Annotated in this window: 73 protein-coding genes and 1 other RNA gene (2 of these 74 cut by a window edge); 62 read left to right on the top strand and 12 right to left on the bottom strand. The window is 25.2% G+C overall.

Annotation, left to right across the window (positions count from 1 at the left end; genetic code table 11):
• On the bottom strand, nt 1-90 hold the 5' end (the start) of the coding sequence (locus NBW53_RS06365) for an alpha/beta hydrolase (RefSeq protein ID WP_250277424.1). It extends 657 nt beyond the left edge of the window; 90 of the gene's 747 nt are visible here — the first part of the coding sequence; the start codon lies at nt 88-90; the stop codon falls past the left edge of the window.
• Between the two features lie 166 nt (nt 91-256).
• On the opposite strand from NBW53_RS06365, the gene NBW53_RS06360 reads away from it, so the two are divergent.
• A complete protein-coding gene (locus tag NBW53_RS06360; RefSeq protein WP_250277423.1) occupies nt 257-1,972 on the top strand; it encodes a peptidoglycan D,D-transpeptidase FtsI family protein in 1,716 nt (571 codons plus the stop codon).
• A gap of 758 nt (nt 1,973-2,730) precedes the next feature.
• Here the strand turns inward: NBW53_RS06360 and NBW53_RS06355 are convergent.
• The 5 genes from NBW53_RS06355 to NBW53_RS06335 all read right to left on the bottom strand — a co-directional run bounded on the left by NBW53_RS06355 (nt 2,731) and on the right by NBW53_RS06335 (nt 7,123).
• Entirely contained in the window at nt 2,731-3,009 is a 279-nt protein-coding gene (locus NBW53_RS06355; protein WP_250279014.1) for an AAA family ATPase, read from the bottom strand.
• Between the two features lie 222 nt (nt 3,010-3,231).
• Nucleotides 3,232-3,381: an ATP-binding cassette domain-containing protein gene (locus tag NBW53_RS06350; RefSeq protein WP_250277422.1), complete on the bottom strand. Its 150-nt coding sequence runs from the start codon at nt 3,379-3,381 to the stop codon at nt 3,232-3,234.
• An 11-nt stretch (nt 3,382-3,392) separates the two neighbouring features.
• Complete coding sequence (gene rlmD / locus NBW53_RS06345) at nt 3,393-4,754, bottom strand: 23S rRNA (uracil(1939)-C(5))-methyltransferase RlmD (protein WP_250277421.1); 1,362 nt, start codon at nt 4,752-4,754, stop codon at nt 3,393-3,395.
• Nucleotides 4,755-4,927: 173 nt separating this feature from the next.
• Entirely contained in the window at nt 4,928-6,448 is a 1,521-nt protein-coding gene (locus NBW53_RS06340) for a PEGA domain-containing protein (RefSeq protein ID WP_250277420.1), read from the bottom strand.
• A 9-nt stretch (nt 6,449-6,457) separates the two neighbouring features.
• The gene (locus NBW53_RS06335) at nt 6,458-7,123 is read right to left on the bottom strand and encodes a prepilin peptidase (RefSeq protein ID WP_250277419.1); all 666 of its coding nucleotides are present in this window, start codon (nt 7,121-7,123) and stop codon (nt 6,458-6,460) included.
• A 224-nt stretch (nt 7,124-7,347) separates the two neighbouring features.
• Here NBW53_RS06335 and NBW53_RS06330 point away from each other — a divergent pair, with 224 nt between their 5' ends.
• The 6 genes from NBW53_RS06330 to asnB all read left to right on the top strand — a co-directional run bounded on the left by NBW53_RS06330 (nt 7,348) and on the right by asnB (nt 16,521).
• A complete protein-coding gene (locus NBW53_RS06330; RefSeq protein ID WP_250277418.1) occupies nt 7,348-9,195 on the top strand; it encodes an ATP-dependent helicase in 1,848 nt (615 codons plus the stop codon).
• A gap of 133 nt (nt 9,196-9,328) precedes the next feature.
• On the top strand, nt 9,329-11,344 hold the full coding sequence (locus tag NBW53_RS06325) for a hypothetical protein (RefSeq protein WP_250277417.1): 2,016 nt from the start codon (nt 9,329-9,331) through the stop codon (nt 11,342-11,344).
• Nucleotides 11,345-11,410: 66 nt separating this feature from the next.
• Entirely contained in the window at nt 11,411-12,481 is a 1,071-nt protein-coding gene (locus NBW53_RS06320) for a DUF4097 family beta strand repeat-containing protein (RefSeq protein WP_250277415.1), read from the top strand.
• Between the two features lie 23 nt (nt 12,482-12,504).
• Nucleotides 12,505-14,091 (top strand): VanW family protein, encoded by a 1,587-nt coding sequence (locus NBW53_RS06315; RefSeq protein WP_250277414.1) that lies wholly within the window; start codon nt 12,505-12,507, stop codon nt 14,089-14,091.
• A gap of 199 nt (nt 14,092-14,290) precedes the next feature.
• On the top strand, nt 14,291-14,551 hold the full coding sequence (locus NBW53_RS06310; RefSeq protein ID WP_250277413.1) for a PASTA domain-containing protein: 261 nt from the start codon (nt 14,291-14,293) through the stop codon (nt 14,549-14,551).
• A 113-nt stretch (nt 14,552-14,664) separates the two neighbouring features.
• Nucleotides 14,665-16,521, top strand: coding sequence for an asparagine synthase (glutamine-hydrolyzing) (asnB, locus tag NBW53_RS06305; protein ID WP_250277412.1), 1,857 nt, complete (start codon nt 14,665-14,667; stop codon nt 16,519-16,521).
• A 1,092-nt stretch (nt 16,522-17,613) separates the two neighbouring features.
• Here asnB and NBW53_RS06300 read toward each other — a convergent pair.
• Complete coding sequence (locus NBW53_RS06300; protein ID WP_250277411.1) at nt 17,614-18,810, bottom strand: tyrosine-type recombinase/integrase; 1,197 nt, start codon at nt 18,808-18,810, stop codon at nt 17,614-17,616.
• Between the two features lie 517 nt (nt 18,811-19,327).
• Here NBW53_RS06300 and NBW53_RS06295 point away from each other — a divergent pair.
• A complete protein-coding gene (locus NBW53_RS06295; protein WP_250277410.1) occupies nt 19,328-19,720 on the top strand; it encodes a TM2 domain-containing protein in 393 nt (130 codons plus the stop codon).
• 25 nt (nt 19,721-19,745) lie between these two features.
• On the opposite strand, the gene NBW53_RS06290 is transcribed toward NBW53_RS06295, so the two are convergent.
• From NBW53_RS06290 to NBW53_RS06280, 3 genes are all read right to left on the bottom strand, one after another.
• Nucleotides 19,746-21,053, bottom strand: a complete 1,308-nt coding sequence (locus NBW53_RS06290; RefSeq protein ID WP_250277409.1) for a DUF4041 domain-containing protein — start codon at nt 21,051-21,053, stop codon at nt 19,746-19,748.
• Between the two features lie 216 nt (nt 21,054-21,269).
• A complete protein-coding gene (locus tag NBW53_RS06285; protein WP_250277408.1) occupies nt 21,270-21,707 on the bottom strand; it encodes an ImmA/IrrE family metallo-endopeptidase in 438 nt (145 codons plus the stop codon).
• A 4-nt stretch (nt 21,708-21,711) separates the two neighbouring features.
• Nucleotides 21,712-22,371, bottom strand: a complete 660-nt coding sequence (locus NBW53_RS06280; protein ID WP_250277407.1) for a helix-turn-helix domain-containing protein — start codon at nt 22,369-22,371, stop codon at nt 21,712-21,714.
• Nucleotides 22,372-22,513: 142 nt separating this feature from the next.
• Between NBW53_RS06280 and NBW53_RS06275 the strand changes: the two genes are divergently transcribed.
• Nucleotides 22,514-22,756, top strand: a complete 243-nt coding sequence (locus NBW53_RS06275) for a helix-turn-helix domain-containing protein (protein WP_250277405.1) — start codon at nt 22,514-22,516, stop codon at nt 22,754-22,756.
• Between the two features lie 34 nt (nt 22,757-22,790).
• Entirely contained in the window at nt 22,791-23,513 is a 723-nt protein-coding gene (locus NBW53_RS06270) for an ORF6C domain-containing protein (protein ID WP_250277404.1), read from the top strand.
• Between the two features lie 119 nt (nt 23,514-23,632).
• On the opposite strand, the gene NBW53_RS06265 is transcribed toward NBW53_RS06270, so the two are convergent.
• Nucleotides 23,633-24,046 carry a hypothetical protein gene (locus NBW53_RS06265; RefSeq protein ID WP_250277403.1) on the bottom strand — a complete coding sequence of 138 codons (414 nt, stop codon included), beginning with the start codon at nt 24,044-24,046 and terminating at the stop codon, nt 23,633-23,635.
• Nucleotides 24,047-24,193: 147 nt separating this feature from the next.
• Here NBW53_RS06265 and NBW53_RS06260 point away from each other — a divergent pair, with 147 nt between their 5' ends.
• The 48 genes from NBW53_RS06260 to NBW53_RS06030 all read left to right on the top strand — a co-directional run bounded on the left by NBW53_RS06260 (nt 24,194) and on the right by NBW53_RS06030 (nt 52,683).
• Nucleotides 24,194-24,472: a hypothetical protein gene (locus tag NBW53_RS06260; protein ID WP_250277402.1), complete on the top strand. Its 279-nt coding sequence runs from the start codon at nt 24,194-24,196 to the stop codon at nt 24,470-24,472.
• Nucleotides 24,463-24,768: a transfer-messenger RNA gene (gene ssrA, locus NBW53_RS06255) on the top strand. The genes NBW53_RS06260 and ssrA overlap by 10 nt, the downstream gene beginning before the upstream one ends.
• 193 nt (nt 24,769-24,961) lie before the next feature.
• The gene (locus tag NBW53_RS06250; protein ID WP_250277401.1) at nt 24,962-25,123 is read left to right on the top strand and encodes a hypothetical protein; all 162 of its coding nucleotides are present in this window, start codon (nt 24,962-24,964) and stop codon (nt 25,121-25,123) included.
• Between the two features lie 94 nt (nt 25,124-25,217).
• Nucleotides 25,218-25,361 (top strand): hypothetical protein, encoded by a 144-nt coding sequence (locus NBW53_RS06245; RefSeq protein WP_250277400.1) that lies wholly within the window; start codon nt 25,218-25,220, stop codon nt 25,359-25,361.
• 96 nt (nt 25,362-25,457) lie between these two features.
• The gene (locus NBW53_RS06240) at nt 25,458-25,622 is read left to right on the top strand and encodes a hypothetical protein (RefSeq protein WP_250277398.1); all 165 of its coding nucleotides are present in this window, start codon (nt 25,458-25,460) and stop codon (nt 25,620-25,622) included.
• Entirely contained in the window at nt 25,615-25,833 is a 219-nt protein-coding gene (locus tag NBW53_RS06235) for a hypothetical protein (protein WP_250277397.1), read from the top strand. Before NBW53_RS06240 ends, NBW53_RS06235 begins: the two co-directional genes overlap by 8 nt.
• Nucleotides 25,834-26,010, top strand: a complete 177-nt coding sequence (locus NBW53_RS06230) for a hypothetical protein (RefSeq protein ID WP_250277396.1) — start codon at nt 25,834-25,836, stop codon at nt 26,008-26,010.
• The gene (locus NBW53_RS06225; protein ID WP_250277395.1) at nt 25,997-26,167 is read left to right on the top strand and encodes a hypothetical protein; all 171 of its coding nucleotides are present in this window, start codon (nt 25,997-25,999) and stop codon (nt 26,165-26,167) included. Before NBW53_RS06230 ends, NBW53_RS06225 begins: the two co-directional genes overlap by 14 nt.
• 9 nt (nt 26,168-26,176) lie before the next feature.
• Nucleotides 26,177-26,995, top strand: coding sequence for a DUF1351 domain-containing protein (locus NBW53_RS06220; protein WP_250277394.1), 819 nt, complete (start codon nt 26,177-26,179; stop codon nt 26,993-26,995).
• A complete protein-coding gene (locus NBW53_RS06215) occupies nt 26,988-27,899 on the top strand; it encodes a recombinase RecT (protein ID WP_250277393.1) in 912 nt (303 codons plus the stop codon). Before NBW53_RS06220 ends, NBW53_RS06215 begins: the two co-directional genes overlap by 8 nt.
• The gene (locus NBW53_RS06210; RefSeq protein ID WP_250277392.1) at nt 27,886-28,533 is read left to right on the top strand and encodes an MBL fold metallo-hydrolase; all 648 of its coding nucleotides are present in this window, start codon (nt 27,886-27,888) and stop codon (nt 28,531-28,533) included. Before NBW53_RS06215 ends, NBW53_RS06210 begins: the two co-directional genes overlap by 14 nt.
• Nucleotides 28,526-28,933, top strand: a complete 408-nt coding sequence (locus NBW53_RS06205; protein WP_250277391.1) for a single-stranded DNA-binding protein — start codon at nt 28,526-28,528, stop codon at nt 28,931-28,933. The genes NBW53_RS06210 and NBW53_RS06205 overlap by 8 nt, the downstream gene beginning before the upstream one ends.
• A gap of 9 nt (nt 28,934-28,942) precedes the next feature.
• Nucleotides 28,943-29,122 carry a hypothetical protein gene (locus NBW53_RS06200; RefSeq protein WP_250277390.1) on the top strand — a complete coding sequence of 60 codons (180 nt, stop codon included), beginning with the start codon at nt 28,943-28,945 and terminating at the stop codon, nt 29,120-29,122.
• Nucleotides 29,119-29,472 carry a DUF1064 domain-containing protein gene (locus NBW53_RS06195; protein WP_250277388.1) on the top strand — a complete coding sequence of 118 codons (354 nt, stop codon included), beginning with the start codon at nt 29,119-29,121 and terminating at the stop codon, nt 29,470-29,472. The genes NBW53_RS06200 and NBW53_RS06195 overlap by 4 nt, the downstream gene beginning before the upstream one ends.
• A gap of 11 nt (nt 29,473-29,483) precedes the next feature.
• Nucleotides 29,484-29,699 (top strand): hypothetical protein, encoded by a 216-nt coding sequence (locus NBW53_RS06190; RefSeq protein WP_250277387.1) that lies wholly within the window; start codon nt 29,484-29,486, stop codon nt 29,697-29,699.
• An 11-nt stretch (nt 29,700-29,710) separates the two neighbouring features.
• Nucleotides 29,711-29,845 carry an LIM domain-containing protein gene (locus NBW53_RS10060; protein WP_284345807.1) on the top strand — a complete coding sequence of 45 codons (135 nt, stop codon included), beginning with the start codon at nt 29,711-29,713 and terminating at the stop codon, nt 29,843-29,845.
• Between the two features lie 10 nt (nt 29,846-29,855).
• Nucleotides 29,856-30,668, top strand: coding sequence for a DnaD domain-containing protein (locus NBW53_RS06185; RefSeq protein WP_250277386.1), 813 nt, complete (start codon nt 29,856-29,858; stop codon nt 30,666-30,668).
• Entirely contained in the window at nt 30,562-31,341 is a 780-nt protein-coding gene (locus NBW53_RS06180) for a DnaA ATPase domain-containing protein (protein WP_250277385.1), read from the top strand. The genes NBW53_RS06185 and NBW53_RS06180 overlap by 107 nt, the downstream gene beginning before the upstream one ends.
• A gap of 146 nt (nt 31,342-31,487) precedes the next feature.
• Nucleotides 31,488-31,754 (top strand): hypothetical protein, encoded by a 267-nt coding sequence (locus tag NBW53_RS06175; protein ID WP_250277384.1) that lies wholly within the window; start codon nt 31,488-31,490, stop codon nt 31,752-31,754.
• Nucleotides 31,751-32,167 (top strand): hypothetical protein, encoded by a 417-nt coding sequence (locus tag NBW53_RS06170; protein ID WP_250277382.1) that lies wholly within the window; start codon nt 31,751-31,753, stop codon nt 32,165-32,167. Before NBW53_RS06175 ends, NBW53_RS06170 begins: the two co-directional genes overlap by 4 nt.
• 287 nt (nt 32,168-32,454) lie before the next feature.
• A complete protein-coding gene (locus tag NBW53_RS06165) occupies nt 32,455-32,931 on the top strand; it encodes a transposase (RefSeq protein WP_330651598.1) in 477 nt (158 codons plus the stop codon).
• Nucleotides 32,921-34,147, top strand: coding sequence for a PBSX family phage terminase large subunit (locus NBW53_RS06160; RefSeq protein ID WP_250277381.1), 1,227 nt, complete (start codon nt 32,921-32,923; stop codon nt 34,145-34,147). Before NBW53_RS06165 ends, NBW53_RS06160 begins: the two co-directional genes overlap by 11 nt.
• 10 nt (nt 34,148-34,157) lie before the next feature.
• Entirely contained in the window at nt 34,158-34,355 is a 198-nt protein-coding gene (locus NBW53_RS06155) for a hypothetical protein (RefSeq protein ID WP_250277380.1), read from the top strand.
• Entirely contained in the window at nt 34,352-34,654 is a 303-nt protein-coding gene (locus tag NBW53_RS06150) for a hypothetical protein (RefSeq protein WP_250277379.1), read from the top strand. The genes NBW53_RS06155 and NBW53_RS06150 overlap by 4 nt, the downstream gene beginning before the upstream one ends.
• Nucleotides 34,655-34,699: 45 nt before the next feature.
• Nucleotides 34,700-36,007: a phage portal protein gene (locus NBW53_RS06145; RefSeq protein WP_250277378.1), complete on the top strand. Its 1,308-nt coding sequence runs from the start codon at nt 34,700-34,702 to the stop codon at nt 36,005-36,007.
• A gap of 8 nt (nt 36,008-36,015) precedes the next feature.
• The gene (locus NBW53_RS06140; RefSeq protein WP_250277377.1) at nt 36,016-37,155 is read left to right on the top strand and encodes a phage minor capsid protein; all 1,140 of its coding nucleotides are present in this window, start codon (nt 36,016-36,018) and stop codon (nt 37,153-37,155) included.
• A 21-nt stretch (nt 37,156-37,176) separates the two neighbouring features.
• Nucleotides 37,177-37,767, top strand: a complete 591-nt coding sequence (locus NBW53_RS06135; protein WP_250277376.1) for a phage scaffolding protein — start codon at nt 37,177-37,179, stop codon at nt 37,765-37,767.
• Nucleotides 37,767-38,621, top strand: coding sequence for a P22 phage major capsid protein family protein (locus NBW53_RS06130; RefSeq protein ID WP_250277375.1), 855 nt, complete (start codon nt 37,767-37,769; stop codon nt 38,619-38,621). Before NBW53_RS06135 ends, NBW53_RS06130 begins: the two co-directional genes overlap by 1 nt.
• A gap of 61 nt (nt 38,622-38,682) precedes the next feature.
• A complete protein-coding gene (locus NBW53_RS06125; RefSeq protein WP_250277374.1) occupies nt 38,683-39,051 on the top strand; it encodes a head-tail connector protein in 369 nt (122 codons plus the stop codon).
• Nucleotides 39,048-39,488 carry a hypothetical protein gene (locus tag NBW53_RS06120; protein ID WP_250277373.1) on the top strand — a complete coding sequence of 147 codons (441 nt, stop codon included), beginning with the start codon at nt 39,048-39,050 and terminating at the stop codon, nt 39,486-39,488. The genes NBW53_RS06125 and NBW53_RS06120 overlap by 4 nt, the downstream gene beginning before the upstream one ends.
• Before the next feature lies 1 nt (nt 39,489).
• Nucleotides 39,490-39,816: a minor capsid protein gene (locus NBW53_RS06115; protein WP_250277372.1), complete on the top strand. Its 327-nt coding sequence runs from the start codon at nt 39,490-39,492 to the stop codon at nt 39,814-39,816.
• A 2-nt stretch (nt 39,817-39,818) separates the two neighbouring features.
• The gene (locus NBW53_RS06110) at nt 39,819-40,238 is read left to right on the top strand and encodes a hypothetical protein (RefSeq protein WP_250277371.1); all 420 of its coding nucleotides are present in this window, start codon (nt 39,819-39,821) and stop codon (nt 40,236-40,238) included.
• A 13-nt stretch (nt 40,239-40,251) separates the two neighbouring features.
• Nucleotides 40,252-40,857, top strand: a complete 606-nt coding sequence (locus NBW53_RS06105) for a phage tail tube protein (RefSeq protein WP_250277370.1) — start codon at nt 40,252-40,254, stop codon at nt 40,855-40,857.
• Nucleotides 40,847-41,224, top strand: coding sequence for a hypothetical protein (locus tag NBW53_RS06100; protein ID WP_250277369.1), 378 nt, complete (start codon nt 40,847-40,849; stop codon nt 41,222-41,224). Before NBW53_RS06105 ends, NBW53_RS06100 begins: the two co-directional genes overlap by 11 nt.
• Nucleotides 41,224-41,826, top strand: coding sequence for a Gp15 family bacteriophage protein (locus tag NBW53_RS06095; RefSeq protein WP_250277368.1), 603 nt, complete (start codon nt 41,224-41,226; stop codon nt 41,824-41,826). The genes NBW53_RS06100 and NBW53_RS06095 overlap by 1 nt, the downstream gene beginning before the upstream one ends.
• Nucleotides 41,827-41,833: 7 nt before the next feature.
• Nucleotides 41,834-44,812, top strand: a complete 2,979-nt coding sequence (locus tag NBW53_RS06090; RefSeq protein WP_250277367.1) for a phage tail tape measure protein — start codon at nt 41,834-41,836, stop codon at nt 44,810-44,812.
• 1 nt (nt 44,813) lies between these two features.
• Nucleotides 44,814-45,518 carry a distal tail protein Dit gene (locus tag NBW53_RS06085; RefSeq protein ID WP_250277366.1) on the top strand — a complete coding sequence of 235 codons (705 nt, stop codon included), beginning with the start codon at nt 44,814-44,816 and terminating at the stop codon, nt 45,516-45,518.
• Entirely contained in the window at nt 45,519-46,268 is a 750-nt protein-coding gene (locus tag NBW53_RS06080; protein WP_250277365.1) for a BppU family phage baseplate upper protein, read from the top strand. It begins immediately after the preceding gene.
• Nucleotides 46,213-46,662 carry a hypothetical protein gene (locus NBW53_RS06075; RefSeq protein ID WP_250277364.1) on the top strand — a complete coding sequence of 150 codons (450 nt, stop codon included), beginning with the start codon at nt 46,213-46,215 and terminating at the stop codon, nt 46,660-46,662. The genes NBW53_RS06080 and NBW53_RS06075 overlap by 56 nt, the downstream gene beginning before the upstream one ends.
• Entirely contained in the window at nt 46,663-48,042 is a 1,380-nt protein-coding gene (locus NBW53_RS06070; RefSeq protein WP_250277363.1) for a hypothetical protein, read from the top strand. It begins immediately after the preceding gene.
• Nucleotides 48,043-48,055: 13 nt separating this feature from the next.
• The gene (locus NBW53_RS06065) at nt 48,056-48,244 is read left to right on the top strand and encodes a hypothetical protein (protein WP_250277362.1); all 189 of its coding nucleotides are present in this window, start codon (nt 48,056-48,058) and stop codon (nt 48,242-48,244) included.
• Nucleotides 48,245-48,294: 50 nt separating this feature from the next.
• Nucleotides 48,295-49,518, top strand: a complete 1,224-nt coding sequence (locus NBW53_RS06060; RefSeq protein ID WP_250277361.1) for a BppU family phage baseplate upper protein — start codon at nt 48,295-48,297, stop codon at nt 49,516-49,518.
• Between the two features lie 10 nt (nt 49,519-49,528).
• The gene (locus NBW53_RS06055; protein WP_250277360.1) at nt 49,529-49,771 is read left to right on the top strand and encodes a hypothetical protein; all 243 of its coding nucleotides are present in this window, start codon (nt 49,529-49,531) and stop codon (nt 49,769-49,771) included.
• A 2-nt stretch (nt 49,772-49,773) separates the two neighbouring features.
• Entirely contained in the window at nt 49,774-49,920 is a 147-nt protein-coding gene (locus tag NBW53_RS06050) for a hypothetical protein (RefSeq protein ID WP_250277359.1), read from the top strand.
• Nucleotides 49,917-51,128 (top strand): phage tail spike protein, encoded by a 1,212-nt coding sequence (locus tag NBW53_RS06045; protein WP_250277358.1) that lies wholly within the window; start codon nt 49,917-49,919, stop codon nt 51,126-51,128. The genes NBW53_RS06050 and NBW53_RS06045 overlap by 4 nt, the downstream gene beginning before the upstream one ends.
• Before the next feature lie 15 nt (nt 51,129-51,143).
• Nucleotides 51,144-51,374, top strand: coding sequence for a phage holin (locus NBW53_RS06040; protein ID WP_250277357.1), 231 nt, complete (start codon nt 51,144-51,146; stop codon nt 51,372-51,374).
• Nucleotides 51,375-51,385: 11 nt separating this feature from the next.
• A complete protein-coding gene (locus NBW53_RS06035; RefSeq protein ID WP_250277356.1) occupies nt 51,386-52,186 on the top strand; it encodes a M15 family metallopeptidase in 801 nt (266 codons plus the stop codon).
• A gap of 8 nt (nt 52,187-52,194) precedes the next feature.
• Nucleotides 52,195-52,683, top strand: a complete 489-nt coding sequence (locus tag NBW53_RS06030; RefSeq protein WP_250277355.1) for a phage holin family protein — start codon at nt 52,195-52,197, stop codon at nt 52,681-52,683.
• Between the two features lie 160 nt (nt 52,684-52,843).
• Here NBW53_RS06030 and fliK read toward each other — a convergent pair whose 3' ends face one another.
• Complete coding sequence (gene fliK / locus NBW53_RS06025; protein WP_250277354.1) at nt 52,844-54,373, bottom strand: flagellar hook-length control protein FliK; 1,530 nt, start codon at nt 54,371-54,373, stop codon at nt 52,844-52,846.
• Between the two features lie 259 nt (nt 54,374-54,632).
• Here fliK and mraZ point away from each other — a divergent pair, with 259 nt between their 5' ends.
• From mraZ to NBW53_RS06005, 4 genes are all read left to right on the top strand, one after another.
• A complete protein-coding gene (gene mraZ, locus NBW53_RS06020) occupies nt 54,633-55,064 on the top strand; it encodes a division/cell wall cluster transcriptional repressor MraZ (protein ID WP_250277353.1) in 432 nt (143 codons plus the stop codon).
• An 8-nt stretch (nt 55,065-55,072) separates the two neighbouring features.
• Nucleotides 55,073-56,011 (top strand): 16S rRNA (cytosine(1402)-N(4))-methyltransferase RsmH, encoded by a 939-nt coding sequence (rsmH, locus tag NBW53_RS06015; protein WP_250277352.1) that lies wholly within the window; start codon nt 55,073-55,075, stop codon nt 56,009-56,011.
• A 24-nt stretch (nt 56,012-56,035) separates the two neighbouring features.
• A complete protein-coding gene (locus tag NBW53_RS06010) occupies nt 56,036-56,557 on the top strand; it encodes a hypothetical protein (RefSeq protein ID WP_250277351.1) in 522 nt (173 codons plus the stop codon).
• Between the two features lie 114 nt (nt 56,558-56,671).
• Nucleotides 56,672-56,975: the 5' end (the start) of a penicillin-binding transpeptidase domain-containing protein gene (locus NBW53_RS06005; RefSeq protein ID WP_250277350.1), read on the top strand. Its footprint extends 1,982 nt past the window's final position; the window shows 304 of its 2,286 coding nt (coding positions 1-304); the start codon lies at nt 56,672-56,674; its stop codon lies off the right edge, out of view.

The raw sequence follows: 56,975 nt of genomic DNA, 5'->3' as shown, positions 1-56,975 counted from the left end.
ATACTTTGAAGAATAAATTAAAAATATTATAAAAACTAATAATATAAAAAAAATAAAACCTAATATAGATTTTTTTAAAAGTGATTTCATAATTACCTCCAAGCTATTTTTTTATATTATATATAAACTATTTTATTATTGTCAACTACAAAATATATTAATAATTATAATTTTATTATAATTTTATTTAGGATAGAATATAAGAAGATATTTAACTATATAATATAAAATATTAAAATTTATAAAGGAGGAAGCTATGGATAAATTAAATATAAGTAATAAGAAAAAAATTATATTTTATTTAATTGTTTTTCAAGCATTTTTTGCATTTCTTATATTTAGAGTATTTTTTATACAATTTATAAAAGATGAAGAATATCAAAAAATGGCTTATGAACAACAGACAAGGGACAGATTAATATCTCCTAAAAGAGGTGAGATAGTTGATAGAAATAATAATGTTATAGCTACTAATGAAAGTGTTTATTCTATTAGTGTTATAAATTCTCAAATAAAAGAACCAGAAAAGGTTGCAACACTTTTATCTGAAAAGTTAGAGTTAAAATATGAAGATGTTTTAAAAAAAGTAAATAAAAAAGTTGCTTTAGAAAGAATAAAAACTAAAGTTGATAAAGAAACAGCAGATGCAATAAGAAATTTAAATTTAGATGGTGTTATGATTGATGAAGATATAAAAAGAATATATCCTAATGAAAATATGGCATCTCAGGTAATAGGATTTGTAGGGAAAGACAATCAAGGCATAATAGGCTTGGAGGCAAAATATGATGAATACTTAAAAGGGAAGCAAGGTAAAATTTTAACAGAAACAGATTCTCGTGGTATAGAGATTAATAATGGAAATCAAGAAAGAGTTGCTCCAACAAATGGATATACTTTAGTAACCTCTATAGATATAAATATGCAAAAATATGCAGAACAAACATTAGAAAAAGTTGTGGAGGCAAAAGGAGCAAAAAGAGGAGCAATTGTATTAATGAATCCACAAAACGGTGAAATTTATGCTATGGCAAATAAACCAGATTTCAATTTAAATGAACCATTTACTATAAATGATGAAGATCTAAAAGCAAATTGGGATAATATGTCTGAAAAAGACAAAAATAATGCTTTAAATCAAATGTGGCGAAACTTTAGTATTAATGATACATATGAGCCTGGCTCAACTTTTAAAGTACTTACATCAGCGATGGGACTAGAGGAAGGAATTATAACACCAGAAACACATTTTAATTGTAGTGGTGGAAAAACAGTTGCTGGTAGATATATAAAATGTTGGCGTTCACCTAGAAGTCACGGAAGTCAAACTTTTGCACAAGGTGTACAAAATTCTTGTAACCCAGTATTTATGGAGATAGGGGAAAAATTAGGAGCAGATAAATTTTATGAATATATGCAAAAATTTGGATTTAATGAAAAAACTGGTGTAGATTTACCTGGAGAAGCCGTAGGTATAATGCATAAAAAAGAAAATGTAGGTCCAGTAGAGCTTGCTACTATGAGCTTTGGTCAATCTTTTCAAATTACACCTTTACAATTATTAAGAGCTATATCTTCTGTTATAAATGGTGGTGAGCTTATAACACCTCATTTTGGTACTAAAATTTTAGATGAGAATGGAGAAGTTATAGAAGAGTTAAAATATGATAATAATAGAATAACTGTATCTAAAGAAACATCTAAACAGATGAAATGGATACTTGAAAGTGTTGTATCAGAAGGTACTGGTAATAAAGCTTATATAGCAGGATTTAGGATAGGTGGTAAAACAGCAACAAGTGAAAAATTACCAAGAAGAACAGGTAAATATATTGCATCTTTTTGTGCTTTTGCACCAGCAGAAAATCCACAAGTGATTGCTTTAGTTTTAGTTGATGAACCACAAGGTGTTTATTATGGTGGGCAAAAGTGTGTTATATTAGGGCAAAATTATAATACACTTTTAAATTAAAATTTATTAAATAATTAAATAGCTAGTTTTATATGTATATTTTCATATAAAAAATATCGATTAAAATATTAAAATTTGTTTTTTATTTAATATCTTGATTTTTAAATATTTTTATTCCTATATTGTAACTAATGATAAAATATAGAAAAGTTATCGCAAATGCTAGAACAACTTCAAGTGTTGTAGCATCTTGGGAAAATACAATATTACTATAACAACTAATAGTATTGTTTAATATAATGCTTAAATAATATTTTTTATAACACCAGTAGAATAATCATTAACAATTTGGTTTGGAGCTAACATCATAAAAAGATATTGCTAAATTTTATTTTCAGAAAGATAAGAAGTAAAAATGTTTACACTACTTGTATACACTTTATATTGGCTAAAATAGTTAACGTAAATATCAATAATAATTAATAAAAAATATATAAATAGACATAATTTAAAAAAGGATTCCTCTTTTTAGTTTATAAAAATTAGCAATAAAAATATTATTCATATTATATGCCTCCGAATAATTGATTTACAAAAAAGCGTTCTACATCTTCTTGATTGATACCTAATTCATATACTGATAAGCCTTTTGAAACAAATAAATTATTTAATTCAGATAAATCAATAGGAGAATATATTCTTATAGTATTACCGGTACAAATACTATAAGGAATATTTGAATACTTATTTTCGAATAATTCTTTAGCAGTATTAATTTGATCTATACTTACAGTAATATAGCTACTACTTACACATTCTCATTCAAGTTTACCTTTAGAAAAGCGTGATTTTAGATGACCATTATCAATTATTGCATAATCAGTTGCTAATTTATATAATTCACTAAGTATATGACTTGCAATAATAATAGTAGTTCCATTGGTATGGTTTAATTCTTTTAATAATTTTCTTATTTCATAAACACCTTCGGGATCTAAACCATTGATTGGTTCATCTAATATTAATAATTCAGGATTTCCAACTAATGCAAGTACAAGTCCTAATCGTTGTTTCATTCTTAATGAAAATTGTTTTATAGTTTTATTTTCAGCTTTTTCTAACCCTACAAAGTGAAGTAAGTTTTTATTATGTGAAGAATCTTTATTATATACTCAACAAAAGTAATTTAAATTTTCTAATGCAGTCATATAAGGATAAAGACCAGGTTGTTCAATTAACATTCCAATTTGTCTTCTTATATTGTTTGAAGGGGCTTTACCATATATAGTATAATTTCCACTAGAGGGATAAGTTAATCCTCATATAATACGCATTAAAGTTGTTTTTCCAGCACCGTTTTTTCCTACTAAACCATAAATTGATCCTTTAGGTACTTCTAAATCAATTTCATGTAATATTGTTTTTTTGTATTTTTTACTAAGCTTTGTAGTTTGTAAAATATAATTCATCTAGTTACCTCCTATTTTAATTTATATAACAATACAATAGTTTCAATATGATATGTTCGAGGAAACATATCCATCATTTCTAATTTATCTATTTTATATCCATTTTCTATAAATATTTTTAAATCTTTTGCTAAGGAAGAAGCTTTACAAGATATATAAATAATTCTATTTGCATCAAATTCAACTATTTTTTCTATTGCTTTAGGATTTATTCCTTCTCGAGGTGGGTCTAAAATTATTAAATCTGGATTTATATTTAATTCTGAAACAACCTTATATACATCACCTGCTATAAATTCACAATTCTTTATACCGTTTAGAGAAGCATTTATTTTAGCAGCCTCTACGGCTTCTTCTACTAGTTCTACACCCATAACTTTATTAGCATCTTTAGCTACTATTTGAGCTATTGTACCTGTACCACAATATAAATCAAAAACAGTTTGATTATCTACTGCACCAACAAATTTTTTAACTATACTATATAACTTTTCAGCTCCAGCCGAGTTAGTTTGGAAAAATGAAAACAATGATATTTTAAAATCAAGCCCTAGTAGTTTTTCATAAAAATAATCATTTCCATATATAATATTTATATTATCTGCTTTTACAACATCTGCATTAGAATCATTTAATAAATGTAAAAAACCTTTTATTTCTCCATCTAAATTTAAATTTAATAAGTTTTCTTTTAACATTGTTAAGTCTATATTAAATTGGCTAGAGGTTACTAAACCAATAATTATTTCTTTTGTAAAAAAGGCTTGTCTAACTATCAAGTGTCTAAGAGTTCCTGTTTTTTTCATTCTATTATAAAAGGTTTCATTTGTATTTTTAAAGTAATCTAAAACACATTTTACAATTTTTCTAATGTCTTCAGATACAATTTTACAGTTAGAAGCATTTATAACTTCATAATAGCTATTTCTTTTTCTTACACCTAAGCATAGTTCACCATCTTTTCCAGTATCTCCAAAAGAAAATTCCATTTTATTTCTATAACAATCTATATTAGGACTTTTATTTATTCCTAAAAATTCAAAGTCTTCTATATTTTCATTTTTTAATATATTAAGTACATTAGTTTTTTTTATTTCAAGTTCTTTATCATATGTAATATTTTGGTAAGTACAACCTCCACATATTCCAGAATATTCACAGTCAGGAGATATTTCGTAGTCGGCTTTTTCTAATATTTCTAATAATCTTCCTTCATATTTTTGTTTTTTCTTTTTAATAAGAGTTTTTACTTTTTGCCCGGTAATAGTATTTTTTATATAAACTTTATTCCCTTCAAAATAACCTATACCATAATTAGGAAATTCTGTTTGCTCTATATTAACAACTTGTTCTATATATTTTTTTCTAGCCATAAAATTCTCCTTTTTAAGATTTAAATTAAAAAAATCATTTTAATAGCTCATTGTCAATAGTTGATAATTTATCAACTTTTGATAATGAGCTATTTTATTATTATTACATTATAAACACTAAATATTTTTATAAATTAGATAATAGCATAAATAATATATTTTTGTCAATATTTTTATATAGTAGGTTCAGTTATTACAGCTTCTGTAGAAGAAGTAGAGGTAGTAGTATCACTTGTTGTATTATTTGTAGTATTGCTAGATTCATTTTGTGATTTATGCATAGTTATATTAAATGAGCTTTCTTCTTCGCCAATAGTAACACTAGATAAAACAAAATCATTATAGCCTTGTTTTTTTAACGTAATAGTATGAACACCTTGAGGTAATTTATAAGTTAAAGGAGTATAACCAACTAGCATATTATTAACAAAAACTTCAGCATTGTCTGGTGTTGAAGAAATAATAATTTTACCTACTTTTTCTATTTTTTCAAGTGATACATTAAGGTTATATTGTGGACTGTTTATAGAAATTTGAGTTTGAAAAGGTGTATAACCTTCTTTTTCTATTTTTATATTATAAGTCCCATAAGGTAGAGTTAAAACACTTGAAGAAGATTCTATATTATCATTTACATACAGTGTATAGTCTGTAACATTACTTTTGATAAATAATTTACCAGATTTACTTTGTATTTGACTTAAATCTAATATAGTTTCTTTACCAGATAAAATTTCAATTTCTTTTACAAATGATAACGTGTCATTACTTCTTATAACTACTTTATGTTTTCCTTCTGGTAAATTTATAGAGTTTATTTCATCTAAAGATTTAAAAATATCACGGTCAATTTCTATAATAGATTTATTTAAATTAGGTTTATTTTCTAATTTTAATGTACCATTACCTTTTTTTAACTCTATAAAATAAACTGTATCATTATATCCTTTTATATCTATTACGTCTAGGGGAGAGATAGATGTAAGTTCGTAAGGCTCATTATTTTTTACCACAATAGCGTTATTATTTATTTTAAACATTTTATCGTTTACTTTTAAAGTTTTTAGTTCATTATCTATTTTTACATTAGATATATTTTCTAATAAGAAAGCATCAGAATTTTCATTAATATAGTTTATTTGATTTTTATCATCAAAAGAAAAGTCTACAATAGCTCCTTTTTTTATCTCTAACATAGTTAGCATATTTCCATATTTATCTTTAAATATAGTTGAAGATTTTGATTTTAATGTATAATTTTTATTAGTATTTATATCTGTAAGTGTAAATAAATTTGTTTCGTAGTTTATGTTTTTTATAACACCTAATATATTTTTATTTGTATTAGAATTTAATATAAGCTCATTATTATTATTAGAAATAATAGGTGAATTTTGGTTAGGGTCTGCTTTTGGTAAGCCCACATAAGAAGATATGGAAGAATATGTTAAAGAAGTTACAATAACAAATATAGCAATACCTATAGAAATAGTTAAACCTAAAAATAAATTAAAGTTAAAGCTAGGTGCTTTTTTAATTTTTGCTTTAGGTTTATCAGCATTTTCTTTAAATTTAATATTCTTCTTATTTTTTTTAAAATTTTTAGCCTCTTTACTAGGCTCATATATAACACCTTTATAATCTAAATCTGTTAAAGGCATATCATTAAAACTTTTTTTTGTTTTATTATTCATATATCCTCCTTAATAAAAAAATTTAGAAAAATACCAGTTTAGAATTTTATCACCATATAAAGCAGAAATAATAACTCCAATAGATATATAAGGAACTAAAGGGAGAGAATATTTGTTATTTTGCATATTAAGTTTGTTAAAATGTTTTAATATTAAGCCAATAATAGAGGCTAATAAACAACAAAAAAACATTGCTAAAAATATATGGAAAGCTCCTAAAAATAAACCGGTGACAGCAAATAGCTTAATGTCGCCACCGCCAATACCATCTGTTAAAATAGATATTATAAAAAATGGAACACTAACTAAAAAGAATCCTAAAGTATGATATATAATATTTTTTTTAGTTATAAGTATAAAAATAATACTTATTAAAAATATTGTAATATTTATACTATCAGGTACAATTTCTTTTTTTAAATCTATAATAGCTAAACATACTAATAAAGAAAAAATAATCCCATATATATAAGATAAGTTAGATTTACCAAACTTAAAATATAATAATAAATAAAGTAACATATTTATTATTATGATTAAACTAGTTAAAAATTTATTTTTTATTGCATTTAAAGAAAATAAATTTTTTAAAGAAAGTTTATTTTCACAAAAAATGTAAATAATAAAATTTGATAAAAATCCTATAATAATACTAATTAATAATAAAAATAACATAAAAACACCTATAATATTTATTTACTTATATATTATAACATAAAAATTAAATTGATGTAATAAAATATTATTAAATTTATATTAAAAATATTTTAAAATACAAAATAATGTAAAAAAAGATATCATTTTGGAAATTATTAAAAGTAATAAATTGTACTTGAAGATTAAATATTATTAAGTTATAATATATAATTGATAAGCAAAATTTACATAGGTGAATAATTATGGAATTAACATTAAATAAAAGCCAAACAGAAGCAACTTTACATAACAAAGGGCCAATGATGGTTTTATCTGGACCAGGCAGTGGTAAAACAACAGTTATAACATATAGGATAAAAAACTTAATAGAAAATTTAGGGGTGTTGCCTAAGGATATATTAGTTATTACTTTTACAAAAGCAGCATCAGAAGAGATGAAGGAAAGATTTAATAGTATATGTGATTATAGCTATAATGTTTCCTTTGGAACATTTCATTCGTATTTTTTTAGAATCATAAGAGAGTATTACAAATATGATTTAGCAAATGTTTTAGATGATAACGAAAAAATAGATATTATAAGAAAAATACTGTTGGAAAATGAAATTTCTTCTGATAATTATGAGGAATTAGTACAAGATATTATAAGCGAAATATCTTTAGTAAAAAATGAAATTATAAATCCTATATATTATAATTCAAAATGTATAAATAGTAGTAGTTTTACTGATATTTATAATGAATATGAACAGATAAAAACACAAAATAAAAAGATAGATTTTGATGATATGCTAGTAATATGTTACAATACTATAAAAAAAGATGCTCAATTACGACAATTTTGGAAAAATAAATATAAATATGTTCTTATAGACGAATTTCAAGATATAAATCGAGTTCAATACGAGTGTATAAAAATGTTAGTACCTAAAGATGATAACATATTTGTAGTTGGAGATGATGACCAAAGCATATATGGATTTAGAGGGTCAAGGCCAGAATTTTTACTATCTTTTCATAAAGATTTTTCTTATGCAAAAAAAGTTGTTTTAAATGTTAATTATCGTTCGACTAATCAAATTATAAATTTATGTAATAACATAATAGATGATAATAAAAATAGATATAAAAAAAATATTATAGGTACAGATAAAAGCTTTAAACCACCTGTGTTAATTAGAGCATATGATACATATGAAGAAGGAAAAAAAATTATAGAAAAAATACAAATATTAAAAAAAACTTATCCTTTAGATGAAATAGCTATAATTTATAGAACTAATTTACAAACAAGAGCAATTGTAGAAAAACTTATTGATTATAACATAGAGTATCAGTTAAAGGATAAAATACCTAGCATTTATGACCATTTTATAGCTAAGGATATAATAGCATACATAAAACTATCAATAGATAAGAGTGATAATGAATCTTTTGTAAGGATAGCTAATAAACCAAAAAGATTTTTAAGTAAAGACATAATATCAAATGCTGTAAATATATGTAAAGATAAAGAATCAGCTTTAGAATATTTATATTGTAAAGCCGATTTAAAATCTTGGCAGTTAGAAAATATAAATAACTTATTATTTCATTTAGGAAAAATTAAAGGTAAAAGTTCTTATGATGCTATAAGGTATATTTTTAATAATGTAGGCTATGAAGATTATTTAGAAGACTATGCTAATTTTAAAAATATAGGAATAAAAGGATTGTTAGAAATATCTAATGAAATATTAGAATCTTCTAAAGGATATGATAACCTAGAAAATTTTTTAGATTATTTAAACAATATTAAAAATGAAATAATAAAAAAAGATAAAAATAATCAAAAAGGTGTAGTTTTAACAACTATGCATAGTGCAAAAGGGCTAGAGTTTGATGTGGTATTTGTTATAGGTTGTATAGATGGGGTTATACCACATGAAAAAAGCAAAACATATGAAGAAATAGAAGAAGAAAGAAGGCTATTTTATGTAGCCTTAACAAGAGCAAAAAAATTATTATATATATCAATACTAAAAACTAAATATGATAATAATGTAATACCTAGTAGATTTTTAAATAAATTGATAAAAATTAAGAGGTGATATTATGAAAAAAAATAAAAAAGAACAAAAAAAAATAATAGTACAAATAGTGGCTATTTTATTAATTTTATCTATGTTTCTTAGTTTTATTATACCATTTTTAGGAATTTTTGCTTAAGAGGAGGAAAAAATTATGGATATTGAAGAATTAGAAAAACAACTTGGGTTATCAAAAGATGAAGGGGAAAATAATAAAGATAATCAAGAACTAGAAGATATAATAAATTTATTAAATTCTTCAGAGGAGGAAATAATAAATTTAAGTGACAATACAGATACATTTGAAGGTTTATCTCAAGAAGAACTTGATATTTTAATGAAACAAGATGATGAAATCTCAACAGATGATATAGATACAGAAGTTATAAATGATGTGTCTGTATATGATAATAAAACTATAGATGAAGAAAAAGTTTTAGAAAAATTAGAAGATTTGGAAGAAGAAAGTTTAACAGAAGAAGATGAACAAGAAAATGATGAGACAGATAATAATTTAGATGACGGTATAGAAGAAATAACAGAGGAAGAATTTAAAAATCTTGTTGAAGAATCTAAAAAAGAAAAAAATAAAAATAAAAAAATAGAAAAATCTACAGTAATAATTATATCGTTAATAGTATTTTTAAGTGCACTAATTGTATTAACCATAATATTTTTTACAATATCTATAAAAAAAGCAAATAGTATTGTTATACAAAATCAAATAGAAAAAGATAATTTAATATCAAAATATGTACCAGAAGATAAAAATACTGTTTATTTTGATATGGCACAAAATATAGATGGACAAACATTAGTATTAGAAAAAATGCATATAAATGAGTTAAATACTACATTTTATTTTAAAAATAAAATAGAACCTATGAAATATAATATTGTACTTACAGATAAAGATAATAACTTATATCCAATGGATTTAAACTTTACTAAAGATGGTAATGATTCACAAAATACTATATTAAGATTTGGTGCTATTGATGGAAAAATAGAGGAGTTTATTTTAACTTTTGAAAGTATATCTACTGGAGAAAAAGCAGTATTTAATTTAAATTTTGATACTAAATTAGAAACCAAAAAAGTAAAATACATAAATAGTGATATATCTAATAATTTTGGAGATTATAGCATAAATATTAATTATGCACAATTTTCAGATTCATCATCAAGGATAGACTATACAATAGAACCTAACGAAGGTGTAAGTTATGAAATACAACAAGGAGCATTAGGAGAAACAAATTATTTAACTCTTAAGCAAGGAGAAACACATATACAACCACTTAGTAATAAACCAGTAACAGCTGTTATAGACAATAAAATTATAGGAAGAATGGACTTTAAAAATATTAAAGAAAACGAAGAAAATATTGTTTTAAATTTTGATAATATTTACAAAAAGTACACATTAAATAAAAAGGTATCTTTAAAAGATATTAGGGCTGGAAATTTATCTTATAATTTTGATAAATACAAAGTTTTTATAGAAGGTATGCCAAATTTTGGAGATACATATGTTTTGGTATTACACGCAGAAGATACTAGTATAAATACAGAAAATAGACCAGAAGATTTTAATCATATAGAGACTAAAATAGATACAGAAATAATAGCTACTAGTAATACTGGAGTGGAGGTTATAATATCTCCTACAGAGATAAGATCTGCTAGATATGGAACAGACATAATTTTCAAATTAGATACAAATCAAATGGGTATATTAAATAGTTTATCGGCAGATAATATATTTATTAATATTAAATCAATACTTGTTAATGAAAAAAGTGTTAGTATACCTATTAATTTAAATAGAGCTATGGAAAGAGAAATAATATCTCATCAAATAGTAGAAGAACAATTAAAAGAAGCATTTGCATCTAGATTAACAAATAAAGTTACAGGTTTTTCTAGCGAGGTTTTAAATAATCAAAACTTAACAAACGAATATGCAACTTTACCAAAAGGTAAAAAGAAAAATACAATAAGTATTATTTCTAAAAATATAGAAAAAGATAATTTAGAAGCTATTGTTCAAGAAGCTATACAGATAGAAGAAAAAGGAAATATTAAAGTTTTATACAAAACACATAAGATAAAAGCTAATAATGTTGAGGATAAATGGACTATAAATTATGACGAAATAATTAAATAAAAATCATTAAACTTACTAAATTTTTTTTCGTATTATCGTATAAGAAAAATTTAAGGAGTGATTTTAATGAAAACTGAAAGAGTAAAAATATTAGAGATGCTAGAGAAGGGGGAAATAACAGCAGATGAAGCAAGTATGCTTTTATCTGCTTTAGAAGGTAAATATAATCAACAGGCATATGAAAATAATAATAAAAACAATCAATTTATAGACTTTACAAAAATTATAAATAAAATAACTAATACTACGCAAGTTTTAGCTAAAAAAACATCTAAAATATATGGGAATTTAGAAAAAGAAGTTAAAAATATTATAAAAAGTTCTAGTAACTTTAATAATAAAAATAATCTTTGTAAAGAATTTAACTTTGTTTTAAATGAAATGGATAACAATTTAGAGTTAAAATCATTAAATGGTGAAATGGTTTTAAAAGGTTATAATGGTGATAAATTAACTTTAAATGTATTATATATACCTAAAAATATTAATAACACTATTGATTTTTACAATACTGAAAATAAAAAATTTATATTCGATTTTAAAGAAGAAAACTTTGATAAAGTTTCATTAGAAGTATTAGTACCTAAAAAATATTTTAAAAATATATCTTTAAAGGCTATAAATTCTAATTTTTCTTTAGATGGTGTTTATTTTGAAAATGTATTTTGTGAAACAACTAAATGTAATGGTATAATAGAAAATAGTGAAGGTAAGAATATAAGTATAAACAATATTAATGGAAAAATAATTGTTAGAAATATTAAAGCAAATTATTTAAAAATATGTAATATAAATAATTATGTTAAATTAAATAATGTTGATGTTGAAAATATGTCTATTGATGTTTTAAATGGGGAAATAGATGTTATAAATGATTATTTAAACTTATTTGATATATATAATTGGAATATAGAAACACAAAATAATCCTATAAATGTAGAAATAAATACAGACAATGTTAATTATAATTTAAATGCTAAAACATCATTAGGAAAAGTTACTGTATTAAAAAATAATCTCATTTATTCTGAAAAAAGTGACTATAATGTTGTTGCTAAAACAGAACATAATAACAATTTATTTAAGAGTTTAAATTTAACTTTACAAACAACTAATTCCACCATAATTTTAAGTTAATATTATGTTTGGAGGGGAAAACATTGTCAATAAATCTGAAATATAAAAAAAATAAAAATATATTGACATATATAATTGTTATACTATTTATAATATTAGGATTAGCAATAATATATAGTTTATGGTTTATTTTTAATCAAGCTAACAAAAAAGAAATGCTTAATAACCCTAATATATATAATAATATATTAATAAATGATATAAATGTTTCTAATATGTCAAAAGAAGAAGCAAAATTAGAATTAGATAAACTAGAGATAAATGAAAAAATTACTTTAACATATAAAGATAAGCAATATATTTTTAATAAATCAGATTTTGGAGTTACGCTAGATAAGCAACAAGCTTTAGATAAAGCTTACAATGTTGGAAGAACCGGTTCGGATAAAGAAAGAATAAATAAAATAAAATCTTTAGAAAAAGATATTGAAGAAATATCTATAGAAAGAAATATACAAGAAGAAGTTGTAAAAGCTAAACTTGAAGAAATATCTAAAGATATAAATATAGAGGCTAAAAATGCTACTTTAGAAAAAAATAATGATACATTTAATATTATAGAAGGCAATAATGGTATTTCAGTAGATTTTGAAAAAACATATAAAGATTTAGTTGATGCTTTATTATTACAAGGAGATACAAATGTAGAAATAATTGTTAATGAAGTAGAGCCTAAATATAGCTCTAAATATCTTAGTAAAGTTCAAGATAAAATAGGCTCTTTTTCTACTAAATATACAAAAAAAGGTGAAAGTGATGCTAATCGTATTACAAATATGAAAGTTGCAGCAAGTAGAATAAATGGAACTATTTTATATCCAGGTGAAGTATTTTCAACAATTAAAAAATTTGGAGCTACTACTAAATCGAATGGATATAAACCAGCACCAACAATAATAAATGGAAAATTTGTAGATGAATATGGTGGTGGAGTTTGCCAAGTTTCTAGCACATTATATAATGCTGTTTTATATTCAGAGCTTGAAATTGTAGAAAGGCAAAATCATTCTTTAAAAGTTGGATATTTAGATTATGGATATGATGCTGTTTTAGCTGGTGATTATATAGATTTTAAATTTAAAAATTCTAATCAATATCCTATTTATATAGAAAGCTATCTTACAGATAATGAAGTTATTTGTAACATATATGGATATGAAGAAAGACCTAAAAATCGTACATTAAAATTTGAAAATGCCTTAGTAGAGGTTATTGAGCCAAGCCCTAAAATAGTTAAGGAAACAGATGAACTTGCTGAAGGTAAAGAAAAAGTAGAAGTAAAACCTTTAAAAGGATATAAGTATAAATTATATAAATTAGTTTATATTGATAACAAACTTACTGAAAAAGTATTAATTAATAATAGTTATTATAAACCTAGAACAGAAGAAGTTTTAGTTGGTACTAAAAAGGTTGAGCAAGTTATTAATTTAGATGAAAAAAATTCTATAAAAAATAATGTTAATACTACGCAAATAAGTAATGAAAAAATTGAAGAAACATCTATAGAGACTACAACAGAAAGTAATTTGGATTTAATTATTGTTGATGAAACTATTAATACTGAAACAACTAGTGAAGAAACTATTGAAAGTAGTCATACTGAATAAAAATTTAGTTAAATAAAAGCTACTAATGTAAATTGGTAGCTTTTTAATATTAATTAAAATAGGATTTAATTTTTTTTATTAATGATTATAAATAAATTTTTATTTTAAATTTAATAAAAATTTTAGTTTTATTTATTTTGAGTATAAACTATATTAAAAATGCCCTGTCTTTACAGCTTAGCAAGTAGCAGGTCCAGTAATGAAAGAGTTATTAGAAAATATATTACCATACTTAAATATAGAAAAAAAATATACTGAAAAAGAACTAGAAATGGAAGAAACAAGAGAGATAAAAGTTCCTAATTTTATAGAAATGGATGTAAATGAAGCTAAAAAATTATTAGAAGAGCAAGAAATTAAATTTGAAATAATGGGAGAGGGTAGTACAGTTAGAACTCAATTTCCACCATCTGAAGAAATAATAAATTATGATGAAAAAATTATACTTTATACAAAATAATTTTTTAGTATATGATAAAAATATTTATATAAATTAATTTAATTATTTAATTGATTAATAATATTAATAATTTTTGAATAATATAATAATATAAATTTATAAGGAGATTTTTTATGTGTGGAATATCGGGGTTTATAAATTTTGAAGAAAATTTTTTAAACAAACAAAGTTTTTTTGAAAATATTTTAGATAATATGAGAAAATCTTTAAATAGAAGAGGAAGTGATGCAAATGGAATTTATTTAGATAATCATTTTGGAGCATCACATAGTAGATTATCTATTAGAGATTTAAGTGAAAATGGTAATCAACCTATGATAAAAATTATAAATGATAATAAATATATAATAGTATATAATGGTGAAATATATAACGTAGATGAACTAAAAATAGAGTTAAAAAATAAAGGATATTCTTTTTCAACTACAACAGATACAGAAGTTATTTTAAATTTATTTATAGAATATAAAGAAAAATGTGTAGATTATTTAAATGGAATTTTTGCTTTTTCTATATATGATACACAAGAAGAAACTTTGTATTTATTTAGAGATAGAGTTGGTGTAAAACCTTTATTTTATACAATAAATAATAAAACTTTAGTTTTTGGGTCTGAGCCTAAAGCAATTTTTGAATATCCTAACATTACACCTACAATAGATATAGATAGCTTAAAGCAAATATTAAGTTTAGGTCCAGCTAGAATAGCTGGAAAAGGTGTTTTTAAAGATTTATTTGAAATTAAACCAGGTCATTTTGGTATTTTTAATAAATATGGGTTTAAAGAAATACAATATTGGGAATTAAAAAGTGATTATCACACAGATAGTTATGAACAAACTGTAGAAAAAGTATCTTTTCTTGTAAGAGATGCTATAGAGAGACAATTGGTATCAGATGTTGAAATATGTACATTTTTATCTGGTGGTATAGATTCTAGTATAGTTACTGCAGTTTCTTCTAAATATTTAAGCAAATTTAATAAAAAATTAAATACTTTTTCGTTTGACTTTAAAGAAAATGATATTTATTTTAAATCTAATAGTTTTCAACCAGAAAGAGATAAACCATATGTTGATATTATGTTAAATAACTATGATTTAAATCATAATTATTTAGAATGTAATGAACAAAATCTTGTGAGTTTATTATATGAAGCTGTAGATGCTAAAGACTTGCCTGGAATGGCAGATGTAGATGCATCTATGTTATATTTTTGTTCGTTAGTTTCAAAACAAAACAAAGTTGCTTTAACAGGCGAATGTGCAGATGAAATATTTGGAGGTTATCCGTGGTTTTATAGAGAAGATTTATTAAATTCTACTTCTTTTCCTTGGTCTAAAAATATGGATACAAGAGAATTATTTTTACAAGAAGATTTAAAAATAAAACTAAATTTAAGTGAATATTCTTTACAAAATTATGAAAATTCTATAAAAGAAACACCTTATTTATATGGAGAAAATAAAGAAGAGTGTAGAAGACGAGAAATAGCATATTTAAATATAAAATGGTTTATGTCAACATTATTAGAAAGAATGGACCGAATGAGTATGTATAATGGGCTAGAAGCTAGAGTACCTTTTGCAGACCATAGAATAATAGAGTATCTTTGGAATGTTCCTTGGGATATGAAATATAAAAATAATATAGAAAAAGGATTGCTTAGAGATGCAACAAAAGATTTATTGCCTAATGAGCTTTTAAATCGTAAAAAAAGCCCATATCCTAAAACGTATAATCCTAACTATGAAAAACTTTTAATTAACGAATTAACATCTATAATAAATAATAATAATTTACCTATAAACGATTTAATAGACAAAAATAAAGTATTAGAATTTGTTAAAATGCCTACTAATTATGATAAACCTTGGTTTGGACAATTAATGTCAGGACCACAACTTATGGCATATTTTATACAGATAAATTATTGGTTAGATAAATATCATTTAAAAATAAATATTTAATTTTTTATAGAGTATAAACAAAAACAGTATTAACGATAAAATAGATTTATTTTTTATAATATCTAAATTATTGTTAATACTTATTTTTATACTTTATGATTTTATATTACAGATATATCTAAAATTTAAAGATATAGTCAAAGAAACAAATTATAATATATAAAGGACATATATAATATATAAAAAGGATTAAAACTTATAAATAAAAAGTATATAGCAATTTATGTTATAGTACAATGTATGATTTTTTAGGTGCTAGATATTTTATTTAGTCTTTTATTTTTTGAAAGAATATACATTATTATACATATTTTCGACCAAAATATTGACATAGATAATCCATATAAATTAAAATTATATATTAAAAATAAATAAAATACTTAACATTTTTGTCTATTTATGTTATAATTATTTACACACTTACATAATATAAGTGATTTTATAATTTAATAATAATTATTATAGGAGTAGATAATGGGACATAGATTTAGTTCGATTTTTTTTACAATCATATTAATAGGAATATTACTTAACAAGACTAAATTAAAAAATAAATTTGATCTTATTAAAACTCATAAAATTTTGGGAACTATTTTTATAATTTATATGATTGGATATAGTATTATTGATTATATTATTGATAGAGAAGCTTTTATTTTATTAATAATTCCTAGTTTGATAGGAATTTACTATACAGGTAAGAATAAATATAAATTAAAAAATAAATATTCACATTTATTTTTTATTATATTATTTTTAATTACATTATTAACACATGTTTTGACATAATAAATTAAAAACAAAAAAGGTTACTATTATTAAAATAGTAGCCTTTATATATATAAATAAAAATAGAGAGTGTTTGATCATTATTTATATATAAACTTAATTTTTTGATAATTATTTATTAAATTTAATTATTTTATAATAGTAATTATTTATGCCTTTGCATTAAAATAATAAAAATTACCCCAAAATACCTTAAAAATCAATATTTTATAGCTTTAAAGATATTTTTTTACTAACTTTTTTACTAATTATTAAATTAAAGATGAATATACAATATTAATATTTATACATACAATATGTATATTATACAGTTTCAAAATATTTATCTAAATGTTTTATTGCTTCTTTTTTCTTCTCTTCATCTAAATGTACATAGATATTACTCGTTATATTTACATTAGAATGTCCTAATTGTTCAGAGATAGTTTTAATATTTACACCCATTTCATATAGTTTGCTTCCACTTGTATGTCTAAATATATGAAATCCACTAGAATTTATGTTACACTTCTGTAAAAGTTTTGTTAAGGAATAATTTATTGAAGTAGAATAAATCAAACCAAAGTTTCTATTTGTAAAAATTAATGTATTTGAGGTATATCTTTTACCAAATTTTAAATAACGTTCTTTTTCTAATGATATATACTTTTTTATGTCCTTAGATATATTAGGATTAAAATATACAGTTCTTATACTACTATTAGATTTGGGTGTAGTTATAACAATTTTTGTTTCATAGTTTTTCTCATTTTTAAAATGTTTGGATTTAGACACAGTTTTATTAATATTTATGGAAAAATTATCAAAGCATATATCTTTTTCTGTCAATGCTAATATTTCATTTATTCTCATACCAGTAGATAAAGCAATTTTTATAATTAATAGCAATCTTTTATTATCACAATTATTAAAAATACATTGTATGTCTTCGTCTGTAAGATATTTATTAGCTTTATTTTCAGTTTTTTTAGGCAACTTAACAGAATAGCAATAATTTTTTGTAATATAGTCTTCTTCTGTTGCATAAGTTAATATAGTGCTTAAAAATGTTTTAATAACTTTTATAGTGGAGAGCTTTAAGTTAGTATTTAATAAATTATTAAAATACTTTTGAAGATGTTCTCTTTTTAAATCTATAAGTTTTATATTGGATATAATACTTTCTTTTATATGAATTCTATAAATAGCTTCATATCCAGAAAATGTTTTTTGCTTTACAGAATTACTAGGTAGCACTATTTCAAATAAATAGTATCTTACAAATTCGGAAACAGTCATATTTTTAATATCTAAATTTGATATATCATTGTTTAAAAATTCTTCCAACTTGTTAAAATACTTTTCTTTTACTTCATCTTTAGATTTACCTGTAACACTAACTTTATTGTTTTTGTCAAGTTGTTTTTGTATTCTATAATAAGTATATCCTTGACTTTTAAACTCTTTTATGTTAAAGTTAAGATACTTTAAATCTATATTAGATATATTTAATTTACTCATATTATCAAATCCTTTCTTATGTGTGGGTAGGTTTGATGTATAAGTAAAATGCTTAGCTCCTTTTAGGAGCTTATTTTTATTATATAAAGATTTTTTTGTTTTGTAAATAGAAATATAGACAAAATATAACAATATATGTTATAATGCAAAAGATTAATACGAAATATAAGTGGTTAGCTTTACCCCTAAATGAAAGGGGGTGAGGCTATGTCTAGCTATGAAATATTATCATTAATAATTTTATTATTAACATTAATTGAAATAGTTAGAAATAACAAAAAATAAACCACTTATATGATTATATAAGTGGCAAACCTTTAATATATCAAATTTGTTAAAGCTAACCACTAAAGTATTAATCAAAGGTTACTGTTGACGCAGTAGCCTTTTTTAGTGGTTAAGTATATTATTATTATAAACTTAAAATATTATACTGTCAACAATTTAATATATAAACAACAAAATATTTACTTTTTGTATATAATATGGTATATTTTAACAGAAAGGTGGGATAATTATGTTTTGTAGACAATGTGGTACACGAGTTAATGATGATGATAAATTTTGTGTTAATTGTGGTTTAAGTATAAAAGAAGATAGTGATATATTAGACAATGATACAAATTTATCAAATACTAAAATACTTAATACACAAGAATTTAGTTATAAAAGAATAAAAAAGAAATGGGTTACTTTTGTACTATGGATATTTTTTGGATGGATAGGTTTGCATCATATTTATAAAGGTGATTATTTTATGGGGGTATTTTATATAATAAGTAATTTAGTTACACCAGTTATACTAATAGCTACATTAGGTGAAGCGTTATTTCTTATTATAGGAATATATATAATATTTTTTATAGTGGATTTAGTATGGATATTAAAATTACCAGATTTGTATTATTAAAATTAATGTAAGCATAGGGTTAAACCTATGCTTCATTTTCAATATTTTTTAAAATTTGTATGCTTTCTCTGTATTCTTGTGCATCAGCTATTCGATTAAATTCTACTGTTTTATCATAGTTTTGTTTAACAACTTTTTCTATTTCTTCAAGAGTTGTTCTAAAAAATTCTTTTCTATTATTAATAAGATTAACTCTATCTTTATTAAATGCTTTATGTAATGCACTTTCTAAAGCAGGAGCATCTTCCGAAAAAATAAGCGCGTGTAAATCGAATTTAAACGGAACAGAAGCTCCACTTAATTCAGTTATTCTTTCTAGAGGCTCTAATCTTCTTGTTAACCCTATTTTAAATATGTTTTCTCCAAAAGCTCCTATATTACTTATAATATAAACATACCCAGCTCTTTTGTTTGCTTCTCTATAATCTAAATCTTCAAAAATTTGTTCAATTTCTTTTAAATTTACATTTAATTCATTTAGCTTTTCTTGTAATATAATTTTTTCTTCTTCAGAATTACATTTTTCTAACTTTTGTTTAACTCTATCTAATTCTTTTTGATATTGTTTTTGTTCTTTTTCAATTGCTAATCTTTTCTCTTTAATTTCTTTTTCAACTCTTTCAGCTTCTCTTAAAGCTTCTCTTCTTTCTCTCTCTTCTTCTTTTTCTTTTTGTTTTATTTGTTTATACTCTAAAGCTAGTGATAGTTCATCAACTTTTAAATTATAATAGCTAGCAGATATATTTATATTCATAATCTTTCCTAATTTTGAGATAGTTTCTTTACTTTTTTGTAATCTTTTTAAACTTTGGTCAAAATTGTTATATTTAACTTTTGATACTATCTCATCACATTCCGAGTTAAATGCACGAAGTAATAATTTTTTCATATCTTTTATCATTTTTTTACCTTCAGTTTTACTTCCATTAACAGTCCAATCAGTAGCACTATTTACAGCAAAGTCATTTTTTATTAAATTTTTTTGTTGTGAACGAATATCATCTATTTCGGATTTATATAAATCACTATTGCAAAAGTCAAATCTTGGTTCATATAGATTAAATTCTTGCATAAGTATTTTTTCATCTGTTATCACAAGTTCTTTTTCTTTTTGATAAATAATTTCATTTAAATTTTCTATTTTGCTATTAACTTTATTTAGCTCATCATTTTTTGATTCTATTTCATAGTTAAGTTCATTTATTATTTTTTTAAAATCAATAGTTTGCTGTATCTCAGGAGTTATTTTTTCTTTTATGTCTTTTAATTCATTTTCTAAGTTGTTAATCTTTTCTTTAAATTCTTTTATTTTGAAAATATCTAAAATTGACATAATACACCTCATCTAAAATATTTAGTTAGATTTTATATCAAAAAAACTCAAAAATCAACAATTTTACAAAAAATTTTATAATTATTAAAAATTAATATAATTTATAAGTAGAGATACTATTTAGATATAACCCATTATTATTTTTTACATTAATTAATTTCAAAAAAATTTTACATTTAAATATAAATTTTATCAATAAAAATCTACTGTAATTGATTATGGTAGGTTAGATTTTAATCTTAATTCAATTAATTTTTGGTGTACTCCAAAAATAGACGATAATTGATTTATGGTAAAATCTTGATATTCTTTTAAATCTTCGTCAGATATTAATAAATTAACAGCGAATAAATTAGCCTCAACTTCTAGTTTATCTATTGAAAATAGGGTATTTTCTCGAAGAAATGGTGTGTTAGCTTTTGGGTGTAATATTGCGTGCCCAAGTTCGTGAGCAATAGTAAATTTTTGCTTATGTTCTTCTAAGTTAGAATTAATATGTATAAATTTTTGTCTAAATGCAGTGTTATAGTATCCATTAATAGTACCTAGTTCTTCAAATATTACATTTATATTTAAACATTTAGCTAGTTCTATTGGGTTTGTGGTATAATATTTTTTACATAGTTTATTTATTAATTCTCTCAAGATAATCACACTCCTATTTTTTATATTTTTTAGGTGTGTATTTTTGTTTAGCAATAGCTTTTGCCATTCTTAAGCTATTTTCTAAAGAGGCTTTCAAAAGTTCTTTAGATTCTTCATCTAATGGTTCGCCATCAAACATAAGAGCATCTTGTGTATCTATTTGTTCTATAAGACTATCCATTTTTTTAGCTATATCTTTTTCATCTTTTTGAGTTAAGATATTTTCAGTACCATCTATTAAATATGAAGTAGTAGTATTTAATATTTCTGCTATTTCTTTAACTTTACTTTGACTTATATCTGTTTTACCACTTTCTATTTTAGCGATACTGGAACGAGATGTGTAACCTAATTTAGTAGCTAACTCATCTTGCGTTATACCTTTTTCTTCTCTTAAAGTTTTTATTCTTTCACCTATTTTTATATTATTAATTTTATTACATTCCTTTTTTTCTGTATTTTTATAATATAAATCTTCTTTATTATTTAATTCTTCGATAGGTATATTTAACCCTTTAGAAATTTTAAAAGCCACATCTAATGCAACAGTCTTATTTTTTCTATTTATAATACTTCTTAATGTAGAATCAGGTATGTCTGTCATTTTTGAAATATCTGATATTTTTAGGTTCCTATCACTCATTATATTTTCAAGAATCTCAAAAAAATACATTGTTTAACCTCCTTATTTTTTGTATTTTAACATAATAATAATGCATTGCACAAAAAAAGTCAAGAAAAAGCATTGACAAATTATGCAATGCGCTATATAATAACATCATAAATAGTGCATTGCACGAAAGGAGGAATGTGAAATGGCTAGAATAAATAATGTAGCATTTCAAAATTTAAGAGCAGAAATGGCTCGTAATCAAGTAACTATTAAAGAAATGTCTGATTATTTAGGAATTTCGAGAGATACATTAGCTAATAAATTATCAATGAGAAGACAAATAAATTTAGATGAGGCACTATTGCTATCAAGAAAATTTTTTCCAGATTCAACTTTAAATTATTTGTTTGAAGAATTAGATAGTTCCGTCGCTAAGACATCTTAACGAACATTAAAATTAAATACAAAGGAGAGATACTATGAACGACATAGAATTATTCAAAAACGAAAGTTTTGGAGAAATTAGAACTTTACTTGTTAATGATGAAGTTTGGTTTGTTGGTAAAGATGTGGCTAGTGCCTTAGGATATGAAAGACCTGACAATGCTATTAGAAGCCATATAGATGAAGAGGATAAGCTAATGCATCAAATTAGTGCATCAGGTCAAAATCGTAATATGACTATCATAAACGAAAGTGGTTTATATTCGCTTATCTTATCAAGCAAATTACCACAAGCAAAAGAATTTAAACGTTGGGTAACAAATGAAATTTTGCCAACCATAAGAAAGACTGGTGTATACACAATACAACCCAAAACACCAATGCAATTACTAGAACTTGAATTTCAAGCAATAAAGGAAGTTGATAATAAAGTAGAAGAAGTAAAACAAGATTTAGAGAATTTTAAACAAGATATGCCTTTATTAGCTTTAGAAATAGATAAGATAAAAAATGCTAGAAATAGAACAGCAGTAAATGTTTTAGGTGGAAAAGATAGTAATGCATATAAAAATAGGTCTTTGAGAAGTAAAGTATATCAAGATATGTCAAGAGAAATAAAAAGACAATTCGGTGTTGAAACATATAAAGCTATAAAAAGAAATCAATGTGATAAAGTTATAGAAATTATAAAATCATATGTCCCACCAATGTATTTACTTCAAGAGATAGAAAATGAAAATTTACAACTTGCTATTTAAAGTACATTGAAAATTGAATAAAGGGGGTGTTATGAATAACATAAAATCTTAAAGATGTTTAATAAATAAAAAAGGACTACATAAAAGTAGTCCCGACAAAAACATAATATTTAACATTTTTAACTGTTATATTTTTCAAAGAAAATCTCTGGAGGCATTCCTGCTGTAAACTGAAATAATTTTATCTTATTAACGAATTGGAATGTTCTATAATCTCCAGATTTAACACGTGAAGTGTCAGTCCATGACCCATTTGGTAAATAATCAACATGTCCATGAGTAAAACCAGAATTATACCATTCATTATTTTTTAATACACTTTTGTCATAAAATCCGATTGTAAGAGAGTTAACTTTATTTTTAGAAATGTATTTTTCTGTTTCTACTATAGCAATTTCAAATAATTGCTCTTTGGATAATTCACTTAAAATAACAATATGTATTGTTTCTCTAATTATATTACCAAAATTAGTATTATCTATTCTAGCAATATAATAATCAATGGGTTTAGTATTAGAACTTTCATTAGGCATATTCTGTACACCTCCTTTTCTTGTATATTTCCATATCCTAAAATGGCAGTTTTAAAATATGGATACAAAAATTATACAAGAAAAGGAAAAAAATAACAATAAATAAAATATAAAAATAAAATAAACAAAGTGTGGGTGGGTTTATTTATGATTATAAGTGAAAATGAAAATCAATTTTTGATAGATTTAAAAGACTTTAAAAAATTAATTAAAAAACTAGGCATTTTAGAATTTAACAACGACAAAATTAAACGTTGGATAGAGTTTGGAAAAATAGATGGCATTTATGAAAAAGGTGGTCTTTGTGCCGTTTATGTAGAAAAAAATATATATAATGCACTTATTAATAATGTATCAAATTGTGATAAGTGTCTATATAAAGATAGATTGGAAATTATAACTAATATTTTAAATAAGGGAGTGTAAAGGGTTCGACAGATTAATGAAAAATAAAAATATCACTAGGATAGCAACCTTAACAGCTAAACATTTTAAAAATAAAAGACAAACAATATTTATCTGTAGCTTAATTTAAGTTACCCCAAAACAATATCCATACTGTTGGTAAATATTTGAGGGTCAGGGAATAACAGTATTATTTTTCTTGATTTTTTTAAAAAATTAAGTGGTGGAGATAGGAGAAATCCTTAATTAAATGGTGTAAAAGTATTTTTATTTAGTAATTGGTTTGGACGGGGGTTCAATTCCCCCCACTTCCATAAAAATGAAAGGAGGGGAAATTATTATGTTAAAAAATAAATATTATTGCGATTTGTGTGGGAGGGAGTTCTCAAAAGAAAAACCATACGGGACAGACTTAACATACAACTATTGTATGCGTTGCACAAATAGAATGAGTGCCGAAGAAGTGCTTATTGTTCTACCAAATAGATGGTAAGTAAGGAGGAAAAACAAATGAAAAACTATTTAATATTTTTAGAAAACAGCAATCAAATAGGGTTAACAGCAAAAGATGATAGAGAAGCTATAAAACTAGCTTTGACATTTGATGAATTTAAAGCACTTAAAGATGATAAAGGAAATATTAAACTTTTAAATATGGGGTGTAGAAGATGAGATTTTTAAAAAACTGTTTATCTTTTGGAGTAGTTATTATTGTTTGTTATTTTATAGGTTATATAGTAGGCAAAATGATATTTTAGGAGGGAGTATGGAAAAATATAAACTTACTATTATAGATAATACGTATTATATGTATTTTGATTATAAAGGTAAGCTTAAATTAATAGATTTAGGTACAAAAAATTATAATCTAGCAATAGAAAGGGCAGAAAGATACATAAAAGATATTTAAACAATAAAAAGTGGCTTAAAAAAGCCACAGTTACACACAAAAATAAACACAGTTAAATTATACTATAAATTTTATAAAAAGAAAAGAGGAAAATTTATGGATACAAAAAAAGAAAGCAATAATATTAAAAAATGGAAATTATGTAATAGATTATTAAATTCTTTAAGACAAGCTAAAGGATTACCATTAGTGCCTTATACAGATAATCCTTATTGGCAGTCAAATATAAAAAACAAAAAGGAGTGCAGTGAAAATGTGTAATGAATGTAATCAATATATATGTGATAGTAGATGCCCATATGCAGATGCAGATATAGAAAAAGAGTGTTGTACGCAATGTGGAAATATACTAGAAAAAGGAGAAGAAGTGTATGTTAATGACGATAACAAGCCTATTTGTACTGAATGTATGGAAAGTGTAGAGGTTAGTAAAATTATTGAATTTTTCAAGTTGCAGAAAGAAGTGATATAAATGACCTATGAAAAAGCAGAAGAATTTGCTAATAAAAAACTTGAAATTGTTAGTAGTAATAAAAATTTAACAGAACAAGAGAAAAACATATATTGGAATATTTTCTTTGTAGATTATCTTCAAAATACAATTTATGAAAGGAAACTTATAAATGATTTATTATATGTTAAAAAATAATAGGGGTTATTTAAAACAAATTGATAAAAAAGAGGGCGTGGAAATTGTTGATACCTTTATTTTAGCCTATAAATTTAGTTGTGAGAAAAGCGCTTTAGCATTTAAAGAAAAGTATAAATTAGATGATTTTACAGTAGTTGAATGCAGATGTTTATAGGAGGTTTATATGAGTGAAATTATACAGATAAAACAATTACCTATTATTGAAGAAAGATTAAAAGAATTAGAAACTACAATAAAACAAAAAACAGATACAGCTTTATCTTTAGTTGTTACAGAAGATACTTTTAAAGAAATTAAGAAAACTAGAGCAGAGCTTAATAAAGAATTTAAGGAACTTGAAGATTTAAGAAAAAAAATAAAATCACAAGTTCTTAAACCTTACGAAGATTTTGAAAAAGTATATAAAGAGGTAACAGGACACTACAATATTGCAGATAGAGAACTAGCAAAAAGAATAAAAGATGTAGAACTAGCTTTAAAAGATGAAAAAGAACAAGAAGTTAGACTATATTTTGAAGAATATAAAGCAAACTTAGGTTTACAATATGAATTTATTACATATGAAAAAGCAAATCTAAACATTACTTTAACAGCTAGTTTAAAAAGTCTTAAAGAAAAGGTTAAAGAATTTTTAGATAAGTCAAATAATGATATTCAAGTTATTAAAAATATGGTACATAGTGATGATTTAATGTTCGAATATTCTAAAAGTTTAGATTTAACTAATTCAATGTTAATAGTTAATGAGAGAAAAAAAACTATTGAAGAACAACAAAAAGTAAAAGAATTAGCAGAGCAAAAAGAAAAAGAAAAACAAGAAACTGTTAAAAAAGTTGAAGAGGTACAAAAAGAACTAGCACCACCTATTATACAGGAAGAGAAAGAAAAAGAATATAAAGTAACTTTCACAGTTATAGGAACAAAGGAAAAGTTAAGACAATTAAAAGAATTTTTAAATAATGGAGGATATAAGTATGAGTAATCAAGTTCAAAAAAGTAAATTTAGTGTAGCTATTCAAACTACAGATATTCAAAAATTAATGTTAGATACTTTAGGAGATAGAAAAAAAGTACAAAGTTTTATCACAAATATAAGTTCAGCAGTAATTGCTAATCCAGAATTACAAAAATGTAATGCAAAATCTATTATTGGAGCAGGACTTTTAGGAGAAACTTTAAACTTAAAAACAGGTGTATTAGGGCAGTATTATCTTATACCTTTTGATAAAAAAGTTAAAGTACCTAAAGAAACGGGTGGTTATGAATGGAAAGTTGTAGACAGTAATGCACAATTTATATTGGGATATAAGGGTTACTTACAGTTAGCTATTAGAAGTGGTTACTATAAAAAAATAGTTGTAACAGAAATAAAAGAGGGGGAACTTATCAAGTTTAATCCTTTAGAAGAAGAAATTGAAGTTAAACTTATAGAAGATTTTGACAAAAGGGAACAAGCTAAAACAATAGGTTATTATGGTATGTTTGAATTTGTGAATGGCTTTAGAAAAGCAATTTATTGGAGCAAAAAACAAATGGAAACACATGCAGACAAGCATTCACAAGCTTTTAATTTAGAGAGTTTAAGAAAATTAGAAAATAATCAAATACCAGAAAAAGAACTGTATAAATACTCTTCTAATTGGTATAAAAACTTTGATGAGATGGGCAAGAAAACGATATTAAGACAATTATTTTCAAAATACGGAATGTTGTCAACTGAACTTCAACAAGCTATTGAATTTGAAGACAGTTCTATAAATATAGAAAATGGTTCGTTTTTACGAGAAACTCCAGAAAATATACCAGATGCACCAGAAATTATAGATGACCCAACGCCAACTGAAATAGTTAATGAAACGGAGCAGATAAATTTTGATAAATTATAATATTTTAAGTAGTGGAAGTAACGGAAATGCCACTATTATAAATGATAACATATTAATTGATTGTGGTGTCCCCTTTAAAAAAATAAAGGGGTATCACAAAAAAATACAACTTGTTTTATTAACTCATATACATAGCGACCATTTTAATAAAACAACACTTAAAAACTTAGCTTTAGAACGTCCTACAGTACGTTTTGGTTGTGGTAAATGGTTAGTTAATGATTTATTAGCTTTAGGTATAAATAAAGCAAACATAGATGTTTATGATATGAATAAAACATATAATTATGGTTCATTTAAAATTATACCTTTTTTTCTAAAACATAATGTTGAAAATTGTGGATACAAAATTCATTTTAATAATTTTAAATTATTTTACGCAACAGACTGTAATAATTTAAACGGTATAGAAGCTAAAAACTATGATTTATATATGGTTGAAGCTAATTACACTGAAAAAGGTATAAAGGAACGTATAAAACAAAAAGAATTAAACGGAGAGTACGTATATGAATATAACTCTTTAAAAAATCATTTAAGCAAAGAAAAAGCTGATGACTTTATATACAGTAATATCGGGTATAACAGTCAATTTATATATATGCATATTAACAAGGAGGAGTGTTATGAATAAAGTACAATTAATCGGACGACTTACAAAAGACCCAGAAATAAAATATACACAAAGCAAAGAGTCTTTAGCAGTTACACGTTTTAGTGTAGCTGTTAATAGAAAATATAAAAAGGATAGTGAACAAGAAGTTGACTTTATAAATTGTGTTTCTTTTGGTAAACAAGCAGAATTTGTAAATAATTATTTTAAAAAAGGACAACAAATAGCTATTGCAGGAAAAATACAGACAGGTAGTTATAAAGATAATAACGGTAACACAAAATATACTTTTGATGTTGTTACAGAAGAAGTAGAATTTTGCGGTGGTAAAACAGAAGAAAAAAATACTCAAGAGGTAGTGGAAGATGATGATTATTATATAGTAGATGAGAATATAGATGATGATAATTTACCATTTTAGGAGATAAATATGAACTTATTTGTTGGAACAAAAAATACTTTTTATAATAAATTACAAGTTAGTTATTTTGATAAAATAAGTGATACTGCACTTATTTTATATTTAAGTAATGGGGATAGATTTAAAATCAATACAAAAACACCTCAAGAATTAGAAAATTTTATAAACGAATTGGGGAATTTAGAATGAGAAAATACAACAAATATGGTAACAGAAAAGTTACTATTGATAACATAACCTTTGACAGTAAGAAAGAAGCGAAACGTTATCAAGAACTTAAATTAATAGAAAAAGCGGGGTTAATAACTAACCTTACTTTACAACCAAAGTTTTTATTGCAAGATAAATTTAAATATAAAAACAAGACCTATCGTAAAATTGAATATATTGCCGATTTTAGCTATGTTAGGGCTAAAGATGATATTTTAGTTATTGAAGATGTAAAAGGGCTTAAAACGGACGTATATAGGCTTAAAGAAAAGATGTTTTTAAAGATGATGATAAATAAAGGATTAAAATTTGAATTTAATGTGATTTAAGAGGGATTAATATGTTTTTACAAGAATTAAAACAAGAGATTATAGGAAAATTGAAAGAAAAAGAATTCAATAATATTGATATCGAGAAAATTCTAAAAGAAATTGATGCAGAATTAAACAGTGAAAAATTTTTAAGTGCAGTAGTTGAATTTTACATTTTTTTAAAAACAGAAATTAAAAAAATGGAAGTTTTAAAAGATATTTTAGAAAACGGATTATATGATTAGGAGATGTAATTATGAGTAAAAAAGCTAAAGATATATGTGTAATTTGTGAGAAGAAATTTAAAACAGGAGAAACTTATTTTCCAGTGCGAAATAAATTGATATGTAAAGAATGTTATAAATTGATAAATCCATTAGGGATACATTAGGAGGGTTATTATGGCAGAAAGAAGAATGTTTGCAAAATCTATAATTGACAGTGATAGCTTTATAGATATGCCAACAAGTAGTAGATTATTGTATTATGATTTATCAATGAGAGCAGATGATGACGGATTTGTTAATAGCCCTAAAAAAATAATGAGAATGACAGGGGCCAGTGATGATGATTTAAAACTATTAGTCGCTAAAAAATTCTTAATACCATTTGAAAGTGGAGTAGTAGTTATTAAGCATTGGAAGATACATAACTATATTAGAAATGATAGGTATAAAGAGACTATACACCTAGAAGAAAAGGCACTTTTAAGCACTACAGAAAACAAGGAGTACACATTGGATACAGTTGGTATACCAGATGACATACCATTGGGAGACGCAGGTAAGGTTAGGTTAGGTAAGGGTAGTATAGGTAAGGATAGTGGTAGTATAGTAGAATATGACAACCACCACCACAACCCTAAATCTTATGTTCAAAAATATATGAAAGTATTTCCGACTTGTTCTAGTTTAGAAATAGAAAAATTAATAAGTTATGAAGATGATGGAATGGAAGATGGAGTTATTTGTATGGCTATTGATGAAGCTATAAATAACAATGTTAGAAAGTTAAAGTACATAACTGTTATATTGGATAACTGGTTAAGCAATAACATAAAAACTGTTATTCAGTTAGAAGCCTACAAAAAAGAAAGGAGTAAACAAAATGAATCAAGCAATAAAGGACAAGCTACAAGTAATACAACAACTAATCAATCAACAACCTACGAGGAACTCAGAGAACTTACATCACACGGAACATTTAGGTGTTAAAAATTGTCCTATATGCAAAGGAGATGGAATTATTTTTATAGCTGAAAATGGAAAGGCTTATTCAAAATATTGTTCTTGCTTACAGAAAAAAATGTCTCAAGAAAGATTTTCTAAAACAGAAATAGCTAACAAGGATAGTTATACATTTAAAAATTTTAAAGCAGTAGAAGAATGGCAAAAAAATATATTAAGACAAGCAATAGATTATGTTTCAAAGTTTAAAGATAATTGGTTTTACATAGGAGGACAAGTTGGAGCAGGAAAAACTCATATATGTACAGCTATTCTTAGAAATATAGGAGAGTTAAACAACATCAGCTATATGTACATAAAATGTGATGAAGAACTTGAAAAACTAAAACAGTTAACTTATGGAAAACAAGAAAAGCAAGAAGAATATAGCAATATTATGTATAGATTAAAAAATACAGGGTTACTTTTTATTGATGACTTTTTTAGGAAAGAGCCTACAGAAGCAGATAAGGCTAAAATGTTTGATATAATTAATTTTAGATATTTAAATAATAAGCCTTGCATCTTCTCTAGCGAAAAGTCTTTATTAAGCATATTAGATATTGATGAAGCAATAGGGAGTAGAATATTTGAAAAGGCTAAAATTTTTAATATTGAAATAGGCAAAGATATGAAAAAGAATTATAGGTTGAAGATTTAGAAAACAATTAATATTTTAATATACCCTCTAAAATTCATTAAAAAGCCCTATAACGAACGAAAAACGATTTTATGTAAAATTATTACTACAAAAATGTTATGGGGCTATATGGACGAGCTAGAGGGGTTATACGGAGTGATATAGAAATGAAAATTTATTATTACTGTTTTAAAAATTATAATTTTTCAGGTTACACAATATATAAAAATGAACTTTTAGAATTTATAGAAAAATATAATATACCAGAAGAAGAGATAATAATAAAAGAATTTACATTGCTAAAGAAAAGAAAATTTGAATTAACTCAAGAAGCAAAGGTGCTTAGGGACGAGGCATCAAATTATAATTCTGATGAAATAATAATTCCGTTTATGAAAGAAAATCCAACGTTTAGTGGTAGGAGGGTTAAATGAAATTTAGTAACAAAAAAGAGTTAGAAAAATTTTTAAAAGAGCCTTTAGAACTCAAAAAAAAATTAGATAAAAAACAACGAGAGTTTGAAGTTAAAAACGGAGATATTACTATTAATTCGGGTATTAGTAATGGTATAAAATCTAGTAATATATCAAAAAAAGTTGAAGATAATGTTATAGAGCTTATAACGTTAGAAGAGGAAATTGATATATTAAAAAGTATTTTTGCAGGTACTATACACTCAGTCAATGACTTTATAGAAAATGCAAATTTAAAAGAAATTGAAAAAAGGATTTTAAGATTTAAGTACATAGATTTTTTATCCTTTGAAGAGATAGCTTATATTGAGGGGTATAGTACAAGAGCAGTTTATAAATATCATAAAAAAAGTTTTTTAAAAATGTTCAGTTGAGTTCAGTTGAGTTCAATTTTAAATTATGATATAATTATAATATGCAATAAAAAGATAAGCAAAAAAATAGGATATGTAGTTTATCGTGATAAAACATTAATAAGTGGGTTTGAGTCCCACCATATCCTTATATTAATTTTAAGAGCTAGATTTACTCTAGCAACAAAGCCGTTAACCGGCAGTAATTTTATGAGCTAGACTATAAATCACTTAGTTTATCGTGTAAAATTTTATAGTCGCAAATTTAAAGCTAGATTTATTCTAGCTTTTTTTATGCAAAAAAGGGGGTGGAGGTTATTGCAAAAGGCAAATATGAATACTGGTTAAATGAAGAGGGACTTTTAAAGATTGAAGATTGGGCTAGACAAGGCTTAACAGATGAACAGATAGCTGTGAAAATGGCAATAAGTACAACAACTTTATATGCTTGGAAAAATAAATATACGGAGATTTCGGAGACCTTAAAAAAAGGCAAGGAAATAGTGGATATTCAAGTAGAAAATGCACTTCTAAAAAGGGCTTTAGGTTATACTACTACTGAAAAAAAGGTTAAAAAAGAATATGGTGAAATAACTGAAGAAATAACCATAACTAAAGAAATACCACCAGACCCTACTTCAGCTATTTTCTGGTTAAAAAATAGGCGACCAGAACAATGGCGAGAAAAAAGAGAAGTTGAACAAAATACTAACCAAAATACAGAAGTTGATGAGTTTAGCAAAACTATTTTAGATTTTGTAAAGGGGCAAAAAAATGATAAGTAACAAACAATTAGAGATTTTAAAATTCCCTTACGAAGAAGAATACGACAGCATAATTTGTAGTGGCGCTATAAGAAGTGGTAAAACTTCCTGGCTTGTTGTTGCTTTTATTGATTGGGCAATGAGTAACTATAATAACAAACTGTTTGGGATATGTGGTAAAACTGTTGATAGTGCTATAAAAAACATTATAGTACCTTATCTTAGTTTATATTATGCTAAACAAAAATATGGTTTAAAGTGGAGAAAAAGTGATAAATTGCTGACAATTACTAAAGGCAATATAACGAATACATTTGAAGTATTTGGTGGCAAAGATGAAAGCAGTTTCGCTTTAATTCAAGGGCGTACTTTAGCTGGCGTATTTTTAGATGAAGTTGTACTTCAACCACAATCTTTTGTTAATCAAGCTTTGTCTAGATGTTCTGTTGACGGCGCTAGATATTGGTTTAGTTGTAACCCCGATAGTCCTAATCATTGGTTTTATAATGAGTGGATAAAGAAAGCTAAAGAAAGAAATTCTAAATATCTACATTTTACTTTAGATGACAACCCTAGCTTGAGTGAAAAAACATTACAAAGGTATAAAAATCAATATAGTGGTGTTTTTTATCAACGTTACATTTTAGGAGAATGGGTTCTTGCAGAGGGACTTGTTTATCAACAGTTTAATAAGGATAAGCATATCGTTGAAGAAGTGCCTACAAGAGGAATATATTACTTATCTATAGACTATGGTATAGTTAATCCTTTTGCTTGTTTATTATGGTGTATTAACGGCAATACAGCTTATTGCATTGATGAGTACTATTATGACCATAACGACCATAATGGGCGTAAAAGAACAGATGAAGAACACTACAAGGCTATTCACGATATGGCTAAAGGTTATAATATTGAATTAGTAGTTATTGACCCTAGTGCTACTTCTTTCAAAGAGACTATAAACAGATATGGAATTTATGATGTAATAAATGCTAAAAATGATGTTATAAGTGGTATTAGTAACTGTATGACACTTTTAGATACAGACTATATAAAGATTAGTAGTAGATGTGAAAACTTTATCGAAGAATTTGGATTATATAGCTGGGACGAAGATAGCCTAGAAGACGCAGTTATCAAGGCTTCAGACCATTGCGAAGACAGCTTTCGCTACTTTGTGAACACAATTTTGATACACGAATTTGACCACTTGAATTGGGGTAAACAAAGTTAGGAGGTAAATTATGGGAAATGATGCAGAAGAAATAATTGAAATTATAATAACCCCTTTTATACTTTATTTCTTCTTTGGTTTATTTTCATACATAGGTTTATGGTGTATAGGGTATGAAAACTATTGGAATTTTAAATTACCATTATTATTGTTAATGGCAAAGTTTATTTTTAATATGTTATTTAGAAATAGTGGAGGCGAATTATGAGTAAATTTATTGAATTAAAAAGCAAAAACTTTAAAAAAGTTAATGTTGACAGTATTAAAATGATTGAACAAGTACGAGATTATACAAGACTAAGATACATTTTTACAGATGATAGTGAATTTGTAGAAGTTTTTGAAACAGAAGAAGAACTTCAAAACAGAATTACAGTATTGAAAGTGGTACTAATGGGAGTGACTGAAATACATTTAAATGTAAAGCCTATAAAAAAGATTGAAATGGACGAAATATTTGCAATTGCAAGCGGAAGGTCTTGCGAAGTTTCTGGTTTGTATAATTGAAGTAATTAAAATTTTTTGATTTTATTGAAAGGGGTTGATTAACTTGTGAACATATTTAAAAATTTATTTATCAAAATTGGTTCATTAATGGGTTTGGAGCTTCAACAAAAAGATTTAACAACAAAAACTGAAGAATACCCTATTACAAGGACTATATCTAATAAATTATCTACTTTAACATTAATGGATAGTGATATATCTATTGTTGGCGTAAATAAAAGAGCTACATATTTGCAAGAAATATTACAGTCGTATATTTATGAACGTATAGAAGTAGCTTGTGAGATAGCTTTACTTACTGGAGATTGTCTTTTAAAGCCTTATACAGACGGTAATAACATTGGTATTGATATTATAAAGAATAATGATTTTGTTGTTTGTGAAAGCATAGGTAATTTTATTAAATCGATAATAATTAAATGTGATGAGGTTAAAAAAGGGCTTAATACTTATACACGATATGAGGTACAAACTTTAAAACAAGTTGAAGGGGTTAGTTATTTAGTTATCAAGCAACTAGCTTTCAATAATGAAACTCAAGTACCTTTATCGATAATTGATGCTTGGGCAAATATAAAAGAAGAGCAGATAATACCTAATGTAAATCAATTACTTATAGGTAAAATTAAAAGCCCTACTGTTAATGTTGAGGGCGTTAACAGTGTAAATGGTGTTAGTGTTACAAACAGTTTAGATAAAGCTATCAAGTATGTTATAGATAGCTACAATAGGTTTAATCAAGAATTTGAAGACAAAGAAACAATGATATTCGCTAACAAAACATTATTCAAAAAAAATGAACAAGACGGAAGTGTATCATTGCCTAAAGGTAAAAATAGATTATTTTATTGGTTAAAAGGAACAGGAGAAAATAATTTAATAGACACTTTTAGTCCAGATATTAGAGTTGATGCTTTAGAAAGAGGTTTAGAGCTTAATCTTAAAATGCTAGAAATGTTATGTGGGTTAAGTGCTGGTATTTTAACAGCTCCACATACTAATTTTGCCACGGCAACAGAAATGCGTGCTAGTTTGCAAAGTACTTTTGCTTTTATGACTAGATTTAGACATAATATAGAACTTGGTATTCAACAGTTATTTTATGGAATTAATATTCTTGTGAATGTTAATAATATTGCTCCAACAGGCGAATTTGAAATTACATTTGATTGGAGTTCAAGTTACATAGAACAACTTACAGAACAATTTAACAGGCTTATGCAAGGCGAAACTATTGGTGTAGTTAAACCAGAAGAAGTAAGAGCTTTTATTTTTGATGAAGATATAGAAACAGCTAAACAGAATATTTATGAGATAAAAGCTAGTGAACCTCAAGCAATTGATGATATGTAGGTGTTGTTATGAATAATTTGTTCGATGAAAACTTTTTTGAAGATTTGCCTAAAAATATTGATGATAATATGAATTATATTAATAACTTTGTGATAGAAGTTATTTGTAAAAGATTGTATGAAATAGGAAATTTACAATCTAGCTATGATATATCACAATTAAAAAATGCTATTGAATATGCTGGACTTGACCTTAAAGTTATAGAAGAAAAAATATCTAAAATAACTAACCAAAATCTTGAAGAAATAGACAAGATTTTTGAAGAAACAGCTGAAAACAATATAAATTTTGCTAATATATATTATAAATACAGAGGTTTAAAAGAATTAAAAAGTTATAAAGATAACAAAAAACTTGTTAAATTGGTTGAAGCTATTAAAAATCAAACTAAAAAAGACTATAAAAATATAAGTAAAACAAGAGGTTTTTTGACTGGTGGTAAATATAAAAATACTAGGCAACAGTATATATCTATTATTGATAAAGGTATAACAGCAGTTACAACAGGAGTTATGGATTATAATACAGCAATTAGAAATGCGGTTATTGATATGGTAAATAGTGGCGTAAGAACAGTTGATTTTGAAAGCGGTTATTCAAGACGAATGGATAGTCAAGTTCGTATGAATATTTTAGAGGGAATGCGTCGTTTAAATATGGAAATGTTAGATATTACAAGCAAAGAATTTGGAGCAGATGGTTATGAGATAACGGCTCATAGTTTATGCGCGCCCGACCACCAACTTATACAAGGGCGACAATATTCTAAAAAAGAATATGAAGAGCTTAATTCTAGTTTGAAAAGACCTATCGGAACGCTTAATTGTAGGCATATTGCTATTCCGATTATATTAGGGGTATCTAGCCCTACATATTCTAATAAAGAGCTTGACAAGATTATAGATAAATCTAATCAAGAGGTAATATATGATGATAAAGTTTATACTAGATATGAGGCAAGCCAAAGACAACGAGTGCTTGAGACTAAAATTAGAAAAGAAAAAGAAAAGTTACAAGCCTTTGAAATTTTGAAAGATGATATTCAAATTAAGAAAAGTAAAAACAAGGTAAAAGAACTAACTAATTTGTATAAAGATTTTAGCAAAGAGGTTGGTCTTTCAATATATCCAGAAAAATTAAGGATTTAAAAATAAATAATAGGAGGAAATATGAAACTAGAACAATTACAAAAAATATTTGAAAATGCAACAGAAGAACAATTAAGTCAAATTAATAATTTTTATCAAAAAGATAAAGATTTAATTAAGAGTCTTCAAGAAGAAAATAATTCTTTAACTACTAGAAATACAGAATTAACTCAAAATATTAAAGAGTTAGAAAAAAATAAAGGTAATGCTGAAGAATTACAAAAAAATATTGAAGATTTGCAAAATAAACTAAAAGAACAAGAAGAAATTTATACAAAAGAAGCTGAAGAGCGTCAGTTAAATGATGTAGTAGCTGATGTTTTTGCAGATAAAAAATTTGTAAATGACATTACAAAGCAAGGATATGCTAATAAATTAAAAGAGGCTATCCTTGACCCTACAAATAAAGGTAAGTCAGCTAAAGAACTTTTTGACGCAATGACAAAAGATGTTGAAAATATTTTTGTTAATGAACAACAAGAAAAAATTACTATTCCAGCAGTAGGGAATACTGGTTCTGGTATTTCTTTTACTGAAAAACAAATTGAAAGTATGTCAATAGATGACATTAACGCTAATTGGGAAAATATAAAAAAAGGAGTGATTAAGTAATGGGAGATTTAAGTATTACAATACCTAAAATATGGAGTGCAAGAATATTAGAAAATTTAAGAAATAGTTTAGTTTATGCTAATTTGCTAAACAGAGATTATGAGGGTGAAATTAAACAGTTTGGTGATACTGTTAAAATTTTCAGTTTGAACGATATTACCGTTAAAAAATACACAAAAAATACTGATATTGACGCTCCAGAAACTTTAAATGCTGACGAATTAATGTTGGTGATTGACCAAAGTAATTATTTTAATTTTTATGTAGATAAAATAGATATAACACAGTCTAAATTGGAATTGGTAGATAAAGGTTCAATGAATGCAGCTTATATGTTAGCAGCTGAAGCGGATAAATATGTAGCTGGACTTTTAAAAGCTGGTACTGCTACTGCTAAACTTGGAAATGACAGTACACCTATTGTTATTACTAAAGAAAACGCTTATGAAATGCTTGTAAAAATGAAAGTTTTATTAGACAAGAAAAATGTACCAGCTGAGGGTCGTTGGGTAGTATTCCCGCCGGAATACGAAGGATTTATGTTACTTGACCCTAGATTTGCTTACAACACAGGGCAAAGTGAAAATAGATTGGTTAATGGTAAAGTTGCTAGAGCTGCTGGTTTTGATATATATATATCAAATAATGTACCTAATACAAGTAATGAAAAATATAAAGTTATAGCTTCTTGGAAAAATTGTGGAACTTATGCAGAACAAATTGTTGATACCGAAATTTATAAACCAGAAAAACGATTTGGTAACGCAGTAAAAGGTTTACATGTTTTTGGTGGTAAAATTTTAAGACCAGAAATGGTAGCGGTATTAACTGCTAATTTTACACAGGGGGAGTAATGTTGTTGTCGGAAAAAGCTCCAAAAACGGCAACGAAACCTAAAAAAGGAGCTGAAAATTAGTGTATTTAAGTTATGAAAAATATAAAGAATATGGCGGTGTAGTTGAAGAAAAAAACTATGCTTTTTTTGAGTTACAAGCTAGAAAAAAACTTGATTATTGGACACTGGACAGAATATCAAATTTTTTAGAAAAAAATAAAGAAAATATACATTACTTTAAAATTATTGAAGATATAGAGTTGTGTATGTTTTTAATTATTGAAGAAATATATCAAATAGAGACAGGAGAAGCAGATGTTTCTTCTGTCTCAAATGACGGAATAAGTATGAGTTTTGTAGATGCTAAAACAAGCGAACAAAAGCTACAAGATTTATATCAAAAAGTGGTTGAAATATTACCATTAGAGTTAGTAAGTGTTGCTATATGAAAGTGAAATGGAATAAAAAACAAATTTTACCTACTTTTGATTATACAATTACAATATTAAACAAATTAAAAGCTACACACTCAGCTACAAAATTAGATGTTTGGAAAAAAACAGTTTTGTATAACTGTTTTTTTAGCACTCAAGCAGTTAGAAATATAACAGGAAGCACTGTTTCAGTAGGGAGTAATTTCATTTGTAGAGTACCTAAAAATGCTAATTATAGACCATATAATGAGTGGTTGAATGATTTAGAGGGTTTTACCTTTTCAACTGGGGACTATATTGTTAAAGGGGAAGTTATGGAAGACATAATAAACCCTAATAATATACGTTCTATTATCGAAAAATATAAACCTAATGCTTTTGAAATAAGATTTTTTAAAGATAATACAGGAACAATCGAATTTTTGGAGCATTATCATTTAGAGGGGGTGTAATATGAAAGTTAAAGTTAATATTAATGTTAATAAAACAGCAAAAAGGATTATTAATGATGATGTTAAATTATTTGCTAATAATACATTATACAAAATATGTGACCCTTATGTACCTTTTAAAGATGGTGGACTTTCACAAAATGTAGATATTAATGAGGAATATGTACATTATAAAAGTCCTTATGCACGGAAAATATATAATGGGCAAGGTATGAATTTTAACAAAGACAAACACCCACTTGCAACAGCTAAATGGGCTAAAGTTGCTATGCAAAGTAAAAAGCAACAACTTATTGATGATATACAAAATTATATAAATAGGAGGTAGGTATGGATAATAAACACAAAGCAGTAATTGAGTATTTAAGACAATATCCAGAACTAACTTCCTTTTTGTATTTTAATACTGTAAAAGAAGAAGCAGAGCATACTAGTTTAAATACTATAATAAGCGACACTTGGGAGCAAAAATACTTAAGAGGTGGCATAAAAAATTATGACTTTGCAATTTCAATTATGAAACCTTATGATACAGGCACGAGTGATTTAAATGTTGAAGAAATTTTCAACGTTCAAAAATTTATGCAATGGATAGATGAACAAAACAAAAATAAAAACTTTCCTATTTTTGAAAATGGGGAAGTTTTTTGTATAGAAAATTTGCAAAATGAACCTAGTTTCTCAGGAATAAATGAAACAGGGGACATTGCAAAATATATGTTTCAAATACGAATAAAATATTTAATTTAAGGAGTGATAAAAAATGGCAGCAACAATGACACTTAATGAGATTATGGGCAAATATACACCTAATGCAAGCTACAAAGGTTTTGCAAACTCAGATGACTATATTTTAGCTATAGATACAACTGAAGATGGTGCGACTGAAAGTACAACACCGGTTAAAAATTATATAGTTGCTCAATTTGGCGTAAAGGGATTTGAGAGAAGTTTAAATCCAAAGGAGGAAACAAGTACATATTTAAGAGCCGGAGATTCTACAACAAAAACAGGAACACAAGTAACTATGGGCATTACAGCTGATAGATATTTTGGAGACCCTTTTCAAGATTTTTGTCTTAGTTTTGAAATGCTTTACGGAACTGGACAAAAAGTAATTGTACCATATGCATATTTCAATATTCTAACAGGAAAAGGAGAAATAGGACGTGCTACAGTTATGATTGAAAATGATGGAAGTGGAGATGCAGGTTCAAAAGCTGAAGTAGTCATTAACCTTTCAAAGGTTGGAGATAAGCCGGTTCCTTTTGATTGGACTACAGATAAAGAAAAAACGCTTAAAGATATAGAAAGTCCTAGTGTTATGTCATTAAAACTTGGTAAAGGAGATAAATCTTATGAACTTTAAAAATAAAAATATTGAATTACCTAAATTTACAATAATCTTTGAAGAAAAAATAGAAGAAATAGAAAGACTTAATAAAGATTTAATTTTAGGAAAAGTATCAAGAATAGTAGTTTTAAAAAAATGTTATGAATTTTTAGCAGAATTATTAACAGAAGAAAAACTTTTGGAAATATTACAAGGGAATTCTTTTGAAGAAATTGACACAAAAGAGCTTGAATTATTCTTTTTCTATGTAAAATTGGAATATGAAAAGCCGTTAGAAGATGCAATTACAAAAAGAGAACAAGAAAGAATAAATAATATATTTAAAAATACTAACATAAGTGAAGTTGTTAAGGTTTATGAAAAAGTTAATGGTAAAAAGTAATGTTCAATTTACAAAACACAATTAAAATTAATGGTAATGAATATGAAATCGCTACTGATTTTAGGATATGGCTTAAATTCCAAAAACTAATACAACAATTGAAAGATAATGAAGAGAGTTTTTATAAATTACTCTCTTTTTTTCTTGAAATTAATTTGGACTTTCAAATTAATCATCTTGATGAAACATTTAAACAGGTGATAGAGTTTTTTGCATATGAAAATAATACAAATAAAAGTTCTGGAATATCAACTGAAAAGGTGTTTGATTTTGAAAAAGATGAAAAATATATTTATTCAGCTTTTTTACAAGAATATAACATTGATTTATATGATATTGATTATTTACATTGGCATAAATTCAAAAGTTTATTACAAAGTTTGTCCGATAATTGCCAGTTAACAAAGATTATTCAATATCGTAGTATTGATATTTCTAAAATGGATAAAGAGCAAAAGAAATTTTACAAAAAAATGAAAGAAATATACTCTTTAGATGACAAAAAAGAAGTTATGACAACGACCGAATACCATAATAATATTCGAGATAAAATCAATAAACGATTTAAAGAGGTTGAAGAACTTGCTAAAAAGGAGGTGTAGTGAATGAATGGCTAATGACGGAAGTGTAAAGATAGGTGTTGAGTTAGATGATACTGGATTAAAGACTGGTTTAAATAATTTACAAGGAACTTTCAAATCTGGAATAGCTGGTTTAGGTAAAATAACGTCAACTGTTTTTTCAGCCACAACTAAAGCTATAGGTGGAGTTAGTGCTGGAATAGCTGGTTTAGGTACAGCTTCTGTAAACGTAGGTAAAGAGTTTGAAAGTGCTATGAGTAAGGTACAAGCGACAAGTGGAGCTAGCACTGAAGATTTAGAAAAATTAAAACAAACAGCTTTAGAAATGGGTTCGTCCACTAAATTTAGTGCAACAGAAAGTGCAGAAGCATTAAATTATATGGCAATGGCTGGTTGGAAAACAGAACAAATGATTGGCGGTATCGGTGGCATTATGGATTTAGCGGCTGCTTCTGGAGAAGACTTGGCAATGGTATCGGATATTGTTACAGACGGACTAACAGCCTTTACTTTAAAAGCTAAAGAAAGCGGAAGATTTGCAGATGTTTTGGCGGCTGCCAGTAGTAATGCAAATACAAATGTATCTATGCTCGGAGAAAGTTTTAAATTTGTTGCTCCGGTCGCTGGAGCATTAGGTTATAGCATAGAAGATACTTCTGTAGCTTTAGGTTTAATGGCTAATGCTGGTATAAAAGCTAGTAGTAGCGGTACAGCTTTAAGAACTTTAATGACTAATTTAGCTAGCCCTACAAAAAACTCAGCAAAGGCTATGGCAGAACTAGGACTTAATATACAAGATGCTGAGGGTAATATGTTACCATTTAATGATGTAATGCTTCAATTAAGAGACGGCTTTAATGGATTGACTAAGGCAGAAAAGGCTCAATACGCTGAGATGTTAGCTGGTAAAGAGGGTATGTCGGGACTTTTAGCTATAGTTAATGCAAGTCAAGCTGATTTTGATAAACTAACAGGAGCTATTAATGATAGTAGTGGCGCCGCCGCTGAAATGGCTGATATTATGAGTGATAATCTACAAGGGCGACTTAAAGAGCTTTCTTCTAAATTAGAAAATTTGCAATTAAAAATTTATGAAAGTATTCAGGAACCATTAAAAGAAGTGACTGAGTATATTATAGGACTTGTAACAGAACTTCAAAAAGCATTTGATGAGGGTGGATTTGAGGGTGTACTTAATTCACTTAGTGATATTTTAGCTAAAGTATTAACAGATATTGCAGCCAAAGCTCCACAATTAATAGAAATAGCGACACAGTTTATATTGAATTTTTTACAAGGAATAACTGAAAATTCTAGTCAACTAGGTCAAGCTGGTTCACAAATTTTAACTAGTTTAATTAATGGTATTTTTGAGATTTTACCACAATTCATAGAAACGGCAGCAAATTTAATAATAAATTTTCAAGAAGGACTTATTCAAAATTTACCAACTTTATTAGAATCTGGTAAAAAAATGCTTGAAAATTTAGCTAAAGGTATTACTGAAAATTTACCTATTATTTTAAAAAATAGCAGTGAAATTCTTATGCAGTTAGTTAATGGTTTAATTGATAATTTACCATTAATAGTTAACACAGGTATAGATATTATATTAGCTTTAGTTGACAGTTTAGTAGAAACATTACCAGAACTTATTCCAGCAGCGGTTGAAGCTATATTAACTATTGTTGACGCTTTAATGGATAATTTAGATAAAATAATAGATGCTGCTATAGAATTGATATTAGCATTAGCAGTTGGGTTAATTGATGCAATACCATTATTGTTGGAAAAAGTACCAGTAATAATTACAAAGCTTGTTTTAGCTTTTAAAGACCCTACAATGCGAGTTAAATTAATAGATGCTGGAATACAGTTAATTTTAGCATTAATAGAGGGTATTATAAATTCTACTATAAGTATTGTAAAGGCCGTTTTTGATATTGGTAAAGAAATGGTTAAGACTGTTTTAGAATTTCCTAAAGAATTTTTAAACGCTGGTAAAGACCTTATAAGAGGCTTAATAGAGGGTATCAAAAGTATGGGTTCCGAAATCTATAATACTTTAAAAAATTTTTGTAGCGGAATTGTGGATAATGTAAAAGGATTTTTTGGAATACATTCTCCTTCAAGGGTATTTAGAGATGAAATAGGTAAAATGCTAGTAAAAGGTACAGTTGTCGGTGTTGATTCTTTAAGTGGAGAATTAGTCGATAGTCTTGTATCGCCGTATGATGAAGCTAGCACACAAATAAAAGAGAAGTCGAATCAATTAGAAAATCAATATACAAGTATTAATCCATTTGATTTAGAAGCCGTAGATTCTAAACAAATTGATGAAATGCAAAAAACACTAATACAGCAAATTCAAAAAAGTTTTGTAGAGATTAAAGGAATTTTAATTTCAAACGCTACTGAAACCACAAATTATATTATTGAATTTTTAAAATCACAAATAACTAATTTACAAAAAGAATTTATCGATAAACTTTTAAAAATTTTACCAGCAGAATTAAATAAAATAGGGTTAATGGCTATAACTGGGTTTGAAAATGGTTTAACTTCAAGAATGGAAAATATAAAAACTCAAGTTAGCGAATTTGCTAATGATATTATTGATGAAATGCAAAGAGCTTTAGATATACATAGTCCTAGTCGCAAAACAGAATGGTTAGGAGAAATGCTAGATGAGGGACTTGTAAAAGGTATAGAAAACGGTGAAAAAGGTATTTTGAATACGATTAAAAATTTAGGTATTATAGACGCGTTTAAACAACAAATTCCGAATATTCAAGGTGTTATTAGTAACGCTACTAATAGTATGATACCTCGTTCTTCTCAATATGTTACAAACTCAATGTCTAGCAATAATATAACTAATAATCAAGGGGACTTTGTTGTAAACATTAGCGGTGTAGAGCTTAAAAACAATATGGATGTAAAAACTATGTTGCAAGAGTTCAGTTTTTATCAAAAACAAAGAGAATTAGCATTTGGAGGTGTGTAGGTTGAATGATTATTATTTTATTTTTAATGGAATAAATAGTAAGGATATGGGGCTAGAAATAATACAATTTCCGGAAATTATTAAGCCAGAAAGAAATATACAAACAATTAACATACCAGGAAGAAGTAATAATTTATACATAGACCAAAAAACTTACAACAACTATACACTTTCCATTACTTGTTGTATAAACACTTTAAAAAATAAAAAAAATATCGACAAAATAACAAGTTGGCTTAATGGATTTGGAGACCTTATTATCTCTCAAGAAAAAGATAAAATTTATAACGCTTGTATTAAGAACTCAATATCAATTAGTGATGTGATTTGGTTATTCCCAAAATTTACAATCATATTTGAAGTACAACCTTTAAAAAAATCTATTAATTTTAAAAATGAATATATAGAAATAAATAAAAAAACAATCATTAATAATATTGGTACTGTTGAAAGTTTACCAGTAATTACTATTTATGGAGCTGGAGATGTAAATTTAAAAATAAATGATAACACTTTTGTAATAAAAAATATAGATGAATATATCACTATAAATAGTGATTTTTTAGAAGTTTACAAAGATAATGTTAATCAAAATAATAAGTATAACAATTTTGACTTTCCTAAATTGAATATTGGCAAAAATATCATAGATTTTACAGGTAATGTAAATAAATTAGAAATAATACCAAACTGGAGGTGGTTATAATTGCCAAAGATATTTTCAAAATTAAATTTAGATTTTAGCGGAACAGTTAAATCACTACTTACAGCAGTTCAAGGTGACCAAAATTCAAGATATATTGATATGCAATTACAAAATAAAGGTATAGCAATAGATTTAACAGATTGTGTTGTTAAAATTTACGCGAATAAACCACCAGCAAAGGAACCTTGTCCTAAAACAACAACTAATTCATTTATTTATAACATAGGGCAAATAACAGATGCAATTAATGGTCGTGTTCAATTTGCTTTAACAACAGAATTTCTTGAAAATCCTGGCATAATAGAATGTGAAGTAACTATTGAAAAAATAATTAAAAATAAAAGCGAGTTATTAACTAGTCCAAAATTTAATATTTTAGTCAGTAAAAGCCTAAAAAACGACAAAGCAATAGAAAGTACCAACGAATATGGGGCCTTAATTTTAATGTATGAAAACGTGGTTGAGGCAAGTAGATTTTTAACAAATGTAGTTGAAGTAATAGGTGTCCCTGGAGAAATTTCTCAAGAAAATTCTATAAATACTATTTTTGAAGCTTTAGAAAAAATTATAACATTTGTAAAGAATAGTAGTGGCGGCAGTGGAGATTTTTCTCAAATCAATACCAAAATTGACGAACAAACTATTATCTTAAATGCTAAAATAGAAAATAGTACTGATGAAATTATTAGGAAAATTGAGAAATTACCCAGGCGACGCAACTATCGAATTATTAGCGGGCAACGGTATTGATATACAGAATAATAATATATCTGTTAAAATAGATAATAGCACTCTTGAATTTGATACTCAAGGCAGACTTAAAACTAAAATTAATGTTATTGGAAGCGAAGAGGGTAATCCTAATATATTGCAAGTAATTTTGAAAGATGTGGTTGCAGGCACAAAATATGAAATTTCTTCCGAAAATATTAACCATAAAAGTATTGTTCAATATTATAAATTAGAAAATGAAAAACAAGTTGAAGTTTCTATTAGTAATTTTAATTTAGATATTGAAAATATTTTATCTAGCGAAGGGATTAAAATACAAAATTTATATACTTTAAATATTGTAAATGGCGAAAGCGAAATCATTAATAAAGATAATTTTGTTAAAATTTTAAAAATAACAGGAGGAATGTAAATGATTGAATATTATATTGACGCAAAATTAGGTGTTGATGAAGAAAATGCTGGAACCACTTTTAAACCATTCAAGACATTAGATTATTGTATTGAAAAAATCGATAAATCTTATAATGATGATGTTACAGTTTATTTGGATAAAGGCGAATATTTATTATCTAAAAAAATTATTTTTACGGGAGCTCCTTCTAAAAATTTATATCTTATCGGTAAAGGAATTGATACTATTGTTATATTTGATAAAAGCTTAAATGATAATTATGGGAATGGTACTCAAAGTTTTAATGTGCACCTATACAAATTTACAATAACGACAAATCTTGATTATGACCCTACAAATTTTTTAGGAGCAAACTGTAATTTACATTTGAAAAATATACTATTTAAAGATATTCCAAGCGTGACATATGGATTTTGGAGTAAATTCTATGGAGATTTAGATACCAGTACAATTCAATATTGTGTGCAAAATAATGATACGGGCTTATTAAGAGGTACTACTTTTTATAATAATAATCAAAGTTATGGAAATTATGGTAAATTTCAGTGCGTATACGAATGTCAAAGTAGTTTTTTAGAAAACGAAAATAATAAAATAGGTATTATAGCAGAGTTAGATGACGTTTATAATATAACAGACCCTACTATTGATAGAAGTAAAATAGGACTATATGCTGGAGAATATGCTTGGACACCACAAGATTGTTTGATAAAAATGGACAATAAATATTATTCCATAAACGAAGAATTCTGGAATACAAATTCTAAAGAATTTAATCCGATTGAAACTTTAAATTTTGAAAAAAGTTTTGATTTATCACTATTAACAAAAGAAGTAAAATATGGGCAAGATACATTTGTACCTCTCGATAAATTTAATAATTTTAATATTATTTTTAAAGATGAAAATATTAAAAAATTGAATATTAATGGTTATAAAATAGAGAGTAAAACAGTTATTACTAACCCTATTGATTTAAGAATGGTGGAACGTTTTAACTTTTTATCAATTAATGGTAAAAATGTTAAATGCTTAATGAAGTTTAATAAACAAGAATTATTTTATAAATATGACTTTGAAAAAAATACAATTGAAATAGAAGAATTAAACAACATATCAACTAATGGTATAGATATATCTAAAGTAAAAGATATAGATTTTAATAAAATAAAAGAAAATTATGAAGACGGATTAAAATCTATTACTTTTGCTTTTTATATCGAAATAAATAGCATTATAAATAATATCCAGTTAAATTATTTAGAAATCGGAGAATTTATCCAAGACCAGTATAATGCCAATATACGTTTAGGTTACAAAAAAATAAGTCTAACTCCTTCTTATGCAACTAAAATAGCTAAAATAAATATTTTATAAAGCAGGTGAAGTTTTGAATAAAATTATAAAAGAATATGAAGAAAATGGTAAAATTGTACAAGAATTTCAAAATGGTATTATTGTTAAAATCTCAAAAGAAAAATATTTAGATATTAATGAAAATGAACTATTTAAAGCACAAACTATAATAGATTTAGAGTATATAAAATGTGTACTAGAGCTTCAATACTTATCTAAATAAAAAATATAAATATAAAAAACAAAAAAATATTTTATTAAAGGAGGCTCAAAATGGCAAAGACTTACAATAAATTAGATATTGAAATAAATAAGGAAGTACAAGGCATTATTACAGCAGTTCAAGATGATATATTTAGTCGTTATCTTGATGTAAATTTATTTGATAATGGTGTTGCTATTGACCTTACAGGACATAAAGTACGTATTTATATAAACAAAAGTGATGGGAAAGAAATATTCAATATCGGACAAATAACAGATGCAATTAATGGCCGTGTTCAATTCGAACTTACTTCTCAAACATTAGCAGTATGTGGTAAATTAGATTGTCAAATTATTATTTACAACAATGAAGAAACGCAAGTTTTAAGTACAAATATTTTTAATATTTTTGTAACAAAAAGTTTAAAAAACGACAAAGCAATAGAAAGTACCAACGAATATGGGGCCTTGGTAGTTCTTTTTCAAGATATTTATGAAGCTAGAACGCAAATATCGGAAATCTTAGAGAAAATAGGTACAGTTGGAGATAAAGGCGAAGAAATTCAAAAAGACACACTATTCGAACAAATAGAATACTTAATTGACTTTAGTGAAAAAAATAGTGTTGGTAGTTTAGGACAAAAACTCGATAATTTAACAAATTTGGTTAAGTATGATGACCGAAGTTATGATTTTATAATTGAATGTATGAGGTATCCAAAATTAGAATTAAATAGCCGAAAAGTACTAGCAGAAGTTAACGGGGCTGGATATTTATATAATTGTCATACATATGCAAGTAGAGGAAGATTTAAATTAGAGTTAGAAATAGACGGCAAAACAATCTTTAAATATGATATTACTCATAAACCAACTGGAGATTCATCACCTTTTACAATGTATGGTATAGTTACTAAAAAGAATTTAATTGGATATGTTCCAGATTATGATAAAAATAATATTACTACAATAACGAATGGTTCATATTTTGGAATGTTAACTAGATATTATCCTTTATTAGAATATTATGGTAGATGGAAATATAATGGTAATTTAACAGATACCTATACAGATAGAGAATTTAGATTAATACCACAAGAAAATTTTTATCCATTATCACCTAAAGAAAGAGTATTTAATGTAACATATAAACCATATACCCATTCAATATTAGGTACACTTTTACATTATCCACTACGATTTGAAAGAAACATACGAGTAATAGTAGAAAGACTAGATAATGACGGTGGAAAGGATTTTTCGGATATAGAAATGCATTATACATTAGATTAGGAGATTGAATATGGAAGTAAAAAAACAGTTTGAAGAAGATGGATATTTAATAACGTATTATGATAATGGTACTATTACAAAAAATCTTATATCGGATATAGAAATAGATAGTAACCCCGAACTTAATTTAATAAAAGAAGAAAATAATAACACACAAATAACAATGCAAGACCAAGCAAATGCTGAAATACTAAATAAATTAGATTATTTAACTTGTTTACAAGAAATAAACTCAATGAAAGGCGGTAACTAATAATGAGTACATATGAAAGTTCAAAAATAATAATTCAATCTGATAAATACGAAAAAGAAGATATGCTAAAAAGACTTGATTTATTTCTAAATTTTAAAAGAATAACTTTAGAACAATATACAGAGCTTGTTGAGATGATAAATAAATGAATTTAATAACTATTTATGAAAAAGATACAATTAATTTTGATAATTTAGGCTTAGGAGTGTTGTTGCCGACAGAATGTATAGTAAATGAAGAATTGAACGGTATGTATACATTACAGCTAACACACGCATATGACAATTTAGAAAAATATAAATTACTAGAAAATGAACGCATAATAGTAGCTAATACTCCTAATGGTCGTCAAGCTTTTAGGATATATAGAACAAATCCTACACTTGATGATATAACAGTATACGCTAATCATATTTTTTACGATTTGATAGATAACTATATTTCAAATATATCTACAAGTGGTACCGCTAATAATGTTTTAAATACTATAAAAAATAATTTCTCTTACGCAACAAATTTTATTTTTGAAACAAATTTAAATAAAAGTGGCAGTATTATTATAGAAAAAGAAAATCCTATATCGGCATTATTGGGTAATGATGCAGAAAAGCCAAAGTTTATTCAAAGTTTTGGTGGAGAAATATTGAGAGATAATTTCAATATTAATATTTTAGAAAATTTAGGAATGGATAAAGGATTTACTATTAGATATGGTAAAAATTTAATCGGTTTAAATGTTGATGAAGATTATTCTAATGTAGCTACTAGATTATATGCATATGGTAAAGACGGAATAAGTACTGTTGTAGATAGTGAAAATTTAGATAATTATTTACACCCTAAAATAAAAACTCAAGAATTTAGTGATGCAGAAGATATAACTACTTTAAAAGAAAAGGCAAAAAAATTTTTAAAAACAGTTGATACACCAACTATCAATATAAAAATAAATTTTGTGTTATTGTCTCAAACAGAAGAATATGAACAATTTCAATTTTTAGAAGATATTAAACTTGGAGATATAGTAACTATATATAATCAAAAAATGAACTTTAGTAAAAAAGCTAAAGTTATTAGTTATGCTTATAACCCTATTAATGGCACATATAATGAAATTATTTTGGGGGACTTTTTAAACATTTTAACAGATAGCATAAGTGATAATAACACAGCAGTAAAAACAGTATATACGACTTCTAATAATGCATATAATAACGCCGATTTAGCATTAAATAAAACTATTGTTTTAGATGAAAAAAAGCAAGCTAAAGAAGATAATTCATTAAACACTAAAAGCAAAAATATTGTTGGGGCAATTAATGAAATTTTAGAACAAATTAAAACTTTACAAAGATAATAAGGAGATGATTTTATGGATTGGAAAAAACGTTTTAAAAATCCTATATTTTGGGTAAATACATTTTTAGCTATTGTTACGCCTATACTTGCGTATTTTGGAATGAATGGAGCAGATTTAACAACTTGGGATAGTTTATTTAATTTAGCATTAAATGCATTTAAAAATCCTTATGTTTTAGGCCTTGCATTAGTATCTTTATGGAATAATATTATTAATCCAGTAACTAAAGGTATAACAGATTAAGGAGAGTTAATATGAGTAGAGATATAACATTACTACACCCAGAGGTGCAAACTATAATTCCTAAATTTTTAGAAGAATGTAAAAAAAATGGGTTGATAGTTGGAATTAGTCAAACTTTTAGGACAGAAAAAGAGCAAAATGACCTATATGCACAAGGTAGAACAAAGCCAGGTAATATAGTAACAAATGCTAAATATCCATATAGCAATCATAACTGGGGTATGGCTTTTGATATTTACAGAAATGATGGAAAAGGTATATATAATGATACAGACAATTGGTTTGCAAAGGTAGGAAGTATAGCCGTTAAATTAGGGTTTGAATGGGGTGGAAATTGGAAAGGCTTTCCCGACAAACCACATATAGAGTTTACTAAATATGGAAATACAACAACTCTTGCTAAAAAATATGGAACACCTGAAAATTTTAAAAAGACTTGGAAGGAAGTTGATAAATATATGTTTGTAACTAGAAATTATAGCTATAATGGTAAAACAAAAGCATTTACTGTAATAAATGAAAAAGGCGAAAACTTTATAAAAATAAGAGACTTAGCCGAACTTTTAAACAAAAATATTAAATATGATGATAAAACAAAAATAACTAATTTAGAAGATATATTGCAAAATGTTAGTGTAGAAGTAAATAACAAAAAATCTACTGTTAAAGCTATAAATAGTGGTGGCTTTAACTTTGTAAAAGTTAGAGACTTAGCAGAGTTTTTAGGCTTTGAAACAGGATATAATGAAACTAATAACAGTATATTTTTTAAACTAAAACAATCTATTTTAGATAAAATATTTAAAAAGTAGGTGTTAGTATGAATATTTTTGAAACTAAAGTAAATTATATAATATCTACAATAACAGGTATATTATCGGCTATTTTAGGTGATTTTTGGTTTTTATTTATATTTTTACTAGGCTTAAATATAATAGACTATACAACTGGAGTAATGAAAGCTAGATACCTAAAAAAAGAAAGCTCAAGACAAGCAATGAAAGGCTTTATTAAAAAGTTTTTAATATGGTGTCTAATAGCTATGGGGTTTGGTCTTGGTATTACTTTTCAAAAAATAGGTGAAGTGATAGGTGTAAATTTACATATAATGTTATCTATTGGTTGGTTTATACTTGCTCATTGTATAATAAATGAATTTAGAAGTATTTTAGAAAATATGGTAGAACTTGATAAAGGCTATCTTGTTCCTAAATGGTTAATTAAAGGTCTTGAAGTTGCTAATCAAATGATTGATAAAAATGTTAATAGTGTAGTTGATACCTTTAACGAGGTTGATGAAGAAAAATAGGGAGCTTTTGCTCCCTTTTATATTTATACATAAACCTACCCATAAATTTTTCTATTTTTTTACTAATTAATTATTTATTAAATTTAATTACTATGATGATTTATGAATTAAACTTATTAAAAATCATCAATAATAAGTTATTTTTGTAATAATAATTATGCTACGCCTTTGCATTAAAATTACTTATTTTTATATTATTATTTTTTGTATTATTTACATTATTAATATTATTTGTTATTAATGTAAAACTTTCATCTAAGTTATGAAAAGAAACTTCTTTTAATTGTAAATTTTTTTCTTTCAAATATAATTCTAATAAAGATATATTATCTCTTATCATATTTTTAGAATATTCTTTTTCTAACCTAAATTGACAATTAATATCTTTACTATGTTTATTAATATATACTTCTAGTTTTCCTAGATATGCTAAATTTAGTGATATTAAAGCTGAACCGCTATCAGTTTTATTTTTATTTTTTTTATGTTTTTTATCTGAAAATACATAAAGCTCGGCAGTAGTAGAAAAATTATTAATATTTAAAGGTATTTGTAAAAAAATACTATCTTTTATATTGGACATAAATTCTAAATTTTTATTTAAATTTTCTAAATTTTTTAATATGTTATCGTTTTTATTCTCAGTAATATTAGGCATATTTTCTTTTATGTTTTTAGAGATAGTATCTAAGTCTTTAAAAAAATCATTTAAATCTTCTGTAGAGGAATTTTCAAAATTAAAGTGTTTAATTTTATTTTTAGTATTTTCAATATTATCAAATAAATCTTTTATTTTAGAAATTTGCTTATTATCAGATTTAATTATATTAAAAATATCGTTTTGTAATTTGTTTAAATTTTCTTTACTTAAAGGATTGTCAAATATATTAGTTAAGTTTTTATTATTAAACGTAGGTAAATATACATTATCAAAATTAAGCATTTGTTTTAGATTTTCTAATTTGCTAGGTTGGAACATTAAACTTTCTGGTAATATATCATCTAAAATTTCATTTAATAATATAGTTTTATCTATCGATGGTTTAATATTTGAATTATTTTTATTTAAATTTACTATATCTTCTAAATATTTATTTATTTTATTAAAATTAGTATTTTTTAAAATATCATTACAAAGTTGTAATTTAATATCTTTTAATATATTATTATTTTCTTTTATATAACCTTCAATTTTTGTTCCATTAAATATATTTTTTAAAATATCTTGATTATTATCTATATTTTCTATATCAGATAATATATTTTCTATCTGTTTATTTATACTTATATCTTTTGATATATAATTATCTAGTTGTTTACACATATTTTGCGTAGGAGTTATATTATTTTTTATTAAAAATAAAGATTTTTCTAAAGGATACTCTTTAAATATTTTCATAGCTCTAATCATATTTTGAACATTTTCTTTATTTACTGGTAGACCATTTTGAATTAATGCTTTAATTTGATTTAAAGTTTCTTTATTTATAGGTTGATTAATACTAGATAATAATATTTTTAATTCTTCATCAGAAATTGAAAAAGAAGTTTCATTAATTTTATTATTTAAAATATTTGTATTTATATTTTCTAATGTTTCAGTTACTAAGTTTTCATTTGAAATATCCATATTTTTTATTAAATTATTATAAAGTGTATTATTTAATATATTTTGATTGTTTATATTCAAAATATCACCTCCTTAATATATATAATTTAATATCGGTATATTTTAAAATATTTTTATATAATGTTTAAAATTTAGGTTAATTAAAAGTATTTTACTATTTTTGATATAATTTGAAAATATTTATCAAATACTAAAATATAAAAAATCATAAAAACTTTAAGTTTTAGTTGAAAAAATCTAAAAAATATATTAAAATTAATAAAAGTGGTTTATAGTGGTATAAAAGTGGCAAAAAGTGGTTAAAGGTTGGTGCTAGTATATGTTTATGGGAGAATATCATCACAATATTGATGCTAAAGGTAGAGTTATTATACCATCTAAATTTCGTGATGAACTTGGACAAACATTTATAGTTACTAAAGGTTTAGATAAATGTCTTGTTATATATACTATTAATGAGTGGAACACATTTGAAGAAAAAATTAAGCAATTTCCAACCACAGACCAAGGCATTAGACGCTTTTTTAGATTTCTTTTTTCTGGTGCTTGTGAATGTGAGCCAGATGCCTATGGAAGAATTTTAATACCACAAAATCTTAGAAAATATGCGAACATATCTAAAGAAATAGCATTTATTGGTGTTGTAAATAAAGTTGAGATATGGAGCAAAGAAAATTGGGAAACTTATAACAATGAAGATAATTTTATAGATAATGAATTAGCAGAAAAAATGACAGAACTTGGAATATAGGTGATATTATGAATTTTGAACATATATCTGTACTTTTAAATGAATGTATAGAAAATTTAAAAATTAAAAAAAATGGTGTTTATATAGATGGTACAATGGGAGGGGCAGGACATTCTACCCAAATAGCAAAAGCTTTAGATAATACGGGAAGATTGATATGTATAGACCAAGATGCTAATGCTATAAAGACAGGAAAAGAAAGATTGGCTAATTTTAATAATATTAGTTTTGTACATAATAATTTTTCAAATATAAACGAAATATATAACTCATTAGATTTAAAAAATTTAGGCGTAGATGGTATTTTATTAGATTTAGGTGTTTCATCTCATCAATTAGATGAAGGTTATAGAGGATTTTCTTATATGCAAGATGCACCTTTAGATATGCGTATGGATATAAGGCAAGATTTTTCAGCTTATACAGTTGTAAATACATATTCTAAAGAAAAACTTGCAAAAATTATTTCTCAATATGGAGAAGAAAGATGGGCAAAAAGAATAGCAGACTTTATATGTAATGAAAGAGAAATTAAACCTATAGAAACAACATTTGAATTGGTATCGGTTATAAAAAAAGCTATACCCAAGGGAGCTAGAATAGATGGACCACACCCAGCTAAAAGGACATTTCAAGCAATAAGAATAGAGGTAAATGGTGAACTTGAAATATTAAAAGACACTATAACTAATATGGTAAATATTTTAAATAAAAACGGAAGATTAGCTATAATAACATTTCATTCTTTAGAAGACAGGATAGTAAAAAATACATTTAAAGAATTAGAAAATCCTTGTATATGTCCAAGAGATTTACCTATATGTGCTTGTGGTAAAAAATCATTAGGTAAAGTTATTACAAGAAAGCCTATTATACCATCAAATGAAGAATTAGAATATAATCATCGTTCTAGAAGTGCTAAGCTTAGAGTTTTTGAAAAATGTTAAAAAATATTAAAGGAGAACAAGTTTATGTCATATAGAAAAAATAATTATAAATATAATAAAAATAATTATTATAACTATAGCTCAGTAGCACACGATTATACATCATATCAAGATAATAAGCCAACAAAGTCTAATAAAAGAATAAAAAAAGTAAAAAAGGAAAAATATGTTAAAGTTGAAGAAGGTTTAAAAATTTTTTCTCTAAAATTTTTTGTAACATTTATTATGCTAGCAACTTTTATAGTATGTATTATTTTTGTAGAAGCACTTATAGTACAAAAAAGATTTGAGATAGATAGCTTAAATATTGCTTTAAAAGAAATAACAGAAAATAATAAAAATTTAGAAACAGAACTAGCTAAAAATTTAGACTTAGAATATGTAGAATATATAGCATCATCTGAGCTTGATATGCAAAAACCAGCCAGTCATCAAATTGTATATATAGATATTCCTAAAGAAAGTTATTCTGAAAAAAGCAACACTAAAGATACAGAATCATTTTTAACAAAGTTTTTAAACGTTTTGAAAAATAAAGTTAATTAAAATACATAATAATTTAATAAGGACTGATTATGATTGGGTAAAAACACAACAAGAAAAAAAAATACAAAGAAGAAAAAAAAGAAAAGACACATAAAAGGTCGTATAATATTTTTAATGTTAATTATTACTTTTGGGTTAATATTTGTTGGAATATTTAGAGTTATGGCTATAAAAACTAATAGTGGTGATGAGTTTGAAAAAAGGGCAATAGAAAACCAAATAAACAAAGTTACAGATAAAACAATAAATGCTAATAGGGGAAGTATATTAGATAGAAATAATCAACCTTTAGCAATAAGCTCAACTGTTTTTAATGTAGCATTAGATTTACGAATATTATCAGAGCTAAAGCCAGAAGAAACAACAACTATTTTTACAAAAGTATCTAAAATTTTAAATATGAATATTAATGAATTAA

The organism is [Clostridium] colinum (genome assembly GCF_940677205.1).
GTDB lineage: Bacteria > Bacillota > Clostridia > Lachnospirales > CAG-274 > Tyzzerella > Tyzzerella colina.
The sequence above is the reverse complement of the archived record's forward strand: the minus strand, read 5'-3'. Positions and strand labels throughout refer to the sequence as shown.

Excerpts from the sequence above, each read along its gene's own strand:
- NBW53_RS06155 (WP_250277380.1), top strand. The coding sequence starts at position 34,158 with ATGGGAAATGATGCAGAAGAAATAATTGAAATTATAATAACCCCTTTT.
- NBW53_RS06240 (WP_250277398.1), top strand. The coding sequence starts at position 25,458 with ATGGATACAAAAAAAGAAAGCAATAATATTAAAAAATGGAAATTATGT.
- NBW53_RS06200 (WP_250277390.1), top strand. The coding sequence starts at position 28,943 with ATGAACTTATTTGTTGGAACAAAAAATACTTTTTATAATAAATTACAA.
- NBW53_RS06175 (WP_250277384.1), top strand. The coding sequence starts at position 31,488 with ATGAAAATTTATTATTACTGTTTTAAAAATTATAATTTTTCAGGTTAC.
- NBW53_RS06180 (WP_250277385.1), top strand. The coding sequence starts at position 30,562 with ATGAATCAAGCAATAAAGGACAAGCTACAAGTAATACAACAACTAATC.
- NBW53_RS06140 (WP_250277377.1), top strand. The coding sequence starts at position 36,016 with ATGAATAATTTGTTCGATGAAAACTTTTTTGAAGATTTGCCTAAAAAT.
- NBW53_RS06295 (WP_250277410.1), top strand. The coding sequence starts at position 19,328 with ATGTTTTGTAGACAATGTGGTACACGAGTTAATGATGATGATAAATTT.
- NBW53_RS06120 (WP_250277373.1), top strand. The coding sequence starts at position 39,048 with ATGAAAGTGAAATGGAATAAAAAACAAATTTTACCTACTTTTGATTAT.
- NBW53_RS06260 (WP_250277402.1), top strand. The coding sequence starts at position 24,194 with ATGATTATAAGTGAAAATGAAAATCAATTTTTGATAGATTTAAAAGAC.
- NBW53_RS06220 (WP_250277394.1), top strand. The coding sequence starts at position 26,177 with ATGAGTGAAATTATACAGATAAAACAATTACCTATTATTGAAGAAAGA.
- NBW53_RS06250 (WP_250277401.1), top strand. The coding sequence starts at position 24,962 with ATGAAAAACTATTTAATATTTTTAGAAAACAGCAATCAAATAGGGTTA.
- NBW53_RS06265 (WP_250277403.1), bottom strand. The coding sequence starts at position 24,046 with ATGCCTAATGAAAGTTCTAATACTAAACCCATTGATTATTATATTGCT.
- NBW53_RS06110 (WP_250277371.1), top strand. The coding sequence starts at position 39,819 with ATGGATAATAAACACAAAGCAGTAATTGAGTATTTAAGACAATATCCA.
- NBW53_RS06035 (WP_250277356.1), top strand. The coding sequence starts at position 51,386 with ATGAGTAGAGATATAACATTACTACACCCAGAGGTGCAAACTATAATT.
- NBW53_RS06095 (WP_250277368.1), top strand. The coding sequence starts at position 41,224 with ATGTTCAATTTACAAAACACAATTAAAATTAATGGTAATGAATATGAA.
- NBW53_RS06310 (WP_250277413.1), top strand. The coding sequence starts at position 14,291 with ATGAAAGAGTTATTAGAAAATATATTACCATACTTAAATATAGAAAAA.
- NBW53_RS06045 (WP_250277358.1), top strand. The coding sequence starts at position 49,917 with ATGAATTTAATAACTATTTATGAAAAAGATACAATTAATTTTGATAAT.
- NBW53_RS06330 (WP_250277418.1), top strand. The coding sequence starts at position 7,348 with ATGGAATTAACATTAAATAAAAGCCAAACAGAAGCAACTTTACATAAC.
- NBW53_RS06130 (WP_250277375.1), top strand. The coding sequence starts at position 37,767 with ATGGGAGATTTAAGTATTACAATACCTAAAATATGGAGTGCAAGAATA.
- NBW53_RS06055 (WP_250277360.1), top strand. The coding sequence starts at position 49,529 with ATGGAAGTAAAAAAACAGTTTGAAGAAGATGGATATTTAATAACGTAT.
- NBW53_RS06105 (WP_250277370.1), top strand. The coding sequence starts at position 40,252 with ATGGCAGCAACAATGACACTTAATGAGATTATGGGCAAATATACACCT.
- NBW53_RS06300 (WP_250277411.1), bottom strand. The coding sequence starts at position 18,810 with ATGAGTAAATTAAATATATCTAATATAGATTTAAAGTATCTTAACTTT.
- NBW53_RS06100 (WP_250277369.1), top strand. The coding sequence starts at position 40,847 with ATGAACTTTAAAAATAAAAATATTGAATTACCTAAATTTACAATAATC.
- NBW53_RS06320 (WP_250277415.1), top strand. The coding sequence starts at position 11,411 with ATGAAAACTGAAAGAGTAAAAATATTAGAGATGCTAGAGAAGGGGGAA.
- NBW53_RS06325 (WP_250277417.1), top strand. The coding sequence starts at position 9,329 with ATGGATATTGAAGAATTAGAAAAACAACTTGGGTTATCAAAAGATGAA.
- NBW53_RS06070 (WP_250277363.1), top strand. The coding sequence starts at position 46,663 with ATGATTGAATATTATATTGACGCAAAATTAGGTGTTGATGAAGAAAAT.
- NBW53_RS06195 (WP_250277388.1), top strand. The coding sequence starts at position 29,119 with ATGAGAAAATACAACAAATATGGTAACAGAAAAGTTACTATTGATAAC.
- NBW53_RS06245 (WP_250277400.1), top strand. The coding sequence starts at position 25,218 with ATGGAAAAATATAAACTTACTATTATAGATAATACGTATTATATGTAT.
- NBW53_RS06135 (WP_250277376.1), top strand. The coding sequence starts at position 37,177 with ATGAAACTAGAACAATTACAAAAAATATTTGAAAATGCAACAGAAGAA.
- NBW53_RS06090 (WP_250277367.1), top strand. The coding sequence starts at position 41,834 with ATGGCTAATGACGGAAGTGTAAAGATAGGTGTTGAGTTAGATGATACT.
- NBW53_RS06235 (WP_250277397.1), top strand. The coding sequence starts at position 25,615 with ATGTGTAATGAATGTAATCAATATATATGTGATAGTAGATGCCCATAT.
- NBW53_RS06215 (WP_250277393.1), top strand. The coding sequence starts at position 26,988 with ATGAGTAATCAAGTTCAAAAAAGTAAATTTAGTGTAGCTATTCAAACT.
- NBW53_RS06050 (WP_250277359.1), top strand. The coding sequence starts at position 49,774 with ATGAGTACATATGAAAGTTCAAAAATAATAATTCAATCTGATAAATAC.
- NBW53_RS06275 (WP_250277405.1), top strand. The coding sequence starts at position 22,514 with ATGGCTAGAATAAATAATGTAGCATTTCAAAATTTAAGAGCAGAAATG.
- rsmH (WP_250277352.1), top strand. The coding sequence starts at position 55,073 with ATGAATTTTGAACATATATCTGTACTTTTAAATGAATGTATAGAAAAT.
- NBW53_RS06360 (WP_250277423.1), top strand. The coding sequence starts at position 257 with ATGGATAAATTAAATATAAGTAATAAGAAAAAAATTATATTTTATTTA.
- NBW53_RS06185 (WP_250277386.1), top strand. The coding sequence starts at position 29,856 with ATGGCAGAAAGAAGAATGTTTGCAAAATCTATAATTGACAGTGATAGC.
- NBW53_RS10060 (WP_284345807.1), top strand. The coding sequence starts at position 29,711 with ATGAGTAAAAAAGCTAAAGATATATGTGTAATTTGTGAGAAGAAATTT.
- NBW53_RS06350 (WP_250277422.1), bottom strand. The coding sequence starts at position 3,381 with ATGAATTATATTTTACAAACTACAAAGCTTAGTAAAAAATACAAAAAA.
- NBW53_RS06030 (WP_250277355.1), top strand. The coding sequence starts at position 52,195 with ATGAATATTTTTGAAACTAAAGTAAATTATATAATATCTACAATAACA.
- NBW53_RS06340 (WP_250277420.1), bottom strand. The coding sequence starts at position 6,448 with ATGAATAATAAAACAAAAAAAAGTTTTAATGATATGCCTTTAACAGAT.
- mraZ (WP_250277353.1), top strand. The coding sequence starts at position 54,633 with ATGTTTATGGGAGAATATCATCACAATATTGATGCTAAAGGTAGAGTT.
- NBW53_RS06160 (WP_250277381.1), top strand. The coding sequence starts at position 32,921 with ATGATAAGTAACAAACAATTAGAGATTTTAAAATTCCCTTACGAAGAA.
- NBW53_RS06225 (WP_250277395.1), top strand. The coding sequence starts at position 25,997 with ATGTTAAAAAATAATAGGGGTTATTTAAAACAAATTGATAAAAAAGAG.
- NBW53_RS06115 (WP_250277372.1), top strand. The coding sequence starts at position 39,490 with ATGAAAGTTAAAGTTAATATTAATGTTAATAAAACAGCAAAAAGGATT.
- NBW53_RS06290 (WP_250277409.1), bottom strand. The coding sequence starts at position 21,053 with ATGTCAATTTTAGATATTTTCAAAATAAAAGAATTTAAAGAAAAGATT.
- NBW53_RS06205 (WP_250277391.1), top strand. The coding sequence starts at position 28,526 with ATGAATAAAGTACAATTAATCGGACGACTTACAAAAGACCCAGAAATA.
- NBW53_RS06170 (WP_250277382.1), top strand. The coding sequence starts at position 31,751 with ATGAAATTTAGTAACAAAAAAGAGTTAGAAAAATTTTTAAAAGAGCCT.
- NBW53_RS06010 (WP_250277351.1), top strand. The coding sequence starts at position 56,036 with ATGTCATATAGAAAAAATAATTATAAATATAATAAAAATAATTATTAT.
- NBW53_RS06150 (WP_250277379.1), top strand. The coding sequence starts at position 34,352 with ATGAGTAAATTTATTGAATTAAAAAGCAAAAACTTTAAAAAAGTTAAT.
- NBW53_RS06335 (WP_250277419.1), bottom strand. The coding sequence starts at position 7,123 with ATGTTATTTTTATTATTAATTAGTATTATTATAGGATTTTTATCAAAT.
- NBW53_RS06060 (WP_250277361.1), top strand. The coding sequence starts at position 48,295 with ATGGCAAAGACTTACAATAAATTAGATATTGAAATAAATAAGGAAGTA.
- asnB (WP_250277412.1), top strand. The coding sequence starts at position 14,665 with ATGTGTGGAATATCGGGGTTTATAAATTTTGAAGAAAATTTTTTAAAC.
- rlmD (WP_250277421.1), bottom strand. The coding sequence starts at position 4,754 with ATGGCTAGAAAAAAATATATAGAACAAGTTGTTAATATAGAGCAAACA.
- NBW53_RS06270 (WP_250277404.1), top strand. The coding sequence starts at position 22,791 with ATGAACGACATAGAATTATTCAAAAACGAAAGTTTTGGAGAAATTAGA.
- NBW53_RS06230 (WP_250277396.1), top strand. The coding sequence starts at position 25,834 with ATGACCTATGAAAAAGCAGAAGAATTTGCTAATAAAAAACTTGAAATT.
- NBW53_RS06040 (WP_250277357.1), top strand. The coding sequence starts at position 51,144 with ATGGATTGGAAAAAACGTTTTAAAAATCCTATATTTTGGGTAAATACA.
- NBW53_RS06190 (WP_250277387.1), top strand. The coding sequence starts at position 29,484 with ATGTTTTTACAAGAATTAAAACAAGAGATTATAGGAAAATTGAAAGAA.
- NBW53_RS06280 (WP_250277407.1), bottom strand. The coding sequence starts at position 22,371 with ATGTATTTTTTTGAGATTCTTGAAAATATAATGAGTGATAGGAACCTA.